Source organism: Actinomadura rugatobispora, assembly GCF_042656285.1.
Lineage (GTDB): Bacteria > Actinomycetota > Actinomycetes > Streptosporangiales > Streptosporangiaceae > Spirillospora > Spirillospora rugatobispora.
Window position 1 is genome coordinate 1 of record NZ_JBHSON010000060.1, and the last position, 57,128, is coordinate 57,128.

Genomic DNA, 57,128 nt, shown 5'->3' on the forward strand with positions numbered 1-57,128 from the left:
GAGTCGTGCGTGGGCGCGGTTGGCCTCCTTCTGGGACTCTGGCTTGCCGCGCCCTTTGTAGGGCGTCAGGACGTGTTCACCGGCTCCCTGGTAGGCCTTGTCGGCCAGGGTGAGCAGCCCGGCGGAGGCCAGCGCCCGGATGATGCCCCAGATCCGCGCGGCCCTCAGATCGTGGACGGCGCCGCGCAGTTCCCCCGACACCCACAGCCATGTTCCGTCCGGTCCTGCGATGACCTGGAGGTTCATCCCGTGTCGGCGGTGCTTGCCCGAGTAGAAGGGGCGGTCGGCGGCGACCCGGTCGATCGCGATCAGGACGCCGTCCAGCACCAGGTAGGGCAGCGCGTCGCGGCGCGCTTTGCGCAGCGCGGCGGGCAACGTGGGGGCCCGGGCCGCGAGCAGGTCGATGGCTTCGTTGACGTAGCGCCAGGCGGTGGCGACCGATACGCCGAACCCGGCGGCCAATTCGGCGTAGGTGTCGCCTTTGTGCAGGTGGACCAGGGTCATCAGGGCTTGGGCGTCGGGCGGCAGCGCCCGGCCCTTGCTGCCGATCGCCTTGCGGTGGCGGCGGACCACGCCGGTGGCGTAGGTCAGGGTTCGGCGCGACAACGGCAGCGAAGCACGGTAGAAAAGCATGGAAGCCTCTGGTGTGGACGGCCGGTTGTGAGAGATCAACCGTCCTACCAGGGGCTTCTTCTCTTCTTGGGGCCACAAGCCGCCCGCGATCATGCTGTGATCAGCCCACCTCAAACCGCTGCTGAAAAAGGCTCATTCCCCCGCGCGAGTACGAGGAAGCGTTCCACCGGTCACGCGGCTCTGCTGCCGCTGCCGGCTGAGAGCCAACCGATCCGGCCTCCAACATCGCCAGGGCGGTCCAGGACTTGTCGATCTGCTTGAACGCATCGTTGTCGAGGGTGAACAGGTACTTCGCCTGCCACGCCCAGCTCGCGCCGCCTGGCAGTTCGCCTCGCCCTTCCCGCCCCCCGTCGGGGTTGCCGAACGTTGTGAAGGTCGCGTGATGGGGCACCAGGCGGTCTGCGGTAGTGGCGACGGCGCCCTCCCCGCCCGTGGGAACGGTTGAGGATTCGTCACGGCGAGTGACTCTGGGGTCGCATCGCGAATCCCGCACTCGAACTGTGGGGACGATACGAAATTTCCCCGATGTCCGCCGACTGCCGCAGATGACATCGTTCTAGGGCTCCCAGGCTTGTGCAACCGCTGGTGTTCGCCAGCTTTCGTCTTGCCAGGAGGTCGGCCAATGACACCGTCGGACGCGCTCGAGGAGAACCGTCGTTGCCACCGCGGTCCGCACGGTGATGAAGCCGGTGGTGGTGCGCGCCTCAGGCCGGGTTCCGGTGGAGGCCGAGGAGTGCTGCAGGGCGCTTTCGCGGTGTTGCAGCAGGTGGCGACGCGCGGTGAGGCGGGCCTGAGCGAACTGGCGGCCGCCACCGGAGTGCCCAAGGCGACGGTGCACCGGCTGCTGGATCAACTGGTGGGACTGGGGATCGTGCACCGGGGCCCCGGCGGCCGGTATCGGGTGGGGGTGCGGGCGTTCTGCCTGGGGCAGGCGTGGGATCCGGCGCCCGTGCTGCGTTCGGCCGCCGCCGCTCCGGTGCGGCGGCTGGCGGCCGCGACCGGTGACAGCGTCTGCCTGGCGGTGATGGAGTCCGCCGACGCGGTGACCGTGGCCGGGATGTTCGGGCGGGCCGATGAGGTGATCTCGCTGCGTCCTGGAGAGGTGCTGCCGCCCGCGACCGCCACCGAGGCGGTCATCAGCGCCGCCCGGCCCGCATTGACCGTTCCGCGCGGCTCTTCTCGGGCCGAGTGGGGCCGGCGCGTCCGGTACGCCCGCGATCACGGGTACGCCTTCGACCTGGAGACGACCGCGGTGCCGGTGGCGTGCGTCGCCGCGCCGGTGCGCGCGCCGGGCGGGACGGTGGTGGCGGCGGTCGGAGTGGTGGTCCTGGAGCCGCGGAGGCTGCGGGAGCTGGCCGCTCCCGTCCGGGACACCGCCGACAAGATCAGCGCCAACCTGGGCCGCGTTCCCGGCGCCGGGCGCGTGCTGGCGCCGCTGGCAGGCATGGAGAACTGCTGACCGTCCTTGCGCTCACCCCTCGTCCCGCAGGCAGGCGACGCGCCGGCCGCGAGCCCGCCGCATGCGGGCCGCACCCTTGTCGGTTCCGGATGAGGGGCGGGTGACGAGGCGCACCTACCGGAGGTACAGGCGGGCACGCACAGCCCGGACGCGGTGAGGTCAATGGTGCGACGCGACGGCATGAGCCGGGGCGGGGCGGCCGGGGCCTCGCCGGTGCCCAAGGTGTGCTTCCCGCGGGGTGCGATCCTCCGGCCGTCGTCCACTGGCGTCGCCGCGCCGAACGCCCAGCATGCGGAGGACCTCAGAGCTGAACCCCGAAACGGGTCGTCGCGTTCTGGGCGTCATCCGGATGCAGCTGGACGCGGCACGAAGACACCGCGCCCTTTGCCGCGCCCGCTGGCCGGCAAGGGCGGGCTCGAGGGCTCGCTCCCGCCGGTGCGGCGCCGGCCTGGGCGCGGCGGAACGGAGCGCGAGCCAGGTGTCGCGCTCCAAGGCAGACGTGGTCGAGTTGTACGTCGTTGATCTCCAAGACGCCGGACGGGCCGCAGTTCCGGCGCACTCGATCTAGCGGCTCGGCTCGTCGGGGCGGCGGATCAGGTGGGCGCGTTCGAGGAGGGGCAGGAGCGACCGCGCCTCGGGTGTGGAGAGGCCGGGCAGGTCCGGCGGGGTGAACGCGGCGCCGATGGGCAGGCCGCCGATCCAGCGGCAGGCCGGGAGGAAGTCGGTGCCGACGTTGAGGGTGGTGGCCTCGGTGTCGCCGAATCCGTAGGCGGTGACCGTCACGCGTGCCGTCGATTCGTCGATGCCGTCCACGCCGAGAGTTGCCTGACCGCACCGGACGAAGGACGTTTCGTCCTCGAATGGGGTCGTAGGGGCGGGGCCGCGGACGACGTCGCGCGGGTCGAGCCGGGACACCAGGTCGCGCAGGGCGGCGTAGTCGTCGGCGAGCAGGTCGATCGAGTCCGGCGCGTCGAAGCGGCGGGCCGAGCGGCGCCACCGCTCGTCCTGCATCAGCTCATTGCGCAGGATGGCGAGCATCGCCTGGAGGCGCGCGGGCGTGTGGATGATGAAGTGCACCGACAGGGAGTCCTGGTCGGAGACCGTCTCGTGCCAGTAGCCGCGCGGAACGTGCAGGACGGCTCCGGGTTCGAGGTCGTAGGTGACCGCGTCGGCGGGCATCTCGGCGGGCGGTACGTCATGGGTGTACGCGCGCAGGCCCGGATGGACGGGTTTGCCGGGCGCCCACCCGTCGAGCGGGCTCAACGCGAACCGGTTGGGCGCCAGGCGCCAGGTCTTCCGGCCGGAGAGCTGGACCGTGATGACGCTCGACGGGTCGAAGTGCATGGTGGTGACGGCACCGGGCCGGTTGCAGTACAGCTGGCAGTGCACGCCGGTGCGCGGGATGTCGAACGCCGCCGCCATCGCACGTTCGTGTGCGGCGAACCTGGCGATGTTCCTGACGTAGATCGTCGTGCCGCCCGCATGGAACAGGGGCGCGGTCCGGCCGGCGATGGGCGCGCTCGCCGTTCCGCCGTCGAGCGTGGGGAACCAGGCGTACATCTCCGCGTCGCGGAGCGCGAGGACGTCCCCGGCCGAGTGGAGGCCGAACGCGTCGGCGAGCCGGGCCGCGAGCTCTGGGCGCGGGCCCGTGCACAACGGCCGGTGGCCGAGAACGGTGTCGGTGAACTCGGCGAGCCCGTGCGGCGCGAACCAGTCCTCAAGCCCGAGGTCCGACGAGGGTGCGTCCGCGGCCGGGCGTGGGGTGGTCCGAGACGGCGGCTCCTGGGGGGCCGGTGCCCGACCCGGCGATACGACGTCCTTGCCATTGAGGCGTCCGGCTTCGGACGTCTCGACGGAGAGGACTTCCACGATCCTCCTTGTCATGGGTGCTCCTTACGGGTTCATCCGGCGAAGGCCGGGCGGCGGTCGATGCGGGCCTGTACCTCGGCGGAGCCGAAGTGGTAGTCGATCCGCCGGGCCGCGGCGGCCCACTGCGCCATGGTCCGCACGGGTTCGAGGGTCTCGGTCACGAACGGGTCGGTCCATCGGGCGACCGAGCGTTCCCAGAGCACGTACGCCGGCTCGTCCAGCAGGTTGCCCACCGTGCCCTCGTAGGTCGGCATGCCCCGCACCTCCCCGTCGGGTTCGACCACCAGGGTCAGCGGGGCGATCCCGTCGCGGACGTGGTCGGGGTGCAGCATCTCGAGGTGGTTGTCGGTCGTGGACACCTCCACCGAGGAGGGGGCCTTGGACTGCAGCCACCCGGCGTACTCGGGGTCGGCGAGCCGCGCGACCTGCTCATCGGTGAGCAGCTCGTGCTCGGCGAATCCCTCGCGGGTGGCCAGTCCCGTCGGCACGCACGCGCCGAACGTGATCAGGCTCAGCCGGGGGAAGCGCGGCGCGATGGTCGCGCAGATCTCCGGGAGGTGGTCGAAGTTGCTGCGCACGACGACCGTCTCCAGCCCGAACTTGACCGGTTTGGCGCCGCGCGCCGCGCGTTCCGCCGCGGCACGGTCCAGGAGGCCGAGTGCGTTGAGGGCGCGGTCGAACGAGCCGGCACGGCCACGGATGCGGTCGTGGGTCCGCGCCGTGGCCCCGTCCAGGCTGACGGCGATGCCGCGCAGCGGGTCGATCCGCTCGTCCAGCATGTCCTGCCTGAGGGTCCAGCCGCCGGTGTAGACGACCACCGCGATGCCGGCCTGCGAGATCCGTTCGGCGATCTCGAAGATGCCGCGCACGATCAGCGGCTCGCCGCCGGCGAGCGAGACCATCTTCGGCCGCAGCGAGATGATCGCGTCGCTCACCCGCAGCATGTCCTGGTGTCCGAGCTGCCGGGACGGGCGGCGGCCGGACTCGGAGTAGCAGTGCGTGCAGCGCAGCGGACACGCGTAGGTGACGTCCCAGACGACGTCGTCGGGGCCGTTCGAGGTGTCCATCGGAAGATCCTTTCGGAAGTGGTTGTCAGGTCGCGGCGAGCCCGGTCGGCTCCCGCGTCTCCGGCTGGGCGGCGGGCTTGGGCGTGGCGGGGATCGCGAGGTCGGACAGCGCCACGACCCATAGGAAGGCGCCGAAGACCAGGAAGACGCCCGCGTGCGGCAGCACGCCGAGCAGCCAGCCCGCCAGCACCGTGCCGACCGGCGCGAAGGCGAAGTTCACCAGGTTGGCGGCGCTGTGCACCCGGCCCTGGAGTTCGGCGGGGGTCAGCAGGACCTGCTGTGCGGCCAGCAGCACGCTCGCGGCGGTCACCAGCACCGAGCACGCCGCCAGCAGTCCCGCCAGCACCAGGCCGTTGCCGGTGAGGGCCATCGCCGGAACCAGGCACGCGCAGGTCAGCGTCGCGACGATGACCATGGGCCGGATCGCGAAGCGCTTGTCCAGCCGGGGCGCCAGCAGGGAGCCCGCCAGGGCGCCGACCGCGGTCAGCCCCATGATCACGCCGACCGACAGGCCGGACGCCGACCGCATAGAGCTGACGATGATGATGGCCAGGAAGAGCCCGTCGAACGCCAGTTTCAGCAGCGCCCCGATCAGGATCTGGCGCCGCAGGTAGCGGGCGGACCGCAGGAATCTCGCGGCGGTGGCGAGGTCGCCGACGATTCCGCGTCGCTCGGCGGCCGGTGCCGTCACCCGGAGCGAGGCGCGCAGCGCCAGGATGCTGAGCGCCGAGACCGCGAAGGAGAAGACGTCGAAGAGGAGCGGCAGGCTCGGCGACAGCATGTACAGCAGGCCGCCGAGCATCGGCCCGAGGATGTAGGTCACCTGGCTGCGCGCCTGGAGCACGGACACGGCCGCGACCATGCCGTCCCCGGGCACGATCTCTCGCAGGGCCGCGGGCCCGGCGGCCGTGAACGGGGCGCCGAGCAGCCCCATGATCGTGCAGTAGCCGAGGAACAGCGGGAGCGAGGCGGAGCCGGTGAGCAGTGCCCCGGCGAGCGCCGCGCTGGCGGCCAGCCGGCCCAGGTCGCAGATCACCATGACGGCGCGCCGGTTGTACCGGTCGACGATGATCCCGGCGGGCACGAAGGCGGCCACCTGCACCGTCGTCCAGACGGCCTCCACGATCCCGACCGCCAGCGGCGATCCCGTCTCGTGCAGCACCAGCAGCGGGATCGCGAGGCTCGACGTTTGGGAGCCGAGCTGCGACAGTCCCTGTCCGGCGCACAGGAGCTGGAAGTCCCGGTTTCGCCACAGGCCGCTCATCCCGTCCTCCCGCCGATCAGCGGCAGCGGGCAGGGGACGCCCTTGAGCGCCGCGTGCGCCGCGTGCGCCGCGAGGAGGACACCGGCCGTTCCCGTGCCGAGGTCCATGGACAGGCGCTGGGGCACGGCCCCTGGGAAGGCGCGGTGCCCGTGGTAGGGGACCTCGTGCACGGCGAAGCGCCGCAGGTGCAGGTCCCGGGTCCGGGGGTCGCCGCCCAGCCGGGTCACGCAGGCCAGCAGCCCGGCCCGGCCGTTGAGCAGCCCCGCGGCGGGCGTCAGCTCCACCGCCAGGTCGCCGAGCAGCCGGTCGCGGACCCCAGCGAAGTACGGGTGGTCCCGATGGGCCAGATATTCGTGCAGAGCCAGCGCGCGACCCGCCGCGCCGCTTTCCAGGTCGAGTCCCGCCCCGGGGGAGTCGTCTCGGGTCAGCAGGGTCCGCGCGGCCGTCAGGTGATCCGCCGAACCCGTCACCTCGTAGAGGCGGACGAACAGCAGCGCGGCGCCGGACCACCCGTGCATGAGGCCGGTCCGTACGCCCTCGGACGGCAGCGCGAGCAGCCGGTTCGCGATCTCGGCCGCCCGGCCGGTCTCGCCGAAACGCAGCAGCGCGATACCGACGCCGGCGAGCCCGCCGAACAGCCCGGGACCGCCGGCAGGCAACGTCAGGGCGCGGTCGAGCAGGTTGCGCGCCTCCCGCCCGTGCCCCAGTTCGTCGAGAACGCAGGCCACTCCCGACAGCCCGTCGTACAGCCCGGGGCGGGGCCAGCGAAGCCGCGGGCTCTCGCGGATCAGCCAGGCCACGTGCTCGGGGAACTCGGGGTGGTCGCTGCGGCCGGTGGCGTGCAGCGCGTGGAGCACGCCGGCCGCGCCGAACGCCAGGGTGGTGCCCTGCCGGTCGAACTGCCGGGCATCCCCGGGGAACAGCCGATCGCGCCGTTCGGGTGTCGCGGAGCGGACGATCGCGTCCCGCAGCGCGTCGAGACCGGACGAGGCACCCGGCCGATCGCAGTCGGCCTTCCGGACTGGGCGCGCGGGCCGGGCGCCCTCGGTGTTCGCGGCCGGGCGCGCGAGCCGTTCGCGCAGGCGGTCCGCGAAGCCCGGCGGCAGCGGGAAGGACTCCCCGGCGAGGTCGATGAGCTCGCCCGCCTTGCCGGGGGACAGGCCCATCAGCGGCGTGAGCGGTACGAACACCGACAGCCGCAGGCAGTCCAGGGCGTACTCGTCGATCGTGAACCCGGTCCTCGCCCAGCTCGCCGCGAAGCCCGGGGTGGCCAGGCCCGGCCGATGGTCCTCGGCCACGTCGAAGGCCGTCTCGAAGTCCACCAGGGCGACGCCGCCGCCGGACCGGAGCAGGATGTTGCCGGGCTGGAGATCGCCGAAGACGATGCCCCTGCCGTGCAGCTTCGCGAGCGCGGCCGCCACACCGTCCAGCACGCCGAGCGCCCACGAGGTGTAGGCGACGCGGCGCTTCGGCCCGGAGCCGGCGCGCAGCAGCGGGTTGCGGGCCGCCACGGCGTCGGCGAGCCGCTCTCCGTCGATGAACTCCGTGGCCAGGAAGTGGTGCCCGGCCCAGACTCCACCGCCGAGGACCCTCGGGGCGACGGCGAGGTCGGCGGCACGTTCCAGCATCGCGCGTTCCCGGACGAGCCGGGCGACCGCGTCGGCGCCCTCCTCGTCCAGCCCCGCATGCGGGCGGGCCTCGCGCAGGACGACCGTCCGTCCGGTCACATGGTCGACCGCGCGGTAGATCCCACCGCCGTTGGAGAAGTGCAGGGCCTTCTCCACCCGGTACGGGAAGTCCGTGGTTTCGGCGGGTCCCGTTCCGGCCGTGACGAAGTCGGGGACGCGAACCCAGGGCGGCACCCTGAAGACCGGAGCCCGCCGATCCGGCACCAGGCGGCCGTCGGGATCCCGGATCGCGGGGACGTGCTGCCCCTCGGCGGACAGGCAGTAGCGCTCCCGGAAGCCGCCATAACGCAGGTAGAGCGGGCTCTGTCCCCAGCGCAGGTCGCTGAGCACGCGCGGCCCGCAGCGGCCCGCGAGTGCGGCGGAAAGGTCGTTCAGCACCCGCTGAAGCTGCGCGTCGTCCACCGGATAGAGCGTGATGAGCTTGCCGCTGGAGGTACGCGGCGCCTGCTTGCCGTTGACGATGTGCACCACGAGATCGCTGCGCAGGAACTTCGCCGCGATCCGCTGCCGCAGGCAGTAGTCCGCCACCGTCTCCACGGTGTCCCTGGCCTCGTCGCGGGCCACCGAGATGTGGACCTTCCAGCCCTGCTCCGGCAGCCGGGCGCCGGGCGGGCTCAGGTACACCCAGCCGCCGTCCAGCGAGCGCCGCCACCCGTCCGGCAGCGGCCGCGTCGCGACCGCGAAGCGGTCGGCCGCGTCGTCCACGTTGGCGAGCAGGTCGACGAAGACGGGGTCGGCCGCCAGGAAGGTCTGCGCGATCACACACGTCTCCAGTGGCATGTCGGATGGGGCCGGTCGGTCGCCCGGGGGCGACCGACCGGCTCTTTCAAGAGCGGCTCAGCCAGGCCGGCCTCAGGAGGCGCCCAGCCAGCTCGAGTTGTGGCTGTTGTTACACGGCCAGGCCTCTTCCTGGCTCTCGGTCTCCAGGTCCTGGAGCTCGTAGATCTCGTCCATGCGTGTCACCTCCTCTCACGGTGCGGTGATGACCGGGCGCGTCCACGTGCAGGAGCCCCGAGGGCCCCCGCTCGAACACGCACCGGAGCGCAAGGAGGATCCCGGCCGACCCGGTGGCCAGATCCATGGAAAGGCGCAGCAGGCCGGTGCCTGGGAACGCCAGCCGCCCGCCGTGGAGCCGAGCGTGCACGGCCAGACGCCGCACCTGGGAGCGGGCGGCCCGCTCGTCCTCCGCCGAGCCGGACCGCATCAGCGTGGTGACGAACCCGGCGCGGCCGTCGAACAGACCCGGGAGCCGGACGAAGACCGGTTTGCAGGCCCGCCGGATGCCGTCCAGCGCGACGCTCTCCGCAGCCGCTGGACGGTGCTGGAGATAACGGTGCAGGACCAGCGCGACGCCCCCGCTTCCGTCTCGTACGTACGGCAGGTTCTGCCTGCCGTTGAACAGCAGCAGCGCGCCGTCCCTGTCGGGCCGGCACCGGCCGAGGTCCCGCCCGAGCGCGGACTCCGCCTGGGTCAGCCAGAACGGGTCACCGGTCGTCTCGTACAGCCGGACGAACAGCAGGGCCGGCCCGCTGGATCCGGTGAGCAGGCCCCCCGCACCGGCCGGGGCCGCGGGCGGCCCGGCAAGCCGGTGCCCGGCGCGCAACGCCCGGTCGCGGTACGAGCCGTCACTGGTCAGCTCGGCGAAGTGCAGCCAGTTCAGCGCGATCCCGGCCAGGCCGCTCGACAGGCCCGCGGGGAGATCATCGCCGTCCCGGTCGGCGCGGGTGAGGACTTCCAGCGCGCGGTCCGTACGGCCGAGTTCCGCCAGCACGGCGGCCACCCCGTGCAGTCCGTCGTACAGCCCGGGACGGGGACGCGGATCGCGTCGCACGGCGGCGACCAGCCAGTCCACGTACGCGTCCGGGACCTCGGCGCCGACCAGGTGGAGCGCGTGCAGCACTCCGGCGGCGCCGTGGTCGTACGCGTGCCCGCCGATGCCCCAGGGCCCCGGGCTTCCCGGAACGAGCCGGTCGGGGCGCCCGGGCGTGGCGCTCGCGTGAATGCCTGCCACCAGTGAGTCCCGGAGCGTCGGCCAGTCCGCCCGCTCCAGCATCTCGGTGGCGGCGTCCCGTCCCTCTTCTCCGCCCAGGGCGCGCACCAACCCGGCGCCGAACCCGGGCGGCAGCGGGAACTCGCCGTCGATAACCGCCGCCAGCGCGGGCAGCTTGCCGGGGTCTCGCTGGGGCAGCGGGTTGATCGGCAGGAACGTCCACAACCGCAGGCAGGCGAGCAGGTACCGGTGCCCGCCTTCGCGGTGCCCTGACCTTGGGGTGCAGCTCGGTCAGCCGGACGGCCCGGTCGCCGATCGCGTCCAGCGCCCGTTCGACCTTCGCCAGGACCTCGGTTGCCCACTCGGCGTACGCCTGGAGCCGCGCCGCCGGGACCCCCTCGTGGCCCAGCGGATAACGCGCGAGGGCCTCATGAAAGAGACTCCTCCCGGCGATGTACTCCTCGATCAGGTAGTGGTGCTCCCAGACGATGCGGTAGCCGACCAGCTCGGGAACGCAGTCCAGCCCGGCGAGCCGCTGCAGCGTTCGGCGGTGGCGACCGAGCCGCTCGACCGCGTCGCCACCGCGCTCGTCGAGCCCGCAGTACGGCCGGGCCTCCCGCAGCACCAACTGACCGGACCGGTACGTGCCGCCGCCGTTGGAGACGTTGAGGACCTCGTCGATCCGGTACGGGAACCGGCCCTTGGACTGCGTCAGATGCGGCCGCACCGTATCGGGCACCCTCACCCAGTCCGGCACCGTGAACACCGCGCGCCGGGGCGCGGGCTTCAGGTGCCCAGCCGGATGACGGAACGCCCGCACCGGTTCTCCATTGGCGTCCGCGCAGGTCAGATCGGAGTCATAGCGAACGTAGAGCGGACCCGCGCCGACCCGCCTGGCGCCCAGCGGGGCCGGGCCCCGGATGCCCGCGAGCCGCTCGGAAAGCTGCCGGAGAGCCGCGCCGAGTCCGTCTTCACTCACCGGGTGGAGCCGTGCCAGCACACCACTGTGCAGACGGTCGGCGGCGTCGGCGTTCTGCGACCGGACGGCCGCCCCGCTGCGCAGGAACCGGAACGCGATCCCCGCGCCGACACAGTAGGCCCAGACCCGTTCGACGGTTTCGGCGGCGGTGGGCAGCGTGCTGGAAACGTCGATCCGCCACCCCTGCTCGCCGTACGCGCCGGGCGTGAGCACGACCCACCAGCCGATCTCGCTCCGGCTCCAGCCCTTCGGGGCGGGCTCGTCGGCTTGGGCGAAGCGGCTGGCCGCGTCGGCCACCCGCTCCGGCGTGTCGAAGAAGTCCGGATCGGCCAGGCAGAACGGCTCGTAGCGCTTCAGTGTGGTCGGCGTTCGCACGAACGACAGCTTGCGTTGTCCCCGAATCCCGGTCGAACATCGTTCCGCTCAGCGGACCATTGCGGTGCCCCTCCCACGCGCGCCGGGTCGCCGGGTAGCGGAGCGCCACGCATCTCCGCAGGTCACAACCGCCCGAAGCCGCTACAGCCGCATCGCCTGCGCGAGCAGATCGCCGAGGTCAGCGCACGTGTCAACGAGCTCCTCGGCAAGGCCGTCGCTGTCGTGCGCGAGCGGTTCCACGGCAAGGTCACCTACGCCGCCATACCGATCGACCGCGTGGACTGGGCACCCTTCGACATCGTGTCCGTGGATCTCTACCGGTCGGCGGAGATCGCCGGCCGGTTCGCCGAGGGCGTGCGTACGCTCGTCGCGCAGGGCAAGCCGGTGGCGATCACCGAGTTTTGGTGGGATTGCCTGGCAGCCGTCCGGAATGGTCAAGCGGCTGGGGTGCTGCCCGGGCGAGGCTTCATGTCAGATCCATGCCATCGTGGGTAGCAGCCCCAGCCGCCTGGCACGTGGCAGGAATGGCCGTCGACGACTGTCGAGTCAGAATTTTCGGCAGGCTGATCAGTAAAGAAACGCAGCGCCATTACCGCGGTTCGGTACCGACGGAATCCAGTCCTGCGGTTTTCTGGAATGCGCTGGCAGTGCGGTGCGCACTACATCGGTGAGAGTACCGCCGTGGCATAGGGGTCCAGGACGATGTGGCCTTCATTGACCGTTGTGGAGACCGCGCGACCCGCACCGGTGCGGGCGCTCACCTGCTCGATCCGGAGTTCGTCCGTGACTCCGGTGGGCTCGTTGGTCTGTTCCAGTGCGACCGTCACGGTCTTGCCGGTCTTATTGACGATGAGCGGCTTCGGCGTCCCCGCCTTCGTGATGAACGCTTGGGCGTGAAGTCGCGGGTCGGGGATTCCGGGGACACCGGTGCCGGTGGAGACCATGGTGTCACCGGCACCGAAATGCCGCATCAGGGGGTCCAGGGCGCGGTAGCGGGCGTTGGGCGCGCCGGTCTCCCAGTCGACGAGGGTGACCCCGGGGATCATCGTCGGGTAGTCCATGAATTCGGCGATGCCGACCAGGTCGATTCCGAGTTCGACCAGACGTTGTGCTTGCCGAAAACCTCGTCCGCGCAGGTCAAGCCGCATGCCGGTACTCGTTGAGGATGCCGCCCAGACGTTGACTTCTTCGGATGTTCAGCTGGGCGATCTCGTCGGGTTCGGTGATCGGTGAAGGCAGCGACTTCAACGGGCGGGCGTTGGCGATGCCGTGGTGAGGCCGATGCTCGTTGTAGAAGGTCTCGAACTCGCGGAGGGCGTAGAGCAGGTGCCGCTGGTTCCAGATCAGAGTCCGGTCGAGGAGTTCGCGGCGGCAGGTCTGCACCCACCGCTCCATCACCGCGTTCATCCTCGGCATCCGCACCCCGGTCAGCACCGTCTGGATGCCGGCATCGGCCAGAACGATGTCGAAGAGGTCAGGGAACTTGCCGTCCCGGTCACGGATCAGGAACCGTGCCCGGCAGCCGGCGTCCTCCAGGTCCATGGCCAGGTTCCTGGCCGCCTGCGTCACCCACGACGCGGTCGGATGGGCGGTGGCGCCCAGAACGCGGATCCGGCGGCTGTGGTGCTCGATGACCGCCGGCACGTACATCCGCGCACCCGTGAGCGTGACGGTCTCCAGGAAGTCGCACGCCAGGAGTGCCCCGGCCTGGGAGCGCAGGAAGTCGGCCCACGTGGTCGATGCACGCTCGGGTGCCGGATCGACTCCGGCGTTCTTGAGGATCTCCCAGACCGTGAAGGCGGCCACCGTGACGCCGAGCACCAGCAACTCGCCGTGCACCCGCCGGTACCCCCAGCTCGGGTTCTCCCGCACCAGGCGAAGGACGAGAGCCCGGATGGAGCGGACGGTCGGTGGGCGGCCCGGCCGCTTGGGTCTGGAGCGAGCGGCGTGCCGACCCGCGATCATGTCCCGGTGCCGGCGCAAGACCGTGTCCGGCCGCACGAGCAGCCGTATCCGGAGCAGTACACCACGAGGCAACCGGTGCAGCAGCGCCGCGAGCAGTGCTCGATCCGGACCGACGAACCGCACCCTCGCCCCGTCCAGTTGGCGCTCCAGCACCATGATCTGATGCCGCGGCACCAAGATCTCGGCGTCCTTCTCCCGATCGGTCATAGGAAGCAGACGCAGCACCGCGAACGTGTTCGCCACGGTCAAGTAGACCAGTCGCAACAGCACAACCGCCCATCATCCCGATGGCGAGGCCGGTGTCCTGGCCTGTCCCGCGACAGTTCCCGGCCCTACGCCGCAATCCCCGGCCATCACGCCTCTCACCTGCACGGACGTACTTTTCGGCAAGCACAGCGGTCGGGCCGGGTGAACCGCACCTTCCTGCCGTTCAGTTGGCGTTCCAGCACCGCGATTTGATGAAGCAGAACCAAGATCTCGGTGTCCTTGTCCCGGTCGCTTACCGGAAGAAGACGCAACAGCGCGGACGTGTTCGTCACGGTCAAGTAGGCCAGTCGCAAGAGCACAGCCGCTCATCCTGCCGTGGCGACCGCTTTGCCGTCACCGTTCCCGTGCTCGGCCAGGCGACCAAGCCCGGGACACAGGGCCACCAGCTTTCATGCCTTTTACCTGCACGGATGAGGTTTCCGGCAAGCGCAGCGCTGCGATCGCGTTGGCCTGCGGTGCCCGCGGCGGCGTGGTGATGACCTGCAAGCCGGCGGAGGTGAACACCCGGTCGATCACCGCGGTGAACTTGGCGTCGCGATCACGCACGAGAAATCTGGTCTGCCTGCTCGCCCATCTCCATCAGCAGGTTGCGGAGGGTTCGCGCCGCCCCGGACGCGGGGCGGCGCAGTCACCGGGTCAGACCTCCTGTACGGCGGGCCACGACCACACGGGGGCGCGCTTCTCCAGGATCGCCCCGGCGGCTTCGGCGGCGTCGGGATGCGTGCCCAGCCGGAGGGTGTAAACCTGCTCGGCCGGGTAGCCGGACCTGACGTGGTGCTTCTCGGCCTCGTTGAGGGCCTGCTTGGCGAGCCGCAGGCCGAGAGGGCTCTGTTCAGCGATCCGGGCGGCCAGATCGCGCGTCTCGGTGAGCAACCGGTCGGGTTCACAGACCTGCTGGACCAGGCCGAGGCGGTAGGCGTCCTCGGCGCTGATCGGGTCGCCGGTGAAGTACATCAGCCGGACCTGCCCCTGGGACAGGATCCGCATCAGGTGGCTGCCGCCGCCGCAGCGTCCTGCCTTGATCTCGGGGAGGCCGATCCTGGCGTCGGTGGCGGCGAGGCGGATGTCGCAGCAGGCGGCGAGGACCGCGCCGGCGCCCAGGGCGGCGCCGTTGACGGCGGCGATGGTCGGCAGGGTGCAGTCCAGGATGGCCTCGTAGCAGGTGCGGGCGAGGCGCTGGCGCCGTTCGGGGCCGCGCTCGGCGAGGCTGTCGGACTCCGCCGGCTGCTTGAGGTCCGCGCCGGCCGAGTACAGCCGCCCGGCCGAGCGCAGGATGACGGCGTGGGCGTCGGTGCGGTCCGACAGCTCCCGGAACGCGGCGGTGAGAGCCTCGTAGGTCTCGGCGGCGACCGCGTTGACCGGCGGGCGATCCATGACGACCTCGGCGACCTTGCCCGAGGCCCGCACGGTGATCCCGTGATCCATTGACGTGCCCTCTTCCTATTTGGGGAGGCCGAGCATGCGTTCGGCGACGATGTTGCGTTGCACCTGCGAGGTCCCGGCGTAGATCGACTCGCCGCGGGAGCGCAGCCATTCGGTCTGCCAGTGGTCGAGGTCGGTGCCGGTGGCGACGGCGACCTCCTGACCGAGGTCCATCAGCCGCTGGTGGGTCGAGCTCCACCAGAGCTTGGTCATCGAGGGCAGCACTCCGAGCGGCTCCCGGGCCGCCGCCAGGGAGGTGATCTTGTACGAGCTGTTGCGGATGCCGGTCACGTCGGCGGTGAGCTCGCCGAGTTCGCGCAGCCAGGTGGACCGCGGCCCGGCCTCGGCCCGCTGGATCATCGCCGCGACGGCCTTCAACTGGCCGAGGTAGTTGCGGTAACGGCTGAGCTGGCCGTAGGACCGTTCCGCGCCGACCACTGTCATGGCGACGCGCCAGCCGTCGTCGATGCCGCCGATCACGTGCCGGTGCTCGACGCGCACGCCGTCGAAGTGCAGCTCGTTGAACTCCGCCTCTCCGGTTAGCTGGGTGATCGGGCGGATGGACGCTCCGGGCTGCTTCATGTCGAACAACACGAACGACAGGTTCCGGTGGCGCGGCCTGTCCCGGCTGGTCCGCACCAGGGCGAAGCACCAGTCGGCCTCGTGGGCCTGGGTCGTCCAGACCTTGCTCCCGTTCAGGACCAGATGGTCGCCGGCGTCGGTGGCGAAGCTCTGCACGTTGGCCAGGTCGGATCCGGCCTCGGTCTCGGAGAAGCCCTGACACCAGATGGTCCGGCAGTCGCGGATGCCGGGCAGGAGCTCCGCCAGCTGGTCATCGGTGCCGTGCGCCATCAGGGCCGGGGCCAGGAGATCCGCCCCGAACCGGGACGGCGACAGCGACCTGGGGACGCCGGCCCGCGAGCACTCCTCGTCGAGGATCCCGGCCATGATCGGGTCGCCGCCGGCTCCGCCGAACCGCGTCGGCCAGGAATATCCCAGGTAGCCCGCGGCGGCGAGCCTGCGGTCGGCCTCCAGCCGTTCTGCGAAGCCGACCGGCCGGCCGCTCACCAGGGGGACGATTTCGGCCATCAGCCGGTCGCGGACCTCGGCGCGGAAGGCCGCCTCAGCGGGGGTCTCATCAAGGTTCACGCCGCCTCACCCTCCTTCATCAGGTACTCGGCCAGCCGCAGCGCGTGGTCGTCAGGGGCGCCGAACCGGTACAGGCTCGCCTGAGCGGTCTTCAGATACAGGTGCATGGAGTGCTCCCAGGTCATGGCGATGCCGCCGAAGGTCTGCGCGGCCACGCGGGTGGCGAGGTCGGCGGCGTTCTTGGCCTGGAGCCGGGCGATCGCGGCCGTGGTATCTGCGGGCCGCAGCGCCGCGTACAGCACGGCATTCCAGGCGACCTCCAGAGCGATGGTCGCGTCGGCGAGGGGATGCTTGACGGCCTGGAACCCGCCGATGGGCCGGTCGAACTGCATCCGCTGCTTGGCGTAATCCACCGCGTCGCCGATGACCGTCTCGCCGAGGCCGACCAGGGTCGCGGCGTGCACGATCTGGGCCGACGTCAGCAGTTCGTCGGTAACGGAGATCCGGGACACCGGTGACATCGGCGTGGGGGTGATGGTGCCGACACCCAGGGCGAGGCGTCCGGCGGGCTGGAAGTCCCATGCGTCGCCTTCGCACCGGTGAAGAGTCCCGGCGTCGTCGATGCGGTACGCGACGAGCCCGGTCTCCACGCCGAAGCACCAGGGCACCGGTGTCTCCCCGGTCGGGCCGGTGACCGGCTCGCTCCGGCCGTCGGCGATCAGGAAGCCGGGCGCGACCGGTTCCTCGGCGGCGGCGAGCAGGACCGCGTTGGTGACGAAGCCCTCTCCCGCCAGCACCCGGCCGGCCTCCCGGCCGATGCCGGCGACCAGGGCCAGGGACAAGGCGTCGTCGTCCCCGGTGGACCCGGCCGCGAGCCAGCCGTCGGCCGCGATGATGTCCCACGCGGCGGCGGTCGACGAGCCGGTGAGCAGCCGTTCGGGCGGCAGCCATCGGCGGAACGTCGCGCCCGCCTGATCGAGGAGCTGCTGTTCATCCTGGTCGAATCGGAAATCCATGGCGTTGCCCCTCGCGTTCTCAGTTCTTCTTGGTCAGCACGGCGAGACAGTCGACGGCGACCGCCCCGGCTCCCGCCTCGGCGACCATGAGCGGGTTCACGTCGAGTTCGGCGATCTCGTCGGCCAGATCGGCCGCCAGCCAGGACACCCGGGCGACCGCGTCGGCCGCGGCGTCGACGTCGCGGGGCGGTCGTCCGCGAACGGCGCCCAGCAACCCGCCGCCACGCAGGCCGGTCAGCAGATGCCGCGCGGTCTCCGGGCCGACCGGTGCGGCGGCGGACGCGCTGTCGGCCAGGACCTCGACCAGTACTCCGCCCAGACCCGCCACGACGACCGGGCCGAAGGCGGGGTCGCGCTTGATCCCGATGATCAGTTCGGTGCCGGGCTCGGCCATCCGCTGCACGAGCAGCCGAGCCTCGGGGACTCCCTCGCACCGGGCGAGGGCCAGCAGGTCACCCGCCGCGGCGCGGATCTCTTCGGTGTCGGACAGGCCCAGGCGCACTCCGCCGATGTCGCTCTTGTGGCCGATCCGGTCCGACAGCAGCTTCACCGCCACCGGGCCGCCGAGTTCAGCGAACGCCGCGACGGCGGCGTCGGCGTCGGCGACCGCGCGTGACTCCGCGCACCGGACGCCGTAGGCGGCGATCAGGCGACTCGACTCCTCCTCGTCGAGCTGGGATCGTCCGGCCGCCCGTGCCTGCCGGATGACCTCCCGGGCGGCGCCGGGGTCGATGCGCGGGGGCCGTTCCGGCTGCCTCATGGCGGGACGCAGGCTGTAGTCGGCGAGGAGCCCCAGCGCGGCGGCGGCGCGGCCCGGATCGGTGTAGCACGGGATCCCCAGATCGCGCAGTCGCCGGCGGGGTATGCCGCTGCCGCCGGTCCACACCACGACGATCGGACGATCGGTGGTCTCGTGGGCGTCGGCGACCGCGGCGACGAACTCGTCCGCACACCCGTCGGAGTTGCCGAGCAGGACCACGATCATGTCGGTGCCCGGGTGGTCGAGCGCGACCTCCAGGCTGCGGCGCAGCAGGTCAGGTTCGACCACCAGCATGCCGGTGAGGTCGACCGGGTTGCGCGCGGTCCCGTACGCGGGGATGACAGCGGCCATCTTCGCCTGCCACGGCTCGTCCCAGGACTCGACGATCAGGCCGGCGGCCGTCGCCGCGTCGGCCATCAGGATGCCCGCGCCGCCCGATCCGGTCAGCGCTGTCAGCCTGCGCCCCGCGCTGCGCCGCCCTGCCGCGAAGATCTGGGCGGCGTCCAGCATGGCCTCGGTGCCGTCGACGCGGACGATGCCGTGCTGCCGGGCGATCCCGTCGAACACCGCGTCCTCACCCGCCAGCGACGCGGTGTGCGACTGCGCGGCCCGCGCCCCGGCCACCGACCTGCCGACCTTGACCGCGATGATCGGCTTGTCGAGGAGGCTCGCCCGCCGCGCGGCCGTCAGTAGGCGCTCGCCGTCGTTGACGCCCTCCAGATAGGCGAGCAGGACGCGGGTCTGCTCGCTGTCGAGAAGCGCGTCGAGAAGCTCCGGCACCGTCAGGTCGACCTCGTTGCCCGTGTTGATGTAGTGGGAGATGCCGATGCCGGTCCGCTGGGCCTCGCTGAACATCCACGAACCGAACGCGCCGCTCTGGCTGACGAAAGCCACCGGGCCGCTGCGCAACTCGACGTGCTCGTCGAGGGAGGAGGAGAAGGTGGGCAGAGCGCGGTCCGCGACGCTCATCATGCCCAGGCAGTTCGGGCCGAGCACCCGCACTCCCGATTCGGCGGCGGCCGTGCGCAGCTCCTCCTGCATCGCGGCGCCGGCGGCGTCGGTCTCGGCGAAACCGGCCGCTCCCACGATGGCGGCCTTGACGCCGCGTTTGCCGCAGGTCCGTACCGCCTCGCTGACCCGCTCGGCCGGGAGCATGATCATCACCAGGTCGATGTCACCGTCGACCTCGTCCAGGCTCCGGTAGGCGGGCAGGCCCTGAACGGTGCGCCGGGTGGGGTTGATCGGCAGCAGCCGGCCGCGGTAGCCGAACCTTTTCATGTAGTCGACCGGCCGCCCGGACAGCTTCACGGGGTCGTTCGAGGCGCCGAGGACCGCGATCGAGCGGGGGTACAGGAGTTCTCTCATGCCGGCACCTCCGGGTGCGATGTCGGGAGGTCGAGGCCGTACACGGTGAGGGCGGTCGTGCGGAACAGCGCGTCGCGTTCGAAGGCCGACAGGTCGGCGCTGACGCGCTTGTAGGTGTTCCACAGGGTGACGTAGTCGCACAGGTAGGCGTCGACAGGGAAGTTGCTCTCGAACATGCAGCGAGCAGGCCCGAAGGCGTCGATGCAGAAGCCGATCTCGGGACCCCAGAAGTCCGCGAGGGCGGCCGAGGTCACCGGCGCCTGGGTCAGCCGGGGGTCGACGACGGACGGGATGCCGATACCACCGATCTTGAGGTGAACGTTGCCGAGCCCCGCCAGCCGCCGCAGCGACCGCCGCCAGCGTGCCAGGACGCCGTCGCGCTGCCCGCGGTAGGCGGCCCCGGTCGCGAGCGGGCTGCCGAGGTGGTCCACGACGATCGGCAGGTCGGGGTTGTCCTCGGCCACCCGCGCGACGTCGTCGAGTTGGTTGAAGTACACCCACACCTCGAAGAGCAGCCCGCGCCGCTGGAGCTGCCGCAGGGACGGCCCGGCGGCCGAGGACAGCAGCAGGCCGTCCTCGGCCGCGCTGGACACGTCGTGGGACGGGTTCCAGGTGGCGCGGGTCCGGATGCCCCGAAAGGCGTGTCCGGCGATCTCCTGATGGGCGTCGAGTACGGCACCGATCCGATCGCCAAGACGCAGGTCGGCGTACCCGACGATGCCCGCCAGCTCACCACGGCCGGGTCTGCGCTGGCCGATGACCCAGGCGGTCTCACCCACCGGCCGGAGTACCTGCGGCCCCGTGGTGCGGTAGCCGGAGGAGCATTCGACATGGACGGTCGCGCGGATGTCATGACCTGCGGTCGTGTCGGCGAGCAACGCATCGATCAGGTAGAGCTGTTGCGGTCCGTACGAGATGACGGGGCGGGGCCACAGGTGGTGGTGGGGGTCGATGATCGGGAGCGCCGGTTCGAGCGCCGTTTCCCGGTGCTCGAGACCGGAGTGCACGGTCACCGGGTCCCCTGGCCGATGGCCGCGAACGCCCGGACCGTGGCCATGCGCTGCTCCCGGGTCGTGCCGTAGGCGGGTACCACGGCGACCTGGTTCACCCCGGCCGCGGAGATCTCGGCCAGCCGGCCTTCGATCTCTTCGGTGGTCCCGGCCAGGGCGAACATGTCGACGACCTCGTCGGGGACCTCCTTGGCGTGCTCGGGCTTGGCCACCTTGTGGCCGTAGTAGTCGCCCTCGTACTCCGGCGCGTACGTGCGCAAGTGCTCGATCGCCGGGACGATGCGCTCCGGCAGCGTCATCGGCAGCCAGCGCATCACCAGGCGCGCGATCGGGCCGCGGACGCGGTCCCGTGCCTCGGTGGGGTCGTCGCCGATGGCGATCTCGCTCCAGAGCACGACGTCGATGTCCGCGAGTGTCCGTCCGGCCTGCTCGGCGCCCTCCCGGACGTGGCCCAGGGCCTCGGTGATGAACTCCGTGGCGGTGCCGAGCAGCAGAATGACGCCGTCCCCGACCCGCCCGGCCATCCGTAGCGCGGATGGGCCGGAGGCGGCGATGTAAACGGGGACGTTCCGGGGCCGGTCGGTGAGGTAGTCCAGGCGGTACTCCGCCTTGGTGGTCTCCTCGACGACCGACCGCCCCCCGATGAGCTCGCGGAACTCGCTGATCCTGGTCTCCAGCGCGCCGAGCGAGATCGGCTTGTGGCCGATGGTGCCCAGCGCCGTGAAGCCGGTCCCGATCCCTACCGCCGCCCGTCCCTCCGACAACTCCGCGACGGTCGCCCACATGGACGCGAACACCGACGGGTGCCGGGTGACCGCGTTGGTCACCCCGGTGCCGATGATCACGCTCTGGGTGCTGACCGCGGTCGCCCCCATGAGGGACGCGACCTCCCGCCAGTTGTTCTGCGAGTCACCGAACCACACGTTGGAGTAGCCGAGCGCGTCTGCCGACCGGGCGAGTTCGACGGCCTGGGGAGCGGGCTCGTTCGGGTAGATGACGAGACCCCGGCGGGGCAGCGCCCCGGACGTCGTGGTCGCTGGGGTGAGGTCTTCGGGCACGGTGGTCACTCCTTGCACGTGGGTGGGATGAGATCAGGCTGCCTGGAGCTGTTTGCCGGCGGTCTCACGCAGGCTGATGGCGGCGGCCAGGGTGAGCACCGTCAGGGCGATCACGAACCAGGCGGGTGAGGTGACGCTGCCGGTCCGGTCGACCAGCCACGTCGCCACGAACGGGGCGCTGCCGCCGGCCGCCGCGGCCGAGAGGTTGTACCCCAGCCCCAACCCGGAGTAGCGGACCACGGCCGGGAACTGCTCGGTGAGCGTCACCATCAGGACCGACTGCGCCGCCGCGTGCGGCAGGGCGATCAGCACATGGGCCAGGATCGCCCGCGGCACACTGTCGGAGTTCATCACCACCAGCGCGGGGATGATCAGGACGCACGTCGCGACGCTCGAGACGAGGAACATCGGTTTACGGCCGATCCGGTCGGACAGGGCCGCGAACATCGGCGTCGCCGCGCAGGCCACCACCAGAGTGACGGTGGAGGACCAGAATCCGACCATGGCGTCGAACCCGGCGACCTTGTTCATGTACGTGGGCATGTAGATGTAGATCAGGTAGTAGCCCGCCATCGGGAACATCGTCAGAAGCGCGGCCACCAGGATCGGCCGGCTGAAGCCCCGCACCGCCGCGACGACCGGGGCGCCCTCCAGCCGGCCTTCGTTCCGCATCTCGATGAACTGGGGGGACTCCTCCAGGCGGCGGCGGATCCAGAAGCCGACGACCCCGATGGGCAGACTGATCAGGAAGGGGATGCGCCAGCCCCACTCGGCCATCGCGTCCGCTGGCAGCGCGTACCGCAGGCCCACGATGAGGGCCGAGGCGACCAGTGCGCCGAACAGCGCGCCTCCGGAGATCCCGCTGACGAAGAAGGCCCGGCGGTTCGCCGGAGCGCTCTCGGCCACATAGACGCCCGCGCCGGTGGCCTCGCCGCCCGCCGACAGGCCCTGCACCACGCGCGCGGCCAGGAGCAGGACCGGCGCCAGGACGCCGATCGAGGAGTAGGTGGGCAGGACGCCGATGACGAACGTGCTGAAGGTCATCATCAGGATCGTCACCGTCAGGACGCGCTGACGCCCGAGCCTGTCACCGAGGTGACCGAACATCAGGCCGCCCAGCGGCCGCAGCACGAACGCCACCCCGAACACCGCGAACGTCGCCAGCAGGGCCGCGGTCGGGTCGGTGGACTTGAAGAAGTGGGCGGCCAGCGCCACCGAGAGCAGCCCGTAGATGGTGAAGTCGTAGTATTCGACCGCGGTGCCCGCGGCGGAGCCCAGCGCCACGCGCCGGATCTGGGCGGGGGCCGGGCCGGCCGTCGGAACGGCCTCTCCGGCACCCGATTCCGTCACTGCCATGTCGTGTCGTTCCTTTGCCTGTCGGGGTGGATTGAACGTGGCCCGCATTCGGGGGCGTCGCGGTTCCCCAAAAGAATGCGTGCCAGGGCACGACATCATTCGTTGCTGAGATTTGTGTGCTGCGATTCTCCCGAACAGAAAATCCAGCGGTGAAGATGACGTTCTGCGGGCGGGCCGCTCCGCGCGGAGCCGTGGGGAGGCGAATTCGCCCGGTCGGTGGTTTGGGCATGTCCACGCTATGACCCCGGTCACGTACAGTCCAACACCAAAGGCGAGTAGGATTGATACGTCCCGGCTACATAATCGCGGGAACGGAGGTGCGAGGATGGAGCTCCGGCACCTGCGCGCCTTCATCGTCGTCGCGGAGGAGCTGAACTTCCGCCGGGCCGCCGAGCGGCTGCACATGGCCCAGCCCCCGCTGTCCCAGCAGATCAAGCGGCTGGAGCACGAGGTCGGTGTGACACTGTTGCGCCGCACGACCCGGCAGGTGACCCTCACCCCCGCCGGCCAGGCCTTCCTCGACGAGGCCAGACGGTGTGTCGAGGCCGCTCAGGCAGCGGTGCGCACGGCGCGGCTGGCCGCTGGGGGAGACACCGGGGTGCTGCGGCTGGGAGTCAGCGGGCCGACGTTCTACGAGGTGCTCGTCCTGATGGCGGGCAAGTTCGGTCGGCACAGGCCCAACGTCAGGCTGGAGATCACGGGGCCGGCCTTCGCCGGAGAGTTGATCGAGCGGCTCGATCGGGACGAGATCGACGCGTGCCTGATCAGGCTGCCGGTCCCCGGGTCGGGAATCGTGGTCCGCAAGATCACCGAGCACCCGTTCGGTGCGGTCCTCCCGGTCGGCCACCCCCTGGCGCACCGTGACCGGGTCCGCCTGGCCGAACTGCGCGGGGAACCCGTGATCAGCTATCCGAGCAAGCGGGCTTCGGGCACGGTGACCCTGCTGCACAGCGCCTTCCTCGCTCAGGGGTTCAGCCCGAACATCGTGCAGGAGGCCCCCGACACCCACACGATCATGCTGCTGGCCGCGGTGGGCGCCGGCATCGGCTTCGTGCCGATGTCCGCGAGTCACCTGAAGGTCCCCGGCGTCGTGCTGGTCCCGGTCAGCGACATGCCCGCCCTGCCGCTCGCCCTCGCCTGGCGGGAGGGCGACGACAATCCCGTACTGCACGCACTGATAAGCCTTCTCGACGAGGTGTCGGCCGAATGCCACCGCTGGCCCGGCGCGGAATCGGCCGAAGCCGGCACTTGACATTCGTTGTTCCCCGGGGACAAACTCCGATCGAGTTCCCCGGGGCCGTGCGAAAATCGACCGGCGTCGCGGCAGTGTCCATTCGGTACGGACCCGGGAGCTGCGTCCGGCTCATTCGTCGGCCTCCTCGAAAACTGCTGATCCCCTGAATTCGCCACGGCGGCGGGGTGGAGAGAGGCGATGCCGGGCCCCGGTGTGCCCACGGCACTCCGGGCAGCACTCCGATCCCGCAGACCGCGCGTCGCGGCCGATCGTCTCCCGTATGCGAGGAGGCCCCTGTGAGCCCTCTGCCCGACGGCTGTGAACGGACCGTTCCGGCCCTGCTGCACTACAACGCCCGCCACTTCGGTGAGTCAACGGCGCTGACCACCGGCGTCGGACCGGGCACGCACACGGTGACCTGGGCGAGGCTGCGCGACGACGTGGCCGCGTTCGCCCTCGGTCTCCGGGCGCTCGGCCTGCGCCGGGGCGACCGGATGCTGATCATGATGAGCAAACGGCCGGAGCACTGGGTGGCCGATCTCGCGGCGGCCCACCTCGGCGCCATCTCCTGCTCCGCCTATGACACGCTCAGCACCGCCGACATCCGTCACGCCGCCCGGCACAGCGCCGCCCACGTGATCGTCCTCGAAGGCGCCGAACAAGTGACCCGGTGGATGCCCGTCCTCGACGAGCTGCCACGGTCGGTCAGCGTCGTCGTCGTGGACCCGACCGCCGTCCCCGACGACGACCGGTTCGTCGGTTACACCGAGGTCCACGGGCGCGGCGTCGCCGATCCGGAGAGTGCCGCAGTCCTGGAGGAGGCGGTTCGGCCGGACGATCCGCTGTGCATGATCTACACCTCGGGCACCACGGGCGCGGCCAAGGGCGTGGTCCTGAGCCACCGGAACGTCCTGGAGGCGTCGGCGGCCCTGCACGCGAGTAGCCCGGTTCCCGAGCAGCCACGGTCGATCTCCTACCTTCCGCTGGCCCACATCGCGGAGCGGCTCTTCGGCATCTACCTCCCGTTGCTGACCGCCGGCCAGGCGGTCATGTGCCCCGACCCTGCCGAACTGCCGACCGCGCTGCGCATCGTGCGTCCCGACACCTTCGGAGCCGTGCCCCGCACCTGGGAGAAGCTCGCCGCCGCCCTGCGGAGCACGCTCGACGGCCTTCCGGCAACCGAGCGTGTCGCGGTGGACGAGGCCCGGCGGTTCTGCCTCGACGTCCACCGGCGGCGGGCCGCCCGGCAACAGATCCCTCCCGAGGAGTCCGCTCGCCTCGCCGAACTCGACGTCTCCCGCCTGCGTGCGCTGAGGGCCGCGGTCGGCCTGGAGAACGCCCGCCGTCTGACCGTCGGCGCCGCACCCATCCCGACCAAGGTGCTGGAGTTCCTCGCGAGCGTCGGCCTGCCCGTCCTGGAACTGTACGGGCTCAGCGAGACCTCCGGAGTGGTCTCCTTGAGCACGCCGGACCGCTTCGCCACCGGCGCCGTCGGCGCACCCATTCCCGGAACGGAGGTACGCATCGCCGACGACGGTGAGATCCGCGTGCGCGGCCCCGTGGTATTCCTCGGCTACCTGCGCGCCGACGGGACCGTTGAGCCCGACACCGATACCGACGGCTGGCTCGCCACAGGAGACCTCGGCCGCGTCGACGATGACGGCCTGCTGTACATCACCGGCCGCAAGAAAGACATCCTGATCACCTCCGGAGGCAAGAACATCGCCCCGGCCAAGATCGAGGCGCCGCTGCGGACACATCCCCTGATCGGGCACGCCCTGGTGGTCGGAGACCGGCGCAAGTACGTGACCGCGCTGCTGACGCTCGATGAGCAGACCGCACCCGACTGGGCCAGGGCACACGACGTCGGCACCGCCGACCTGGCCGAGCTGGCGGCGCATCCCGTCGTGCTCGCCGAGATCGACCGGCTGGTCGCCGCCGCCAACACGGAGCTGAGCAGGGTCGAGCAGGTCAAGGCGTTCCGCGTCCTGGCCGCGCCGTGGACCACGCGGACCGGTGAGCTCACACCCACCCTGAAGGTCCGCCGCAGCGCCGTCACCGAGCGCTACGCGGCACAGATCGACGACATGTACCCCCGACAGGAAGGAAGGTCCGAATGAGCGGAGTGGTGGAAGGACGTGTTGTCATCGTCACCGGTGCCGCGCGCGGCATCGGCCGCGCCCACGCCATCGAATTCGCCCGCCAGGGCGCCAAGGTCGTGGTCAACGACCTCGGCGCGGACGTCGACGGCAGCGGTTCGTCCAGCGGCCCCGCGGGCGAGGTGGTCGAGCGGATCCGCGCGGCGGGCGGGCAGGCCATCGCCAACGGTGAGGACGTCGCCGACTTCGACGGCGCGCGCAGGCTGGTCGAGTCGGCGATCGACCGTTTCGGTGACCTGCACGTGCTAGTGAACAACGCCGGCATCCTGCGTGACCGGATGCTGGTCAACATGACGGTGCAGGAGTGGGACTCAGTGGTCAGGGTGCACCTGCGCGGCACGTTCGCCCCGCTGCGCCACGCCGCCGCCTACTGGCGGGATGGGGCGAAGGCGGGCCGAGAGGTCGACGCACGCGTCATCAACACCACATCCTCCTCCGGTATCTACGGCAACCCCGGCCAGTCCAACTATGGCGCCGCCAAGGCGGGCATCGCCGGGCTGACCCTGATCGCCGCCATGGAACTGGAGCGTTACGGCATCACGGTCAACGCCATCGCCCCGGGCGCGCTGACCCGGATGACCGAAGGGATCATGGCCGACCCCGGCGCGGGCCCCGACGGGTTCGACCCGCGGGCCCCTGAGAACGTCCCGCCGCTGGTCGTGTGGCTCGCGGGGCCGGCCGCACGGGGCATCACCGGGCGGATCTTCAACGTGATGGGCGGCCAGATCAGCGTCGCCGAGGGCTGGCATGCCGGTCCCGTCGCCGACAACAGGGCGCTGTGGGGCTACGAGGAACTGGACGTGGCCATCCCGGCCCTGGTGGACAAGGCCCGACCGAACGCGGACATGACCGGCCACGCGCCGGCCGGGCGCACCGACCGGAAGGGAGCCGTTCGTGGCTAGCAAGAGGCGCGCGGCGATCGTCGGTGTCGCCGAATCCGAGGTCGGCAGGACGCCGCACCTGAGCGTTATGTCGCACCAGGCCAGTGCGGCCAAGGCGGCGCTGGCCGAGGCAGGGCTGAGCTTCTCCGACGTCGACGCCCTGTTCACGGCGGGCCGCTGGTCGTGGAGCCCGTCGGCGACGCTGGCCGAGTATCTCGGCATCCGGCCCGGCTACCTCGACGGCTCCAACATCGGCGGGTCCTCATTCGAGGCGCACGTCGGCCACGCCGCCGCGGCGATCGAGGCCGGGGTCATCGACGTCGCGCTGATCACCTATGGCAGCACGCAGCGGACCGACCCCGTCGGCAACGGCACCGCCGACATCACCGACGTGATGGCGGCTCAGTTCGAGGCACCGTTCGGGGTTCCGCTCCCGATCGCCGCCTACGGGCTCGCCGCCGCCCGCTACCTCCACCGGTACGGCGTGACCAGTGAGCAGATGGCCGAGGTCGCGGTGAGCGCCCGCAGATGGGCCGCCCTCAATCCCAAGGCCCCCAACCGTGAGCCGATCACTGTGCAGGACGTCATGGCGTCGCCGATGATCTGCGAGCCGCTGCGCAAGCTGGACTGCTGCCTGTTCACCGACGGGGGAGGCGCGGTCGTGGTGGCGGCCCAGGACCGCTGGCCCCACGTCGCCACGCACCCGGTCGAGATTCTCGGCCACGGCGACGCCGTCACCCACTGTTCGATCGCCGGCATGCCCGACCTGACTGTCACCGCCGCGGCCCGGTCCGGCCTCGCCGCGATGCGGATGGCCGGCGTCAGTCACGACGCGATCGACCTGCTGGAGATCTACGACTCGTTCACCATCACCGTGCTCCTCACTCTCGAGTCCCTCGGCTTCTGCAAGCCGGGCGAGGCCGCCGATCTCCTGGCAGGCGGGTGCACCGCCCCGGGCGGCGCGCTGCCCATGAACACCGACGGCGGCGGCCTGTCCTACACCCACCCCGGCATGTACGGGATCTTCCTGCTGATCGAGGCGACCCGGCAGTTGCGCGGCGACTACGCGGAAGAGCCCGGCAGGCAGGTGCCCGGGGCGGAACTGGCCCTGGTCCACGGCACCGGCGGCATGCTCTCCACCACCTCCACCGTCGTCCTGGGAAGGTTCTGATGCCCGAGATCGCGTCGACCCCGGAGACCCGGCCGTTCTGGGACGGCATCGCCGCAGGGGAACTGCGGCTGCAGCGATGCGACGAGTGCCTGCGGTCAGTGTTCTATCCGCGGGCGATCTGCCCGCACTGCCACTGCGACCGGCTGAGCTGGCGGACGGCCTCGGGCAAGGGGACGGTCTACTCCTACACCGTGGCGCACCGCGTCGCCGGAGGGTTCTCCGCGCAGGTCCCGTACACGATCGCGCTGATCGATCTCGATGAGGGCCCCCGCATGCTGTCGCGGGTCATCGGTGACGCGCCGGTGCGCATCGGAGATCGCGTTCATCTGGAGATCGCCCGGCTGGAGGGGGAGTCGTCTCCTGAACTGCCCTGCTTCCGTGTGACCACCGCCTGAGAGGACGACCCCCGTGGGCCATTACAGGAGCAATCTCCGTGACCTGGAGTTCAATCTCTTCGAGGTGCTCGGGCTGAGGGAACTGCTGGGCAAGGCGCCGTTCGCGGACCTCGACGAGGACACCGCGCGCAGCCTGCTGGCCGAGGTGGACAGGCTGGCCACCGGCGTCCTCGCGGACTCCTTCTCCGAGGGAGACCGCGTCGCGCCGGTCTTCGACGCGAAGACCGGGGCGGTGACCATGGCAGGTGGGATCAAGAAGTCGTTCCACGCGTGGATGGACTCGGAGTTCTACCGCCTGTTCCTCGATCCCGGCTTCGGCGGCCAGTCCGCCCCGTCCAGCCTGGCCTGGGCGGTGGGGGAACTGGCCATGGCGGCCAATCCCAGCACCTACCTCATGGTGACCGGGCCGACGTTCGCCCAGATCCTGTGGCAGATCGGCACGCCGGAACAGAAGCGCTTCGCCGACCTGGCGCTGGAACGCCGATGGATGGCGACCATGGTCCTGACCGAGGCCGACGCCGGATCCGACGTGGGCGCGGGCCGGACCAGGGCCATCGAGCAGCGCGACGGCACCTGGCACATCCAAGGCGTCAAACGCTTCATCACCGGGGCCGATCACGACCTGTCGGAAAACATCTTCCATCTTGTGCTGGCCCGGCCTCTGGGAGCCGGACCGGGCAGCAGGGGGCTGTCGATGTTCCTCGTTCCCAAGTACCTGGTCGACCTCGAGACCGGCGAGCTGGGAGAACGCAACGGGGTCTACGTCACCAACCTCGAGAAGAAGATGGGTCTGACCTCCTCGACGACCTGCGAACTGACATTCGGCGCCAAGCACCCGGCCGTCGGCTACCTCGTCGGCGATGTGCACGAGGGCATCAAGCAGATGTTCATGGTCATCGAAGGTGCCCGAATGACGGTGGGCGTCAAGGCGGCGGGCACACTGTCGACCGGCTACCTCAGCGCACGCGACTTCGCCTCGGAACGCATCCAGGGCCCCGACCTCACTCGCATGGGCGACGCCACCGCGCCGCGGGTCGCGATCTTCCGGCACCCCGACGTGCGCCGCAGCCTGATGACTCAGAAGGCCTACGCCGAGGGTCTGCGCGCCCTGTACCTGCTGGCCGCGTCCTACCGCGACGCCGCTCGGGTCGCCGAGCAGTCCGGCGGGCGGGACGACACGGCGGAACGCCTCAACGAGCTGGTGCTCCCGCTGGTGAAGGGCTTCTCCTCCGAGCGCGCCTACGCCCTGCTGGGCGCCGAGTCGCTGCAGACCCTCGGTGGATCCGGCTTCCTCAAGGACTACCCGCTGGAACAGTACGTCCGCGACTCCAAGATCGACACGTTGTACGAGGGGACGACGGCGATCCAGGGCCTGGACCTGTTCTTCCGCAAAATCGTCCGAGACCAGGGCGGGACATGGCGGCAGCTGGCCGGCCTGATCAGAGACTTCACCGACAGCGGCGGCGCGGACGACCCCCTGCGCAACGAACGCCGACTGCTCGGCGGAGCGCTCAAGGACGTCTCGGCGATGGTCGACGTCATGACCGGCTGGACGTCCGCTGCCGCCGACGACCCGGAGGAGATCTACAAGGCCGGACTCAACACCACCCGCCTTCTGTACGCGCTCGGCGAACTCGTCATCGGCTGGCTTCTCTGCCGTCAGGCCGATATCGCCCTGACCAGGCTCGCCGGTGACGGCCTCACGTCGGCCGACCACGACTTCTACACAGGAAAGATCACAGCCGCCCGGTTCTTCGCCATCACCGTGCTACCGCACCTCACCGCCGAAAGGATCACCGTCGAGGCCACCACACTCGACCTGATGCGAACCCCCGACACGGCGTTCTGAGCGGGCTGCCCATCGCTCCAGGCGAAGGCGGGGATAATAAGTAAATATGTACTTAGTACACGTCCGGCAGTGCGCACGATCGTCGGAACGAGTCGCCATGGGGCGCTGGAGCAGCAGGGACATCCCAGACCAGAGCGGGCGCACGTTCGTCGTCACCGGTACGAACAGCGGCCTGGGGTGCGAGACTGCCCGCGCGCTCGCCCGTCACGGTGCCCGGGTCGGGTGACCAGCACGGCCAGGATCAGCCCGGCGGTGTCGACCACGGTGCTGCGTTTGCGGCCGGCGATCTTCTTGGCGGCGTCGATGCCCTGGTCGGCGGCCGGGACGTTGGTGGAGGTCTTGATGCTGGGCGTCGATCACGCAGGCGGAAGGCTCGGTGTCACGGCCCTCCTGGACGCGGACCAGGCGGTGCAGCAGACCTGAGAGTTGGCGGGCGAACGCCGGCGCCGCCGCCGGACTTGCCGTGCGCGTACCGCCCCGCGCCATTGCACCGACGAAGGAGCGATGATCGCCGCCGTTGGTGAATTGCTCGTCGAAGTCGGAACCCAGCCCGGCCCGCAGTTCCCCCTTGGTGGTCCGCGAGACCCTGGTCAGGGGGACGGGTGCGGTCACTGCGGTCCTGGTCCGGAACCTGCCATTCGCGCGAATCGAAGCAGCCGTGAACCGCCGTGTCTCAAGCCTCCCGCAGCGCCCAGGGAAGGGCGATCACCCGTTCGTCAACTTCGATGAGCAAACCCGAGCGCAGAGCGTGCTCAACGCGTGGGCCCAACGCCCGCCTGCGGACGAGAGAGAGCCTGAACTGTCCCGCACGTTGCAGGTGCCGAGCGGGCGCAAGAAAGTTCTACGAGCAGGTCGCCGAACGCTTCCTGTGGCTGACCGAGCGAGGCAGCCGCCCCGCGGCCAAGCTGGCCACGGCCAACAACGTGCCGGTCACCACCGTGCACCAATGGGTCAAAGAGGCGCGCCGCCGTGGCGTTCTGCCGCCGGTACGCCGCGACCCACCCCCCAGGCGGAAGAGGAGTAGATGGCAGGAGACCCGATCAAGACGATCATGCTGAAAACCGGCCGGAAGCGGTACCGCTTCGTGGTCGACATCGGCCCGGACCCGAAGACGGGCAAGCGCAGGCAGAAGACCTTCACGTTCGACCTGAAGAAGGACGCGGAGAAGGAACTCAACAAGATCCGCCACCAGACCGGCGAGGGTACGTACGTCGCGCCGTCCAAGGTCACGGTCAACCAGGTCATTGACTCGTACCTGAAGGGTGCCACGCGTGGGAAGCGCCGCAACACCAAGGCCAACTACGGGCACGCGTTCCGCTGCGTGCGCGAGCAGCTCGGCGCCCGCCCCGCCCAGAGCGTGAGCAAGGACGACATCGAGGACCTGGTGGACTACATGCTCACCGAGGGCCGCAAGCGCGGCGGGAAGCCCGGGACGGGCTTGTCGGGCCGGTTGGTGAACCTCACCCTCGGCCGCCTGCGCGCGGCGTTCGAGCTGCCCGTACGTGAGGGCAAGCTCGTGCGGAACGTCGTGGCGCTGGTCGAGAACGTCAGCTACCAGCAGGCCGAGCGGGAGACGTGGACCAAGGCCGAGGTGCACACCTTCCTCCGTGCGATCGCTGGGATCCGGCTGGAGGTCGCCTGGCGCCTGTCGCTGTACGGTCTGCGCCGGGGCGAGGTGCTCGGCCTGCGGTGGGAGGACGTCGACCTGAAGGCGCGGACGCTGAAGGTTGAGCAGACACGCGTGATGTGCGAGTCCAAGGTCATCATCGAGCCGCCGAAGTCGCGGAACGGCTTGCGGGAACTGCCGCTCGACGACGCGCTGGCCGAGGCGCTGGAGCGCCTGCGTAAGGCACAGCTGGCCGAGAGCGAGGAAGCTGGCCAGGCGTACCGGGACGGCGTGGCCGCCCTGGAGTGGTACGAGGGTGGCCAGTACCTCGTGACGGACGAGTTGGGGATGCCGGTTCACCCGGAGTGGTACTCCGATGAGTTTGGCCGGCTGCTGAAGCGGGCGGGCCTGAAGCGGATCGCGCTTCACGACTCGCGGCACACGACGCTGAGCCTCATGGAGAAGGCGGGCGTGCCCATCTCCGTGATCTCCAAATGGGCGGGGCACTTCGACTCGGCGTTCACGCAGAAGACCTACGTCCACGCGAACGATGAGGACCTGAAGACCGGCGCCGAGGCGCTGGGCCAGATTTACAAGATCAGCTAGGCGTGTGAGAGATTGTGAGACGAACGAACGGCCTTAGGACGCGAAAAGGGCCCCGTCTCACAAGTGAGAACTAGGGCCCTGACCTGCGTTAACTCTGTCGGGACGGCGGGATTTGAACCCACGACCCCTTGACCCCCAGTCAAGTGCGCTGCCAAACTGCGCTACGTCCCGGTGCCCGGTTGAGCGGGCGTGATTACTGTAGCGCAGTCTGGGCGTGGGTGCGTACTCGGTTGCGGTGGGGCCGATCTGGTAGGCATGGCCGGGTGATCTCGTTGGTGGGGCGTGCGGGGCTGGTCGTCGCCGGGGTGCTGGTGTTGGGTGGTTGTGGTGCGGATGGGAAGACTCCGGCGGCGCGGCCGGTGAGCACGGCGGCGGAGCGGCCCTCGGTGGCTCGGAAGAAGCCGCATGTCACGGTGCCGGCGGGGGTGCGGGCCGGGTACGTGGTCTACGACCGGGAGAGCGGGAAGGTTCTGCTGCACGAGGGGGCGCGGCGGACGTTCCGGTCGGCGTCGGTGGTGAAGATCCTTATTGCGCTGGACTATCTGCGGGGGAAGACCGAGGTGCCCGCGGGGGACCTGGCGATGTTGCGGCCGATGCTCAGGTCGAGTGACGACGGGGCGGCGACGCGGTTCTGGGCCCGGGGCGGCAAGGGCGCGATCATCGAGCGGTCCGCGAGGGTGATCGGGTTGCGCGACACGCGGCCGCCGCCGGCGGACAAGCCGGGGTTCTGGGGGTACACGGCGCTGAGCGCCATGGACGTGGCCAGGACGTACCGGTTCCTGTTGGAGAAGGCGCCCGCGGCGCATCGGGAGCTGATCATGGGGGAGTTGCGGAAGGCGACCCCGTGCGGGCTCGACAAGTACGACCAGTACTTCGGGATACCGCGGGCGCTGCCGCGGCCGTGGGCGGTCAAGCAGGGGTGGTCGGGGTTCGGGGACGTGCCCGCGGTGCCGTGCAAGGCGGGGCTGGTCAGGCCCGCGGCGGCGCCGGATCTGGGGCTGGGGCGGCCCGTTCTGCACACGACGGGGGTCGTGGGCCACCGGATCGTGGTGGTGCTGACGCTGCATCCGGCCGGTTCGTCGTTCCAGGTGGCGGCCCAGCGGGTCACGACGCTGACCAAGCAGGTCTATCGGGCGGCGGATTCGTAAAGCGGCGGCGCCAACACGGTCAGTGAGCGGCAAAATACGCGCTCAGGGACGAAGGTTATGAATAGGGCTCCTCATAGCCTTATGTACGGTTCTTCTCTCGTAACGCCGTATCGCGTCGAACGGGGGCTTCGGGGTGGGAGAAGCGGAGAGTACGCCGCTCATACCGGAGTTGGCGGATCTACGGGGCGCCGCGCGGGGCCGGGCGGTCATCGCCGAGGCTCGGGTGGTGCTCGCCGCCAGACTGGGGGTCCAGCCGGGTGAGGCGCTGCAGCAGCTGATCTGGCTGGCGCGCGACCTGGACCTGGAAATGGAGGAGGCCGCGGCCCTGGTCATCGGGGCCCGCAGGGAGGGGGGCGAGGGCGAGCCCCTGCCGCCGCCGACGGTGATGCCGCTGGTGGAGGCGGGACGGGCCGCGGAGGCGGATCTGGCCGCTGACGAGGGGCGGCTGGCAGAGGTGGAGGACGATCCGGCGGCGCGGGCGGTGCTGGACGCGTCCATCGACGCGGCCGTGCACCTGGTGCCGGTGCGCGGGGTCGAGGGCACGGTGCTGGACTTCCTGTACGCGGGGGCCAACGAGTTCACCAAGGACCTGTTCGGCCGCGGGGTCGCGGAGCTCATGGGCAAGCGGTTGCTTCGCATGGATCCGGGGTCGGCCCTGCTGGGGCTGTTCACCTCGTACGTGGAGACGCTGGAGACGGGGAAGGTGTTCAAGCGGGGCCCGTTCGAGTTCTCGACGGCCCAGGAGGGCGTGACGCGCACGTCGCGGATGTCGGTGCACTGCGTCCAGGTCCCGACGGGCATCTGCGTGAGCTGGCGCTACCACGACGACGAGGAGCGGATGCGGCGCAGGCTGGAGCGGGTGGGGCGGCTGGCGCTGATGGGGTTCGGGGAGTGGGATCTGGCGACCGACGAGCTGGAGTGGTCGGAGCAGATGGCCCACAACTTCGGGCTGGATCCGGTGCATACGGCGCCCATGCTGGACGAGCTGACCAAGCTGGTGGTGGACGAGGACCGCCCGCTGGTCGAGGAGCGGGTCCAGACGATGCTGAGCCGCCGCGCCCCGGTGGAGATGGAGCATCGGGTGATGACGCCGGACGGCGAGTACCGGCATCTGTGGATCTTCGCCGAGCCGGTGCTGGACAGGGCGGGCCGTCCGGTGTCGGTCAACATCGTGTCGCAGGACATCACCCGGCGGCGGGGGATCGAGCGGGCGCTGGCGGAGACGCGGCGGGAGATGCTGCGGCAGCAGGCGCGGACCGCGCAGGAGCGGCGGGTGGCGGTGACGCTGCGGCGGGCGATCCTGCCCGATTCGGACGAGGTGATGCCGCTGCCGGGGTTGCGGGTCGCGATCCGGAGCCTGGCGGCGGAGAGCGCGGCGCGGATCGGCGGGGACTGGTTCGCGACCCGTCCGCTGCCGGACGGCCGGTCGCTGTTCGCGATCGGTGACGCGGCGGGGCACGGGCTTCCGGCGGCGGCGGCGATGGCGCGGACCCGCAACGGGCTGATGGGCCTGGCCTACACGAATCAGCCGCCGGGGCGGCTGATGGGCTGGCTGAACGAGATGGTGGGCCAGATGGAGCCGGAGCCGGCGGCGACGGGGACGGCGCTGATCGCCCGGTACGATCCGCGCGCCCGGGAGATGCAGTGGAGCTGTGCGGGGCATCTCCCGCCGATCCTGGTGCGGGACGGGCGGGCCTGGCAGCTGGAGGTGGATCCGGGGCCGATGCTGGGGGCGGTGCCGTCCCTGGGGTATCCGACGGTCACGACGCGGGTGGAGCCCGGTGATCTGGTGTTCCTGTACACCGACGGGCTGGTGGAGCGGCGGGACGTGGATCTGGACGAGCAGATCGCCCGGCTGATGGAGATCCTCCGGGACCGGTCGAGCAGCCCGGAGCCGGTGCTGGACCGGGTGCTGGCGCGGATGGGGCATGACCGGGCGGCCGACGACACGACGCTGTTCGCGGTCCGGATCGAGTGATTCTTTCTAACAACCGTTTGATAGGCTGCGCGCGTGCAGCGCAACGAGACGCCCGCGGACCGGGCCTTCCGGGCCGAGGTCCGCGCGTGGCTGGAGACCCACCTGTCGGGCGACTACGCGCACGCCCGCGGGCTGGGCGGCCCCGGCCGCGAGCACGAGGCGTTCGAGACCCGGCTGGCCTGGGAGCGGCACATGGCCGCCGCCGGCTGGACCTGCGTGGGCTGGCCGAAGGAGCACGGGGGGCGCGGCGCGAGCCTCCGCCAGCAGGTGATCTTCAACGAGGAGTACGCGCTGGCCGGAGCCCCCGCCCGGGTGGGCCACATCGGTGAGAACCTGCTCGGCCCGACCGTGATCGCCTTCGGCACGGACGAGCAGCGCGAGCGCTTCCTGCCGCCGATCGTGGCCGTGCGGGAGCTGTGGTGCCAGGGCTACTCCGAGCCGGGCGCCGGGTCCGACCTGGCCGGCGTGCAGACCCGCGCGGAGCGGGACGGGGACGGCTGGCGGATCACCGGCCAGAAGGTCTGGACGTCGCTGGCCCTGGAGTCCGACTGGTGCTTCGTGCTGTGCCGCACCGAGCCCGGTTCCGAGCGCCACCGCGGCCTGTCGTACCTGCTGGTCCCGATGCGGCAGGACGGCGTGGAGATCCGCCCGATCGTGCAGCCGACCGGGACCTCGGAGTTCAACGAGGTGTTCTTCGACGGCGCCCGCACCGACGCGTCCTGCGTCGTCGGCGAGCCCGGGGACGGCTGGCGGATCGCGATGGCCACGCTGGGCTTCGAGCGCGGCGTCGCCACCCTGGGCCAGCAGGTCGGGTTCCGCCGCGAGCTGGAGGGCGTGATCGAGCTGGCTCGCCGCACGGGCGCCGCCGCCGACCCGCTGCTGCGCGACCGGCTGGTCAGGGCCTGGATGGGCCTGGAGATCATGCGGCTGAACGCGACCCGCACCATGGCGGGGGTGGCCGCGGGCGCGCCCGGCCCCGAGTCGTCGATCTCCAAGCTGGTCTGGGGCACCTGGCACCGCGAGCTGGGGGAGCTCGCCATGGACGTGCTGGGCGCCGCCGGGCTGGTCGCGCAGGGCGAGCCCTACGACCTGGACGACTGGCAGCGGCTGTTCCTGTTCTCCCGCGCCGACACGATCTACGCGGGTTCCAACGAGATCCAGCGCAACATCATCGCCGAGCGGGTGCTCGGCCTCCCCAGGGAGACACGCCCATGACGATGCCCCCCGCCCCGCACGACCTGCTTCGCGACCGGGTCGTGGTGATCACCGCCGCGGCCGGGGCCGGGATCGGCGGCGCGACCGCGCGGCGGTGCCTGGAGGAGGGCGCCCGCGTGGTGGTGTCCGACGCGCACGAGCGGCGGCTGGAGAGCACCCGCGCCGAGCTGGCCAAGGAGTTCGGCGAGGACAGGGTCGCGGCGCTGCCCTGCGACGTCACCTCGGAGGAACAGGTCCGGGCGCTGTACGCGCTGGCCGTGGAGCGCCACGGCCGGATCGACGTCGCCGTCAACAACGCGGGCCTGGGCGGCACCGCCGAGCTGGCCGACATGACCGACGGCGAGTGGGGCAAGGTCCTGGACGTCACCCTCAACGGCACGATGCGCTGCACCCGCGCCGTGCTCCAGATCATGCGCGGCCAGCACTCCGGCGGCGTCATCGTCAACAACGCCTCTGTGGTCGGCTGGCGGGCGCAGAAGGGCCAGTCGCACTACGCCGCCGCCAAGGCCGGGGTCATGGCCCTCACCCGCTGCGCCGCGCTGGAGGCCGCCGAGCACGGGGTGCGGATCAACGCGGTGTCGCCGTCGCTGGCCATGCACCCGCATCTGGTCAAGGTGACCTCGCAGGAGCTGCTGGAGGAGCTGACGGCACGGGAGGCGTTCGGGCGCTACGCCGAGCCCTGGGAGGTCGCGAACGTCATAGTCTTCCTGGCCAGCGACTACTCGTCGTACATGACGGGCGAGGTCGTGTCCGTCTCGAGCCAGCATCCCTAGAGCGTCCGAAGGAAACCAGCCACATGAGTCCACGCCGGCGTGACACCGAGGGCACCGCCGCCGCGCGCGCGGAGCGGCGGGCCGAACTGCTCGCCACGGCGGCGGAGGTGTTCGCCTCCCAGGGGTACGCCGCGACCACGATCCGGAAGGTGGCCGACGCCGCCGGGATCCTGGGCGGCAGCCTCTACTACCACTTCGACTCCAAGGAGTCGATGGCCGACGAGATCCTGTCCACGTTCCTGGACGAGATGTGGGCCGCCTACGACCGCGTCCTGCAGGCCGGTCTGGGCGCGCGGGAGACGATGGAGGCCATCGTCGTGGAGTCGTTCCGCTGCATCGACCGGCACCGCCCGGCCGTGGTGATCTACCAGAACGAGTCCAAGCACCTGGCGGCCGGCGAGCGCTTCGCCTACCTGCTCGACTCGCACCGCCGCTTCGAGTCGATGTGGACGGCCCTGCTCGAACGCGGGGTCGCCGAGGGCGCCTTCCGCGCCGACCTCGACCGGGGCCTGATCTACCGGTTCGTCCGGGACACGGTGTGGGTGGCCGCCGGCTGGTACAGGACGGGCGGGCGGCTGTCCGCCGACGACATCGCCAAGCAGTACCTCGCCATGGTCCTGGAGGGCATCCAGGTGACCGAGGCGACCTAGCAGTTCACCCCCCCCTGCGAAGGAGACCCCCATGCCCGAGGCGTTCATTGTCGAGGCGGTCCGCGCGCCGGTAGGGCGCCGCGGCGGCTCCCTGGCCGCGGTGCATCCCGCGGATCTGGGCGCGCACGTGCTGACGGCGCTCATGGACCGCTCGCAGGCCGACCCGGCCGCGGTCGAGGACGTGCTCTTCGGCTGCGTCGACACGGTCGGCCCGCAGGCGGGCGACATCGCCCGCACCTGCTGGCTGGCCGCGGGCCTGCCGGAGGAGGTCCCGGGCGTGACCGTGGACCGGCAGTGCGGCTCGTCCCAGCAGGCGGTGCACTTCGCCGCGCAGGCGGTGCTGTCGGGCACCTCCGACCTGGTGGTGGCGGGCGGCGTGCAGAACATGTCGCAGGTCCCGATCGGGTACGCGATGACCGCCGCCGAGCCGCTGGGCTTCACCGACGGGCCGTTCGCCGGGTCGGCGGGCTGGACGCGGCGGTACGGCGACCGGGAGGTGTCGCAGTATGCCGGCGCGGAGATGATCGCCCGCGACTGGGACATCTCGCGGGAGGAGATGGAGGAGTTCGCCTACGACTCGCACCGGAAGGCGATCCGCGCCATCGACGAGGGCCGGTTCGTCCGCGAGATCGCCCCGTACGGGGACGCGGCCGCCGACGAGGGGCCGCGCCGCGACACCACCCTGGAGAAGATGGCGGGCCTCAGGACCCTGGTCGAGGGCGGCCGGCTGACCGCCGCGCTGTCCTCGCAGATCTCCGACGGCTCCGCGGCGCTGCTGATCGCCTCCGAGCGGGCTGTCCGCGACCACGGGTTCACGCCGCGGGCCCGGATCCACCACTTGTCCGCGCGCGGCGAGGACCCGATCCGGATGCTGACGGCGCCGATCCCGGCGACCGCGCACGCGCTGAAGAAGACCGGGATGACGATCGGCGACATCGACGCCGTCGAGATCAACGAGGCGTTCGCGTCGGTCGTGCTGGCCTGGCTGAAGGAGACCGGCGCCGACCCCGGCCGGACCAACCCCAACGGCGGCGCGATCGCGCTGGGCCACCCGCTGGGCGCGACCGGCGCCCGGCTGATGACCACGCTGCTGCACGAGCTGGAGCGGACCGGCGGCCGGTACGGCCTCCAGACGATGTGCGAGGGCGGCGGCCAGGCCAACGTCACGATCATCGAACGGCTCTGACCGCGCCATGGCACCCGATGTGCTGGCGCCGGCCCGGCTGGGCCCGGTCCGGCTGCGCAACCGCGTGATCAAGGCCGCGACGTTCGAGGGCGCGACCCCCGACGCGCTGGTCACCGACGAGCTGATCGAGTACCACCGCAGGCCCGCCGCGGGCGGGGTGGGCATGACGACGGTGGCCTACTGCGCGGTGGCGCCCGAGGGGCGGACCGAGCGGCGGCAGATCTGGATGCGGCCCGAGGCGGTGCCGGGCCTGCGGCGGCTCACCGACGCGGTGCACGCCGAGGGCGCCGCCGTGTGCGCCCAGATCGGGCACGCCGGGCCGGTGGCCGACGCGAGCTCAAACCGGCTGCCCGCGCTGTCGGCGGGGCGCTTCTTCAACCCGCTCGGCATGCGCTTCACCCGTCCCGCGACCGCCGCCGACATCGAGCGGGTGACGCGGGCGCACGCCACCGCGGCCCGGCTGGCGGTCGAGTCCGGCTTCGACGCGGTCGAGATCCACTTCGGGCACAACTACCTGGCCAGCTCGTTCCTCAGCCCGCGGCTCAACGGGCGCGACGACGAGTACGGCGGGAGCCTGGCCGGCCGCGCCAGGGTCGCCCGGGGCATCGCCCGCGCCGTCCGCGACGAGGTCGGCGACGAGATCGCGATCACCGCCAAGCTCAACATGCGCGACGGCGTGCGGGGCGGGCTGGAGGTGGACGACAGCGTGCAGGTCGCGCGCTGGCTCCAGGAGGACGGGTCGGTCGACGCCCTGGAGCTGACCGCCGGAAGCTCGCTGCTCAACCCGATGTACCTGTTCCGCGGGGACGCGCCGATCCCGGAGTTCGCGGCCAACTTCCGGCAGCCGCTGCGGCTGGGCGTCCGGCTGTCGGGCAAGCGGTTCCTGCGCGCCTACCCGTACCGGGACGCCTTCCTGCTGGAGCACGCCAGGCGTTTCCGTGACGCGCTCGACCTGCCGCTGATCCTGCTGGGCGGCATCACCGGCCGGGAGACGATGGACCTGGCCATGGAGGAGGGGTTCGCGTTCGTGGCGATGGCGCGGGCGCTGCTGCGCGAGCCGGACCTGGTCGCGCGGATCGCGGCGGACGCGTCCACGCCGTCGCTGTGCATCCACTGCAACCGCTGCATGCCCACGATCTACACCGGGACCCACTGCCCGCTCGTCCCGTGACGCGCCCCTATAGTCATATGAAATATATGACAAGGGGTGAGGATGGGAGCACTGCTGGAAGGGCTGCGGGTCGTCGAGATCTCCAGCTTCGTCGCCGCCCCGCTGGGCGGCATGACGCTGGCCCAGCTCGGCGCCGACGTCGTCCGGGTCGACCCGCTCGGCGGCGCCGCCGACATCGGGCGCTGGCCGCTCGCCCCGTCGGGCACCAGCCTGATGTGGACCGGGATGAACAAGGGCAAGCGGTCGGTCACCGTCGACTTCCGCGGCCAGGAGGGCCGCGAGGTCGTCACCCGGCTGGCGTCCCGGGCGGGGATCGTGCTGACCAACGCGGTCGGGCGCCGCTGGCTGTCGTACGAGGCGCTCGCGCGGACCCGGCCCGACCTGATCCACGTGCAGATCGAGGGGCATCCCGACGGGAGCGCCGCCGTCGACTACACCGTCAACGCCGAGATCGGGTTCCCGCTGGTCACCGGCCCGTCCGAGCACGCGGCGCCGGTGAACCACGTGCTCCCCGCCTGGGACGTGGCCTGCGGGCTCTACGCCGCCACCGGGATCCTGGCCGCCGAGCGCCGCCGCTCCCGCACCGGCGAGGGCGCTCGGATCAGGCTGCCCCTGTACGACGTCGCCCTCGCCATGGCGGGCAACCTGGGCCTGCTCGCCGAGGCCCAGCTCGGCCAGGAGCGCCCCCGGATCGGCAACCACCTCTTCGGCGGCCTCGGCCGGGACTTCGCGCTCGCCGACGGCGCCCGGGTGATGGTGGTCGCCCTCACCGCGCGGCACTTCACCGACCTCTGCGAGACCACCGGCCTCACCGCGACCGTCACCGAGCTGGAGCGCCTGCTCAAGGCCGACTTCTCCACCGACGGCGACCGCTACACCCACCGCGAGACGCTCGCCGCGCTCCTGGCGCCCTGGTTCGAGGCGCGCACGCTCGCCCAGGTGACGCAGGCCCTGGAGGGCTCCTCGGTGCTGTGGGCGCCCTACCGCCGCTTCTCCGAGATCGATCTGGAGGGCAACCCGATGATGGGGCGGATCGAGCAGCCCGGCGTCGGTGAGATCTTCGCGCCGGCCTCCCCGCTCGACACCGCCGCCCCCGCGCCGCGCGAACCCGTGCCGGCTCCGCGCCTGGGCGAGCACACCGACGAGATCGTGGGCGAACTCGGCCTCGACCCGGCCGCGCTCCGCGAGAAGGGGGCGGTGGCGTGATCGACGTCGAGGGCTGGGCGCCGGAGCCGTACGAGACGACCGAGACGATCGAGCCGGGCCCCGCGCTCGCGCTGGCCGGGGTCCTGGACACCGCCCCTCCGGAACGCGACCTGCCCCCGCTGTGGCAGTGGCTCCACTTCCTGGACCGTCCCGCGCAGAGGGACCTCGGGCCCGACGGCCATCCGCTCGCCGGGCGCTTCCTGCCGCCCATCCCCGAACGCCGGCGCATGTTCGCCGGGGGCCGCTTCACCGTCCGCCGTCCGCTGCGCATCGGCTCCACCGTCACGCGCCGGTCGGAGCTGGCGTCCACGGCGCTCAAGCAGGGCCGCAGCGGCGAGATGCTCTTCGTGACCGTCCGCCACACCTTCGCCGAGCAGGGTGAGGAGCTCGCGGTCGAGGAGCAGGACCTGGTCTACCGCAGCGGGGACCCCGCGAACCGGCCCGCCCCGCCCTCGTTCGAGGAACCCGAGGCCGACGCCCCCTGGACGCTGCGGATGACGGCCGATCCGACGCTGCTCTTCCGGTTCAGCGCGCTCACCTACAACGCACACCGCATCCACTACGACGAGGCGTACGCGACGCAGGTCGAAGGGCACCCGGGCCTGGTCGTGCACGGGCCGCTGCTGGCGATCCTCTGCCTGGAGCTGCCCCGGCGCGCGGGACGGGAGGTGCGGGAGCTGTCGTTCCGGGCCCGCAGCCCCGTGTACGCGGGCCAGCCGTTCGCCGCCACCGGCTCGCCCGGCGACGGCGGAGGCGAGGGCGGAGGGGAACTGGCGATCACCGCCCCGGGCGGCGTCACCGCCATGTCCGCGACCTTCGCGTGAACACCCTGCGCCCGCTCTTCCTATATTTTGTTGGTCACATCACACAGGGAGCGCGCGGGAGACGATGACGGTGGCCCTTCCAGGTGACCAGGCGCCCGGCAGGCGCCGCCAGCTCAGCGACGAGGTGGCCGCCTACGTCCGCGATCTGATCATGGCCGGGCAGGTCAGGCACGGCGAGTTCCTGCGCCTGGAGCGGATCGCCGAGGACCTGGGCGTCAGCGTCACCCCGGTCCGCGAGGCGCTGCTGTCGCTGCGCGGCGAGGGCTTCGTCCAGCTGGAGCCGCGGCGCGGGTTCATGCCGGCCCCGCTCACCCGCCAGGACGTCCAGGACCTCTTCGAGGCCCAGGCGTACTTCGCGGGGGAGCTGGCGGCCCGCGCCGCGGGCACCATCGGCGAGGAGGAGCTGGCCGTCCTCGACCGCACCCAGGAGGAGCTGGAGCGGGCCTCCAAGACCCGCGACTCCGAGGGCATCGAGCGCGCGAACCACCACTTCCACCGGGTGGTCAACCTGTCGGCGCACTCGCCCAAGACCGCCTGGCTGCTCCAGCTGGTGGTGCGGTACGCGCCGCGCCGGTTCTACTCCAGCATCCAGGGGTGGAGCCAGGCGTCGGTCGACGACCACCAGCTGGTGCTCGCGGCGCTGCGGGCGGGCGACGCGGAGGCCGCCCGGCAGGCGATGCGCACCCACATCCGGCACGCGGGCACATTGCTGGTCGTGCACCTGGAGGGCCAGGGCTTCTGGGACGAGGGAACCGGCGGGGGCCGCCGCGAGGGCTGAGGGCCCTTGCCCCAGGGTCGCCTTCCGTTGCCCCGAGCCGGGGCCATATCGTATAAAAAATTCTGGCCCGCGACGGGGAGGAGCAGCGTGATCCGTACCGCCGACCACGACGCCGAGCAGGGGACGATCCGCGTGCTCACGCTCGACCGTCCCGAGGCGCGCAACGCGATCGACCTGCCCACCCGCGAGCGGCTGCTGACCGAGCTGACCGCCGCGGCCGCGGACGCCGCCGTGCGGGCCATCGTGCTCACCGGCGCGGGCGGTGTCTTCTCGGCCGGCGGCGATCTCCGCGACACCGAGGGCGTCGACGCCGAGGGCGCGCGGGCCCGGCTGCTGCCGCTGCACCGCGCCGTCCGGCTCATCGCGACCTGCCCCACCCCCGTGGTGGCGGCGGTGGAGGGCGCGGCCGCGGGGGCGGGGGTGTCCCTGGCGGCCGTCTGCGATCACGTGGTCGCGGCCGAGGACGCCCGGTTCGTCGCCGCGTTCGGCCGGGTCGGGCTGATCCCCGACGGCGGGCTGCTGTGGACGCTGCCACAGCGCGTCGGCCTCGGCCGGGCCAAGGAGATGCTGGTGTTCGGGCGGACCGTCCCGGCGTCGCGCGCGTACGAGATCGGGCTCGCCGACTCCCTCGCCTCGCCCGGCAAGGCCCTGGACGCCGCGCTGGAGCGGGCCGCCGAGGCCGCGGCGCTGGCGCCGCTGAGCATCGCCGCGACCAAGCGGGTGCTGTCGCGCGCCGACCACAGCCTCAAGCGCATGCTGGAGGCCGAGCGCGAGGAGCAGGCGGCGCTGTTCGGCTCGGCGGACTTCGCCGAGGGCCGGGCCGCGTTCGCCGAGCGCCGCCGCCCCCGATTCCAGGGCCGATGACCACGGCCCAGAGAACAACGACCACTGCGTGACATGACCATGGCGAGCCAGGGAGGGCGATCGATCGTGAGCGGCGGAAGGCTGCAGCAGACGTACGGGCTGAGCGACGAGCAGCGGGAGATCCTGGCGACGGTGCGGGCGTTCGTCGACAAGGAGATCCTGCCCGTCGCCACGGAACTGGAGCACGCCGACGCCTACCCGCAGCGGATCGTGGACGGCATGGCGGAGCTGGGCCTGTTCGGGTTGATGATCGGCGAGGAGCACGGCGGGCTCGGCGAGTCGCTGCTGACCTACGCGCTGGTGGTGGAGGAGCTGTCGCGCGGCTGGATGAGCGTGTCGGGGATCGTCAACACCCACTTCATCGTGGCCTGGATGATCACCCAGCACGGTACGCCCGAGCAGAAGGCGCACTACCTGCCGAAGATGGCGGCGGGCGAGATCCGCGGCGCGTTCTCGATGTCGGAGCCGCACTGCGGGTCGGACGTGTCGGCGATCCGCACCCGGGCGGTGCCGGAGGGCGACTCCTACGTGATCACCGGGCAGAAGATGTGGCTGACCAACGGCGGCACGTCCCACCTGGTCGCGACGCTGGTGCGGACCGACCCGGACGGCGGGCACAAGGGGATGACCACCTTCCTGGTCGACAAGACACCGGGCTTCGGTGAGGTCGCGCCGGGCCTGACGATCCCCGGCAAGATCGAGAAGATGGGGTACAAGGGCGTCGACACGACCGAGATGGTGTTCGACGGCCACCGGGTCCCGGCCGGGCAGATCCTGGGCGGCACGCCGGGCCGCGGTTTCTACCACATGATGGACGGCGTCGAGGTGGGCCGGGTGAACGTGGCCGCGCGCGGCTGCGGGGTGGCGCGGCGCGCCTACGAGCTGGCCCTGGACTACTCCCGGCAGCGCGAGACGTTCGGCAAGCCGATCTCCGAGCACCAGGCGGTCATGTTCCGGCTGGCGGAGATGGCGACCAAGGTGGAGGCCGCGCACCAGATGATGGTGATGGCCGCGCGCCGCAAGGACTCGGGCGAGCGCAACGACCTCGAGGCCGGGATGGCCAAGTACCTGGCCAGCGAGTACTGCAAGGAGGTCGTGGAGGACTCCTTCCGGATCCACGGCGGCTACGCCTACTCCAAGGAGTACGAGATCGAGCGGCTCTACCGGGAGGCGCCGATGCTGCTGATCGGCGAGGGCACCGCGGACATCCAGAAGATGATCATCGGCCGCCGGCTGCTGGAAGGCTGAGGGACCAGGTCGTGCTTCCCCTCGAAGGCATCACCGTCGTCGCGCTGGAGCAGGCGGTGGCGGCGCCGTTCGCCACCCGCCAGCTCGCCGACCTGGGCGCGCGCGTCATCAAGGTGGAGCGGGTGGACGGCGGCGACTTCGCCCGCGCCTACGACTCGAACGTGCGGGGCGGGCTGGGCACGCACTTCGCCTGGCTCAACCGGTCCAAGGAGTCGATCGCCCTCGACCTCAAGAGCGCGGAGGGCCGCGAGGTGCTGGCGCGGCTCATCGAGGGCGCCGACGTCTTCCTGCAGAACCTCGCCCCCGGCGCGGCGGCGCGGATGGGCCTGTCGGCGGGCGAGCTGCGCGCCGGGCGTCCCCGGCTGATCGTGGTCGACATGTCCGGGTACGGCTCGCGCGGCCCGTACCGCGACAAGCGCGCCTACGACATGCTCGTGCAGGCCGAGGCGGGCCTGATCTCGGTCACCGGCACCCCCGAGACGCCGGTCAAGGCGGGTTCGCCGCTGGCCGACATCGCCGCCGGCATGTACGCCTTCTCCGGCACGCTGGCCGCGCTGGTGCGGCGCGGCACGACGGGGGAGGGGGCGGCGATCGAGGTGTCGATGTTCGACGCGGTCGCCGAGTGGATGGGCCAGGCGCTCTACACCACGATGTACACCGGGGAGCCGCCGCGGCGGACCACGCTGGGGCATCCGGTGATCACGCCGTACGACGCGTACCCGACGGCCGACGGCGCGGACGTGGTCATCGGCGTGCAGAACGACCGCGGCTGGGCGGCGCTGGCGACCGGCGTGCTGGACCGTCCCGACCTGGTGACCGACCCGGACTACGCGACCAACCAGGCCCGGGTCCGCAACCGCGGGAAGGTGGACGCGCTGGTCGCCGAGACCACCTCGCGGATGCCGCGCGAGGAGCTGCTGCGCCGCCTGGACGAGGCGGGGGTGCCCAGCGCCACGCTGAACGACGGCCACGGACTGGTCGCGCATCCGCAGCTGGCCGAGCGCGACCGCTGGCGGGAGGTGGGGTCGCCGGTCGGGGACCTGCGGGCGATCCTGCCGCCGATCACGTTCGGGGACGCCGAGGCGCGGATGGGCCCGATCCCCGAGCTGGGGGAGCACACCGGGGCGCTGCTGGCCGAGCTGGGCTACGACGAGGCGGCGATCGCGCGGCTGCGGGAGCGGGGCGCGGCCGGCTGAGACGGCGGGGTGAGACGCGGGGCTGAGACGGGGGCTGGACGGTGGCCCAGATCACGTTGCAAGTGACCACTTACAGGTGTCACGGTGGGCGTGCCGGTTCGCCTTCCGTGACGCCTTCCCGAGAGTGAGGTCACATGACCGCCGGAGCAGCCGATCGTCTCGACCTCCCAGGCGGGCGACCGCTGCCCGCCGACGAGAGCGCGGGAGCCGCCGGCGACACCCCGTACGTCGTCCGCAACGCGCTGCACTGGTTCGCGCTCAGCGCCGCGTCGGCCAACGTCGTCATGCAGCTGTCGCGGCTCCCGGTCGGCCGGGGCGTCGCCGAGAGCAAGGTCGAGAGCGGCCGCATCGACAAGCACCCGATCAAGCGGGGGCGCACCACGCTCAGCTACGTCGCCGTCGCCTGGCACGGCACCGACGAGGAGCGGGAGTGGATGCGCAAGGAGGTCAACCGGTCGCACCGGTTCGTCCGCTCCGACGCCTCCAGCCCCGTCAAGTACAACGCCTTCGACCGCGAGCTGCAGCTGTGGGTCGCCGCCTGCCTGTACAAGGGCACCGAGGACGTCCTCCAGGCGCTGTACGGGCCGCTCGGTGACAAGGCGCTGGACGACCTCTACACGCACGCCGCCCGCTTCGGCACCACCCTGCAGGTGCCCGCGGACCTGTGGCCCGCCGACCGGGAGGCGTTCGCCGAGTACTGGAAGGAGGAGCTCGGCAAGCTGGAGATGGACCGGGTGACCCGCGCCTACCTGCAGGCGCTGACCGACCTGTCGTTCCTGCCCGCCCCGGCGCGGTGGACGCTCGGCCGGTTCAGCCGCTTCGTCACCCTGGGCTTCCTGCCGCCCGAGTTCCGGGAGGAACTGGGCCTGCCGTGGAGCGAGCGCGACCAGGCGCGGTTCGCGCACTTCACGCGCCGGGCGGCCCGGATCAACCGGGTCATGCCGCGGCGGATGCGGGCCTTCCCGTGGAACCTGTACCTGCGCGACGCGCGCCGCCGCCTCGACACGGGCCGCCCCTTCGTCTGACGGCCCGGGGTTATCGTGGCGGCATGACCAGCGAGATCCACTCCGCCTCCGCCGCCGGACGCCGCCGCGACGAGTTGCGCGACTTCCTGCGCAACCGCCGCGGCCGGCTGAGCCCCGCCGACGTCGGCATGCCCTCCGCGGGCCGCCGCCGCACGCCCGGCCTGCGGCGCGAGGAGGTCGCGGTGCTCGCCGGCGTGGGGGTGTCCTGGTACACGTGGCTGGAGCAGGGCCGCGACATCAAGGTCTCCGGGAGCGTCCTGGACGCCGTCGCCCGCGCCCTGCACCTGGACGGGGCCGAGCGCGAGCACCTCTACCTGCTGGCCGGGCTCAACCCGCCGCGCGCCGAGGCCGAGCCCGCCGTCCCCGTCACGCCCGAACTGCAGCGCGTGCTGGACGCCTGGGCGCCGCGTCCCGGCTACGTCCGCGACCGGCGCTGGAACTTCATCGCGATCAACGCCGCGGCCCGCGCGGTGTTCGGGTACGGCGACACCGACCACAACTGCCTGGTGACGTTCTTCACCAGCGCCCGCTACCGCGCCCTGCACACGCAGTGGGAGCAGGCGGCGCCCGGCGTGGTCGCCCGGTTCCGCGCCGACGTGGCCCGCTACCCCGACGACGAGGGGTTCACCGACCTGATCGAGGGCATGCTGGTCGCCAGCCCCGAGTTCGCCGCGCTGTGGGCGCGGCACGACGTGTCGTCCGGCGGCCAGGCGATCAAGGCGGTGCGGCACCCGGACGTGGGCGAGCTGGTCTTCGAGTCGACGGTGCTGCCGCTGCCCGACCGTCCCGGGCACCACCTCGTCCTGCACAACCCCAAGCCGGGCGGCGACACCGAGTCCAGGCTGGAGCGGCTCATGAGCGGACCCCGCCTGGCCGAGACCGGATGATCCCGAGGGTGGTGGTGGCAGACCCACGATAAGCCGACTCTGTCGGACGCCGCCGGGGCCGTCCAGGATCGTGGGCATGACGGACGAGACCACGAAGAACGGCCCCATCCCCACCCGCGCGTTCGCCGGTGCCCCGGTCGGCGCGGTGGGCCTGGGCCTGATGGGCATGAGCTGGGCCTACAGCTCCTCCGAACGCGACGACGACGCCTCGGTCGCGCTGATCCGCGAGGCCCTCGACCTGGGCGTCACGTTCCTGGACACCGCCCAGCAGTACGGCCAGGGCCACAACGAGAGCCTGCTCGGCCGGGCGCTGGCCGGAGGGTTCCGGGACCGGGCCTTCGTCGCCACCAAGACCGGCCTGGTCGCCGCCCCGGGCCGTCCGAACGGGATGGGCCGCGACGGCACGCCCGAGCACGTCAAGGGCTCCGCCGAGGAGAGCCTGCGGCGCCTGGGCACCGACACCGCCGACCTGTACTACCTGCACCGCGTCGACCCGGAGGTCCCGCTGGCCGAGACCTGGGGCGCCATGGCCGAGCTGGTGGCCGAGGGCAAGGTCCGCCACCTGGGGCTGTCGGAGGTCACGGCGGCGCAGGCGGAGGAGGCGCACGCGATCCACCCCGTGGCCGCGATCCAGTCCGAGCTGTCGCTGTGGACGCGGGACCCGATGGGCGTCCCCGGCGGCACGGCGGGCGCGTTCTCCGGCGACCCCGACTTCGGCGAGGCGGGCGAGGGGCCCGGCGACGTGGTCGGTTGGTGCGCGGCCAACGGCGCGGCGTTCGTGCCGTTCTCTCCGCTGGGCCGCGGCTTCCTCACCGGCACCGTGACCGGCGCCGACTTCGAGGACGACGACTTCCGCGGCGGCAACCCGCGCTTCCAGGACGAGGCGCTGAAGGCCAACCTCGCGATCGTGGACGTCGTCCGGGAGGTGGCCGGCCGGCACGGCGCCACCCCCGCCCAGGTCGCGATCGCGTGGACCCTGGCGCAGGGCGACCACGTCATCCCCATCCCCGGCACCAAGAAGCGCCGCTACCTGCGCGACAACGCCGGGGCCGCCTCCCTGGAGCTGACCGCGGCCGACCTGGCCGAGCTGGACGGCCTCCCCGCCCCCGTGGGGAGCCGCTACTGATGCGCGCGATCACGATCCCCGAGTTCGGCGGGGCCGAGGTGCTGCGCCTGGACGAGCGGCCCGTCCCCGAGCCGGGCCCCGGCCAGGTCTCCATCGACGTCGAGTACGCCGGGGCCAACTTCGCCGAGATCCTCTACCGGCAGGGCATCGCGGACGTGCCGCTGCCGTTCGTGCCCGGCATCGAGGTCTCCGGGCGGGTCCGCGCCCTCGGCGCCGACGTGGACGGGCTGAGCCCCGGGCAGCCGGTCGCGGCGCTGACGGTCGTCGACAGCGGCGGGTACGCCGAGGTCGTGGTCACCTCGGCGGACCTCGTGGCCCCGATCGACGGGTTCGGCCTGTCGCCGGAGGTGGCCGCGGCGGTCCCGTCCAACAGCACGACGGCGTTCTTCGCGCTGGACCGGGTGGCGCGGATCGAGCCGGGCGAGAGCGTGCTCGTGCACGCCGCCGCCGGGGGCCTGGGCAGCCAGCTGGGCCAGGCGGCCCGCCTGCTGGGGGCCGGGCAGGTCGTCGGGACGGTCGGCGGCGCGGCCAAGACGGCGGTCGCGCGGGGCTTCGGCTACGACGAGGTGGTGCTGCGCGACGAGCTGCCCTCCCGGGTCGCCGGGCTGACCGGCGGGAAGGGCTTCGACATCGTGGTCGACATGGTCGGCGGGCCCGCGCGCCGGGCGAGCCTGGACGCCCTGGCCCCGCTCGGGCGCATGATCGTCCTGGGCAACGCCTCGGCGGCCGCGGACGTGCCGCTCTCGCCCAACGAGCTGTGGCTGTCGACCAAGACCGTCGCCGGGTTCAACCTGGGCGCCTTCACGGCCGTCCGCCCGGACGAGATCGGACGGGCGCTGCGGCGGGCGGTTGCCGCGGCGGCGTTCGGCGACCTGCACGTCAACGTGGAGGAACTGCCCCTGGAGTCGGCCGCCGAGGCGCACCGCCGGATCGAGTCGGGCGGCACGACGGGCAAGCTCGTGCTCAAGGTGTGACAGCGCTTGACCCTCACATCGGTGTGAAGCCCTAACGTCGGCCCGGACACCCAGTAGGACCAGGCGAGGAGGCCGGAGATGGCGGGTGCGGTGGTGATCGGGGCGGGGCCGGGGATCGGCCGGTCGGTGGCGCTGCGGTTCGCGCGGGAGAGGCTGCCGGTCGCGGTCGTCGCCCGGAGCGCCGCGACCGTGGAGGCGGTCGCCGCCGACATCGAGCGGGCCGGGGGCCGGGCCCTGGCGCTGACGGCCGACGTGACCGACGAGGCCGGGCTCCGGGCCGCGCTCGACGCCGCCGCGAGCGCGTTCGGCCCGCCCGAGGCCGTGGTCTACAACGCCGCCGTGATCCGGCCCGACGCGCCCGGCGAGCTGTCGGTCCGCGAGCACCAGGCCGCCTGGGCGGTCAACGTCGTCGGCGCCGTCAACGCGGCCGCGCACGTCGCGCCCGGCATGGCCGGACGCGGGCACGGCACCTACATCGTCACCGGCGGGATGCCCGAGCCCGACCCGCGCTACGTCAGCCTCTCCCTCGGCAAGGCCGGGGTGCGGGCGCTGGTCGGGCTCCTGGACGCCGAGTACGGCCCGTCCGGAGTGCACGTCGCCACGGTGACCGTGGACGGGCCCGTCGCCACCGGGACCGCGTTCGACCCGGACGACATCGCCGAGCACTACTGGCGCCTGCACGTCCAGCCGCGCGACGCGTGGCAGCGGGAGATCGTGCACACCGGCCGCTAACCCGCCAGGTGGGAGCGCTGCCCCTCGATCGCCCGCACCGCTCCGCCGACAATCGAGCCGATCAGCTCCTCGCACGTCGGCAGATCGTCGATCACCGCCACCACCTGCCCGGACGCCATCACCCCGAGGTCGGGCCGGCCGTCCACCATCGCGGCCTTCAGCAGCATCGGGGTGTTGGCGGCCATGAGCACCTGCGACCACGACAGGTCCTTGCCGTGCTTCATCGCCCGCCCGTCGGCGATCATCGCCCGCCACGACATGCCCGACAGCCTCCGGAACCGGGCCGCGTTGCGGACGGCCCGCACCAGGCCGCCCGCCCGGCCCGACCGCTCCAGCGCGTCCACCAGGTCACTGCGCAGCACCCGGTGCGGCATCCCGTCGACCTGCCGCGTCACCACCGTCTCGCGGGTGCCGAGGTAGACCTGCTTGACCTCCTCCGGCACCGAGCTGTCGGCGGTCAGCAGGAACCGGGTGCCCATCGCGACGCCCGCCGCCCCGTACGCCAGCGCCGCGGCCAGCCCGCGCCCGTCGAAGAACCCGCCCGCCGCGATCACCGGGATGTCGACCGCGTCCACGACCTGGGGCAGCAGCAGGGTGGTGGCGACCGGGCCGGTGTGCCCGCCGCCCTCGCCGCCCTGCACCAGCACGGCATCGGCGCCCCAGGCCGCGACCTTCTCGGCGTGCCGCCGGGCGCCCACCGACGGGACCACCACCACGCCGGCGTCCTTCAGCCGGGCGATCAGCTCCGCCTTGGGCGCCAGCGCGAACGAGGCGACCTTCACGCCCTCCCTGACCAGCAGGTCGATCCGCTCGCCCGCGTCGGAGGCGTCGGCCCGCAGGTTGACCCCGAACGGCTCCCCGGTCCGCTCCTTGACCTCGCGGATCGCCGCGCCCAGCTGGTCGAGCGTCATCGTCGCCGACGCCAGGATCCCCAGGCCGCCCGCGTTCGCCACCGCCGACACCAGCCGCGGCCCGGCCACCCAGCCCATCCCGGTCTGGACGACCGGATGCCGCACGCCTGCCAGGCGCGTCAGCGGGGTGTCCAGGACCGCCTCGGTCATGACGCGACCTCGCGTTCGCGCAGGCCGCGCGGGTCGAGGACGTCCCGCATGATCCGCAGTTCCTCGTCCGTGGGGAGCCGTGTCTGGGGAACCTCGTCGGGGATCGCCGGCTCGAACCCGGTCGCGGCCACGACGTCCTCCACCTCCACCCCCGGATGGACGGACCGCAGCCGCATCCTCCGGTCGGGCGTGGCGAAGTCGAGCACCGCCAGGTTCGTCACCACCGCGCGGATCTCGTACGCGCCGCGGTCCCAGCCGATGCCGCTCACGAAGTCGACCTTCTCCACGAACACGCGCGGCGAGTGCTTGGGGATCCAGTAGCTGGTGGTGTTGACACGCGTGTTGCCGGGGGCGCCGCGCATGCCGAGCAGCTGCGACCTGGGCCGCTCCCAGTCGCCGATGCAGGAGATGTTGGAGTTGCCGTACGGGTCGATCTGGCTGGCGCCCAGGATGACGTGCCGCCGCCCGTTCAGCACCAGCCACAGGTGGTCGCGGAACGGCAGCCAGCCCTCGGTTCCGGCGGCCGAGCCGTCCGCCGTCGCGCCCAGCGGGACGGGCTCGGCGGTCAGCGCCGGGCCGCCGTCGGTGGTCAGCAGCCCCGGCTCGAACGTGCTGCGCGCCAGCCGGGAGCCGAGCATCGGCACCGTCCCGCTGACCGCCGCCGCCACGATCTCGCCGTCGCCGCGGAACAGCTCGGCGCACGCCACCGCGCACACCTCCGCCCTCGTCACGCTCATGAGCGCTCCTCTCGCCAGGTCCGGACGGCGTCCTGGTAGGCGGCCTCGTCGCCGGACAGGAAGCGGTCGCGGAACGCCGCCCACTTCTCCGGATCGGTGGCCGACTCCACATAGAGGCGCTGGAACGCCTCGTCGCGGCCGTGGTCGGGCTCGCCGAGGGTGAAATGGGCGCCGTTCGGGGTCTCTGCCACGCCCGCCACGTGCGAGCGGCTGATCAGCAGCGACTGCACCGGGCCCTCCTTCAGCAGCGCGCCGGGCTCCTCCACGAGCCGCTCGCACGAGACGTAGGTGCGCCCGGCCGCCTTGGCGAACAGGTCGTCCATGTAGGGGTCGGGCCCGAGGTACTGGGCGTTGCCGCGGGCGTCCGCCCGGTTCATGTGGACGAGCGCGACGTCCATCTTCAGCGGCGGGACGGCGATGAGCTCCTGGACGTTCCCGTCCTCGTCCGGATACGGCGACCACACCGTACGCAGGCCCGGGTTGACCCTCAGGACGTCCGAGCCGAGCCCGGCCGGGGTGGGCAGGAACGGCAGTCTGTGCGCCGCCGCGTACAGGCCGAACATGAACATGCCCTCGTCGTACTCGGTGAAGGCGACCGTGCCGCGTTGCCGGGCGATCCGGAAGTGCGGCTCCAGCGGCACCGAGTCCAGCGTGACGAACGGGGCGACGACGGCGCGGACCTTGCCGTACGCGCACAGCAGCCCCACGTCGGGCCCGCCGTAGGAGACCACGGTCAGATCGGTGACGTCCGAGCGGCAGATCGCGCGGACCAGCGCCATCGGCTTGCGCCGCGAGCCCCAGCCGCCGATCCCGATCGTCATCCCGCTCTCCAGCGTTCCGGCGATCTCCTCGACGCTCATGACCTTGTCCATCGCGGTGCCGGTCACCGGCCGTCCTCCCGTCCTCGCCGGACGAACGCCTCGCGGTGCGCGTCGCCCGCGCCCACCAGGTTGAGCTCGTAGGTGAAGCCCTGCTCGTAGCGGTAGCTGCGCTTGACGTCGACCGGATCGATGCCGTTCAGCGACTCCTTGGCCCGCCGGATCACGTAGCGGTCCTTGGCGGCGATCGTCCCGGCGACCTCCAGGGCCGTGGCCAGCAGCTTCTCGGCCGCGACGACCTCCAGCACCGAGCCGTGGTGGTGCAGCTCGGCGGCGGTGACGGTGCGGCAGGTGTAGACCATCGCGCGCATCAGGTGCTGCGGGACGAGCCGCGCCAGGTGGGTGGCGGCGCCCAGCGCGCCCCGGTCGACCTCGGGCAGCCCGAAGAAGGCGTCGTCGGAGGCCACCACGATGTCGGCGTTGCCGACCAGGCCGACGCCGCCGCCCAGGCAGAAGCCGTGCACGGCGGCGACCACGGGGACCTCGCAGTCGTAGACGGCGGCGAAGGCGGCGTGGCAGCCGCGGTTGGCGCCGACCAGCGCGGTGTGGCCCTCGGTGGACTGCATCTCCTTGATGTCGACGCCCGCGTTGAAGCCGCGCCCCTCCGCGCGGAGCACGACGGCGCCGGTGGCGGGGTCGCGCCCGGCGGCGGTGACCGCGTCGGCCAGGTCGTACCAGCCCTGGACGGTCAGCGCGTTGACCGGCGGCGCGTCGACGACGATCTCGGCGACCCCGCCGGGACGGCTCGTGGTGGAGATTCCCATGCGCTACCTTTCCACCAAACATTTGTTAGAACAGAAGGTAGCAGAGCGACCTGGAGAGGGGAGCGACGTGCCGGTACCGGAACTGACGGGCAAGGTGGCGGTGGTGACCGGGGGCGTGCGCGGTGTCGGCCTCGGCATCAGCCGGGCGTTCCTGGAGGCCGGGGCGGAGGTGGTGGCCGTCGCCCGCCGCGAGCCCGACCGGCTCCCCGAGGCCGCCGGGCGCACCGCCCGCTTCGCCTCCCTGGACGTGCGGGACGCGTCCGCCGCCCGCGCCTTCGCCGAGAGCCTCGACAGGGTGGACGTCCTGGTCAACAACGCGGGCGGCACCCCGTTCCTGCCGCTGGCCGAGGGCGACCCGCGCACCCACGCCAAGATCATCGAGCTGAACCTGACCGCCCCGCTGATCATGTCCAAGGTCATGTACGAGCGGATGCCCCCGGCCGGGGGCGCGGTCATCATGATCAGCAGCGTCAGCGCCACCCGCCCCTCGCCCGGCAGCGCCGCCTACGGGGCCGCCAAGGCCGGCCTGGAGAGCATGGCCGCCTCGCTGGCCGTCGAGTGGGCCCCGCGCGTCCGGGTCAACGCCCTCAAGCTCGGCATGGTCCGCACCGAGCAGTCCCACCTGCACTACGGCGACGAGGGCGGGGTCGAGGCGATCGAGCGCACCATCCCCGTCCAGCGGATGGCCTTCCCTGACGAGGTCGGCCGCGTCTGCGCCTTCCTCGCCTCCCCCCTGGCCGCCTACATCACCGGGGCCACCCTCACCATGCACGGCGGGGGAGAGCGCCCCGCCTTCCTGGACGCCGCCACCGCGAACAAGGAGGACCCCAAGTGATCTGCAAGGACCGCGTCGTCGCCGTCACCGGATCCGGGCGCGGCCTGGGCCGCGCCCACGCGCTGAAGTTCGCCCGCCAGGGCGCCCTCGTCGTCGTCAACGACCTCGGCATCGCCCGGGACGGCACCGGCGAGGCCACCGCCAGCCCGGCCGAGGAGGTCGTCAAGGAGATCGAGGCCCTGGGCGGCCGGGCCGTCGCCAGCCCCCACGACATCGCCACCGAGGACGGCGCCGAAGGGCTGATCGCCACCGCGCTGGAGGCGTTCGGACGGCTGGACGTCCTGGTCAACAACGCCGGGTTCCTGCGCGACCGGATGCTGATCAACCTCTCCGAGGACGAGTGGGACGCCGTCATGCGCGTCCACCTCAAGGGCCACTTCCTGCCGCTCAAGCACGCCGGACGCCACTGGCGCGCCGAGAGCAAGGCCGGCCGCCCGGTCGACGCCCGCGTGATCAACACCTCCTCGGGCGCCGGGCTGCTCGGCAGCGTCGGCCAGGGCAACTACTCCGCCGCCAAGGCCGGGATCGTCGGGCTGACCCTCGTGGCCTCCGCCGAACTCGGCCGGTACGGGGTCACCGTCAACGCGATCGCGCCCTCCGCCCGCACCCGCATGACCGAGGACGTGTTCGGCGAGACCATGGCCCGCCCGGCCCAGGGCGAGTTCGACGCGATGGCCCCCGAGAACGTCTCGCCGCTGGTCGTGTGGCTCGGCTCGGCGGACTCCCGCGCCGTCACCGGCCGGATCTTCGAGACCGACGGCGGCCGGATCTGCGTGATGGACGCCTTCCGCCACGGCCCCGTGATCGACAAGGGCGCCCGCTGGGACCCCGCCGACGTCGGCGCCGCCGTCCGCGACCTCCTGGCCCAGACCCCCGAGCCCGAACCCGTCTACGGCGCCACCTGACCGGGGACGATCACGCATGCCCGCGGGACGGACGCCCATGGAGGAACGCGTCCCGCGGCGGTGGGATCGATCCCATGAACGACTCACCGATCCTCGTCATCGGCGCCCGCGGCAAGACCGGCCGCCGCGTCGCCGCCCGCCTTGAGACCCTCGGCGCCCCCGTCCGGGCCGCCTCCCGCACCACGGGAACCCGCTTCGACTGGGACGACCGCGCCACCTGGGGCCCCGCGCTGGACGGCGCCGGGGCCGTCTACCTCGTGCCGATGGCCGAGTACGTCGACATGGCCGCCGTGGCCGCCTTCGTGGGCCAGGCCGTGGACAGGGGCGTCCGGCGGCTCGTCCTGCTGTCGGCGCGCACGAAGGACGGCGACGTCGTGCACGGCCAGGAACCCGCCGAGGAGGCCGTGCGCGCCTCCGGCGCCGAATGGACGATC

51 protein-coding genes, 1 tRNA gene and 2 pseudogenes (1 of these 54 running past the window's edge) are annotated in these 57,128 nt (G+C 71.9%); 30 read left to right on the forward strand and 24 right to left on the reverse strand.

What is annotated here, in order from left to right:
- Both ACFPZN_RS35070 and ACFPZN_RS35075 read right to left on the reverse strand, forming a co-directional pair.
- Positions 1-633: transposase family protein (locus ACFPZN_RS35070; RefSeq protein WP_378286681.1), on the reverse strand; the 633-nt coding region annotated here is incomplete at its 3' end.
- A gap of 100 nt (positions 634-733) precedes the next feature.
- A complete protein-coding gene (locus ACFPZN_RS35075) occupies positions 734-1,024 on the reverse strand; it encodes a hypothetical protein (protein ID WP_378286682.1) in 291 nt (96 codons plus the stop codon).
- A gap of 342 nt (positions 1,025-1,366) precedes the next feature.
- Between ACFPZN_RS35075 and ACFPZN_RS35080 the strand changes: the two genes are divergently transcribed.
- Positions 1,367-2,092: an IclR family transcriptional regulator gene (locus ACFPZN_RS35080; RefSeq protein ID WP_378286684.1), complete on the forward strand. Its 726-nt coding sequence runs from the start codon at positions 1,367-1,369 to the stop codon at positions 2,090-2,092.
- Positions 2,093-2,656: 564 nt separating this feature from the next.
- On the opposite strand, the gene ACFPZN_RS35085 is transcribed toward ACFPZN_RS35080, so the two are convergent.
- The 6 genes and pseudogenes from ACFPZN_RS35085 to ACFPZN_RS56815 form a co-directional block, all read right to left on the reverse strand.
- Positions 2,657-3,976 carry a JmjC domain-containing protein gene (locus ACFPZN_RS35085; RefSeq protein WP_378286686.1) on the reverse strand — a complete coding sequence of 440 codons (1,320 nt, stop codon included), beginning with the start codon at positions 3,974-3,976 and terminating at the stop codon, positions 2,657-2,659.
- A gap of 17 nt (positions 3,977-3,993) precedes the next feature.
- Entirely contained in the window at positions 3,994-5,028 is a 1,035-nt protein-coding gene (locus ACFPZN_RS35090) for a radical SAM protein (RefSeq protein ID WP_378286689.1), read from the reverse strand.
- A gap of 25 nt (positions 5,029-5,053) precedes the next feature.
- Complete coding sequence (locus ACFPZN_RS35095; protein ID WP_378286691.1) at positions 5,054-6,292, reverse strand: MFS transporter; 1,239 nt, start codon at positions 6,290-6,292, stop codon at positions 5,054-5,056.
- Positions 6,289-8,742: a class III lanthionine synthetase LanKC gene (gene lanKC / locus ACFPZN_RS35100; protein WP_378286693.1), complete on the reverse strand. Its 2,454-nt coding sequence runs from the start codon at positions 8,740-8,742 to the stop codon at positions 6,289-6,291. The genes ACFPZN_RS35095 and lanKC overlap by 4 nt, the downstream gene beginning before the upstream one ends.
- Positions 8,743-8,869: 127 nt before the next feature.
- Positions 8,870-10,195: a hypothetical protein gene (locus ACFPZN_RS35105; RefSeq protein WP_378286695.1), complete on the reverse strand. Its 1,326-nt coding sequence runs from the start codon at positions 10,193-10,195 to the stop codon at positions 8,870-8,872.
- A gap of 535 nt (positions 10,196-10,730) precedes the next feature.
- Positions 10,731-11,324, reverse strand: a pseudogene (locus ACFPZN_RS56815) (class III lanthionine synthetase LanKC N-terminal domain-containing protein); the annotation flags it as partial.
- A gap of 222 nt (positions 11,325-11,546) precedes the next feature.
- Here ACFPZN_RS56815 and ACFPZN_RS56820 point away from each other — a divergent pair.
- Positions 11,547-11,819 carry a hypothetical protein gene (locus tag ACFPZN_RS56820; RefSeq protein ID WP_464041887.1) on the forward strand — a complete coding sequence of 91 codons (273 nt, stop codon included), beginning with the start codon at positions 11,547-11,549 and terminating at the stop codon, positions 11,817-11,819.
- 164 nt (positions 11,820-11,983) lie between these two features.
- Here ACFPZN_RS56820 and ACFPZN_RS35115 read toward each other — a convergent pair whose 3' ends face one another.
- From ACFPZN_RS35115 to ACFPZN_RS35160, 10 genes are all read right to left on the reverse strand, one after another.
- Positions 11,984-12,472: a hypothetical protein gene (locus ACFPZN_RS35115; RefSeq protein ID WP_378286700.1), complete on the reverse strand. Its 489-nt coding sequence runs from the start codon at positions 12,470-12,472 to the stop codon at positions 11,984-11,986.
- On the reverse strand, positions 12,462-13,496 hold the full coding sequence (locus tag ACFPZN_RS35120; RefSeq protein WP_378286701.1) for an integrase core domain-containing protein: 1,035 nt from the start codon (positions 13,494-13,496) through the stop codon (positions 12,462-12,464). Before ACFPZN_RS35120 ends, ACFPZN_RS35115 begins: the two co-directional genes overlap by 11 nt.
- 393 nt (positions 13,497-13,889) lie before the next feature.
- Positions 13,890-14,102, reverse strand: coding sequence for a hypothetical protein (locus tag ACFPZN_RS35125; RefSeq protein WP_378286702.1), 213 nt, complete (start codon positions 14,100-14,102; stop codon positions 13,890-13,892).
- A gap of 90 nt (positions 14,103-14,192) precedes the next feature.
- Complete coding sequence (locus ACFPZN_RS35130) at positions 14,193-14,981, reverse strand: enoyl-CoA hydratase-related protein (RefSeq protein ID WP_378286704.1); 789 nt, start codon at positions 14,979-14,981, stop codon at positions 14,193-14,195.
- Between the two features lie 15 nt (positions 14,982-14,996).
- Positions 14,997-16,127, reverse strand: coding sequence for an acyl-CoA dehydrogenase family protein (locus ACFPZN_RS35135; RefSeq protein ID WP_378286706.1), 1,131 nt, complete (start codon positions 16,125-16,127; stop codon positions 14,997-14,999).
- Entirely contained in the window at positions 16,124-17,083 is a 960-nt protein-coding gene (locus ACFPZN_RS35140) for an acyl-CoA dehydrogenase family protein (RefSeq protein ID WP_378286709.1), read from the reverse strand. Before ACFPZN_RS35140 ends, ACFPZN_RS35135 begins: the two co-directional genes overlap by 4 nt.
- Before the next feature lie 19 nt (positions 17,084-17,102).
- Positions 17,103-19,208 (reverse strand): acetate--CoA ligase family protein, encoded by a 2,106-nt coding sequence (locus ACFPZN_RS35145; protein WP_378286710.1) that lies wholly within the window; start codon positions 19,206-19,208, stop codon positions 17,103-17,105.
- Positions 19,205-20,221, reverse strand: coding sequence for an amidohydrolase family protein (locus tag ACFPZN_RS35150; protein WP_378286712.1), 1,017 nt, complete (start codon positions 20,219-20,221; stop codon positions 19,205-19,207). The genes ACFPZN_RS35145 and ACFPZN_RS35150 overlap by 4 nt, the downstream gene beginning before the upstream one ends.
- Positions 20,218-21,276, reverse strand: a complete 1,059-nt coding sequence (locus ACFPZN_RS35155; RefSeq protein ID WP_378286714.1) for an LLM class flavin-dependent oxidoreductase — start codon at positions 21,274-21,276, stop codon at positions 20,218-20,220. Before ACFPZN_RS35155 ends, ACFPZN_RS35150 begins: the two co-directional genes overlap by 4 nt.
- Positions 21,277-21,309: 33 nt before the next feature.
- Positions 21,310-22,632, reverse strand: coding sequence for an MFS transporter (locus ACFPZN_RS35160; protein ID WP_378286716.1), 1,323 nt, complete (start codon positions 22,630-22,632; stop codon positions 21,310-21,312).
- A 325-nt stretch (positions 22,633-22,957) separates the two neighbouring features.
- Here ACFPZN_RS35160 and ACFPZN_RS35165 point away from each other — a divergent pair, with 325 nt between their 5' ends.
- The 6 genes from ACFPZN_RS35165 to ACFPZN_RS35190 all read left to right on the forward strand — a co-directional run bounded on the left by ACFPZN_RS35165 (position 22,958) and on the right by ACFPZN_RS35190 (position 30,321).
- Positions 22,958-23,884: a LysR substrate-binding domain-containing protein gene (locus ACFPZN_RS35165; protein ID WP_378286718.1), complete on the forward strand. Its 927-nt coding sequence runs from the start codon at positions 22,958-22,960 to the stop codon at positions 23,882-23,884.
- A gap of 278 nt (positions 23,885-24,162) precedes the next feature.
- Positions 24,163-25,986: an AMP-dependent synthetase/ligase gene (locus ACFPZN_RS35170; protein WP_378286720.1), complete on the forward strand. Its 1,824-nt coding sequence runs from the start codon at positions 24,163-24,165 to the stop codon at positions 25,984-25,986.
- Positions 25,983-26,927 carry an SDR family oxidoreductase gene (locus ACFPZN_RS35175; protein WP_378286722.1) on the forward strand — a complete coding sequence of 315 codons (945 nt, stop codon included), beginning with the start codon at positions 25,983-25,985 and terminating at the stop codon, positions 26,925-26,927. The genes ACFPZN_RS35170 and ACFPZN_RS35175 overlap by 4 nt, the downstream gene beginning before the upstream one ends.
- Complete coding sequence (locus ACFPZN_RS35180) at positions 26,920-28,077, forward strand: acetyl-CoA acetyltransferase (protein WP_378286724.1); 1,158 nt, start codon at positions 26,920-26,922, stop codon at positions 28,075-28,077. The genes ACFPZN_RS35175 and ACFPZN_RS35180 overlap by 8 nt, the downstream gene beginning before the upstream one ends.
- Positions 28,077-28,472, forward strand: coding sequence for a Zn-ribbon domain-containing OB-fold protein (locus ACFPZN_RS35185; RefSeq protein ID WP_378286726.1), 396 nt, complete (start codon positions 28,077-28,079; stop codon positions 28,470-28,472). The genes ACFPZN_RS35180 and ACFPZN_RS35185 overlap by 1 nt, the downstream gene beginning before the upstream one ends.
- A gap of 13 nt (positions 28,473-28,485) precedes the next feature.
- Positions 28,486-30,321: an acyl-CoA dehydrogenase gene (locus tag ACFPZN_RS35190; RefSeq protein ID WP_378286728.1), complete on the forward strand. Its 1,836-nt coding sequence runs from the start codon at positions 28,486-28,488 to the stop codon at positions 30,319-30,321.
- Between the two features lie 212 nt (positions 30,322-30,533).
- Here the strand turns inward: ACFPZN_RS35190 and ACFPZN_RS35195 are convergent.
- A pseudogene (locus tag ACFPZN_RS35195) lies at positions 30,534-30,750 on the reverse strand (transposase); the annotation flags it as partial.
- Positions 30,751-31,345: 595 nt separating this feature from the next.
- On the opposite strand from ACFPZN_RS35195, the gene ACFPZN_RS35200 reads away from it, so the two are divergent.
- Complete coding sequence (locus ACFPZN_RS35200; protein WP_378286730.1) at positions 31,346-32,533, forward strand: tyrosine-type recombinase/integrase; 1,188 nt, start codon at positions 31,346-31,348, stop codon at positions 32,531-32,533.
- A gap of 97 nt (positions 32,534-32,630) precedes the next feature.
- Here the strand turns inward: ACFPZN_RS35200 and ACFPZN_RS35205 are convergent.
- Positions 32,631-32,704, reverse strand: a tRNA-Pro gene (locus ACFPZN_RS35205).
- A gap of 215 nt (positions 32,705-32,919) precedes the next feature.
- Between ACFPZN_RS35205 and ACFPZN_RS35210 the strand changes: the two genes are divergently transcribed.
- The 18 genes from ACFPZN_RS35210 to ACFPZN_RS35295 all read left to right on the forward strand — a co-directional run bounded on the left by ACFPZN_RS35210 (position 32,920) and on the right by ACFPZN_RS35295 (position 51,514).
- On the forward strand, positions 32,920-33,681 hold the full coding sequence (locus tag ACFPZN_RS35210) for a serine hydrolase (RefSeq protein ID WP_378286732.1): 762 nt from the start codon (positions 32,920-32,922) through the stop codon (positions 33,679-33,681).
- Positions 33,682-33,850: 169 nt separating this feature from the next.
- Positions 33,851-35,659 (forward strand): PP2C family protein-serine/threonine phosphatase, encoded by a 1,809-nt coding sequence (locus ACFPZN_RS35215; protein ID WP_378286734.1) that lies wholly within the window; start codon positions 33,851-33,853, stop codon positions 35,657-35,659.
- A 33-nt stretch (positions 35,660-35,692) separates the two neighbouring features.
- Entirely contained in the window at positions 35,693-36,874 is a 1,182-nt protein-coding gene (locus ACFPZN_RS35220; RefSeq protein WP_378286736.1) for an acyl-CoA dehydrogenase family protein, read from the forward strand.
- Positions 36,871-37,647, forward strand: a complete 777-nt coding sequence (locus ACFPZN_RS35225; RefSeq protein WP_378286738.1) for an SDR family oxidoreductase — start codon at positions 36,871-36,873, stop codon at positions 37,645-37,647. Before ACFPZN_RS35220 ends, ACFPZN_RS35225 begins: the two co-directional genes overlap by 4 nt.
- Positions 37,648-37,670: 23 nt before the next feature.
- The gene (locus ACFPZN_RS35230) at positions 37,671-38,297 is read left to right on the forward strand and encodes a TetR/AcrR family transcriptional regulator (protein ID WP_378286740.1); all 627 of its coding nucleotides are present in this window, start codon (positions 37,671-37,673) and stop codon (positions 38,295-38,297) included.
- 31 nt (positions 38,298-38,328) lie between these two features.
- Entirely contained in the window at positions 38,329-39,483 is a 1,155-nt protein-coding gene (locus tag ACFPZN_RS35235) for an acetyl-CoA C-acetyltransferase (RefSeq protein WP_378286742.1), read from the forward strand.
- A gap of 7 nt (positions 39,484-39,490) precedes the next feature.
- The gene (locus ACFPZN_RS35240) at positions 39,491-40,654 is read left to right on the forward strand and encodes an NADH:flavin oxidoreductase (protein WP_378286744.1); all 1,164 of its coding nucleotides are present in this window, start codon (positions 39,491-39,493) and stop codon (positions 40,652-40,654) included.
- 42 nt (positions 40,655-40,696) lie between these two features.
- Positions 40,697-41,860 (forward strand): CoA transferase, encoded by a 1,164-nt coding sequence (locus tag ACFPZN_RS35245; RefSeq protein ID WP_378286746.1) that lies wholly within the window; start codon positions 40,697-40,699, stop codon positions 41,858-41,860.
- Positions 41,857-42,684, forward strand: a complete 828-nt coding sequence (locus ACFPZN_RS35250) for an HTD2 family dehydratase (protein ID WP_378286748.1) — start codon at positions 41,857-41,859, stop codon at positions 42,682-42,684. The genes ACFPZN_RS35245 and ACFPZN_RS35250 overlap by 4 nt, the downstream gene beginning before the upstream one ends.
- 64 nt (positions 42,685-42,748) lie before the next feature.
- On the forward strand, positions 42,749-43,462 hold the full coding sequence (locus ACFPZN_RS35255; RefSeq protein ID WP_378286750.1) for a GntR family transcriptional regulator: 714 nt from the start codon (positions 42,749-42,751) through the stop codon (positions 43,460-43,462).
- Between the two features lie 87 nt (positions 43,463-43,549).
- Entirely contained in the window at positions 43,550-44,326 is a 777-nt protein-coding gene (locus tag ACFPZN_RS35260) for an enoyl-CoA hydratase/isomerase family protein (RefSeq protein WP_378286752.1), read from the forward strand.
- 66 nt (positions 44,327-44,392) lie between these two features.
- Positions 44,393-45,574 (forward strand): acyl-CoA dehydrogenase family protein, encoded by a 1,182-nt coding sequence (locus tag ACFPZN_RS35265; RefSeq protein ID WP_378286754.1) that lies wholly within the window; start codon positions 44,393-44,395, stop codon positions 45,572-45,574.
- Between the two features lie 11 nt (positions 45,575-45,585).
- The gene (locus ACFPZN_RS35270) at positions 45,586-46,770 is read left to right on the forward strand and encodes a CaiB/BaiF CoA transferase family protein (RefSeq protein WP_378286755.1); all 1,185 of its coding nucleotides are present in this window, start codon (positions 45,586-45,588) and stop codon (positions 46,768-46,770) included.
- Positions 46,771-46,904: 134 nt separating this feature from the next.
- Positions 46,905-47,795, forward strand: a complete 891-nt coding sequence (locus tag ACFPZN_RS35275; RefSeq protein WP_378286757.1) for an oxygenase MpaB family protein — start codon at positions 46,905-46,907, stop codon at positions 47,793-47,795.
- A 23-nt stretch (positions 47,796-47,818) separates the two neighbouring features.
- Positions 47,819-48,682, forward strand: coding sequence for a helix-turn-helix transcriptional regulator (locus ACFPZN_RS35280; RefSeq protein WP_378286759.1), 864 nt, complete (start codon positions 47,819-47,821; stop codon positions 48,680-48,682).
- Between the two features lie 106 nt (positions 48,683-48,788).
- Positions 48,789-49,808 (forward strand): aldo/keto reductase, encoded by a 1,020-nt coding sequence (locus tag ACFPZN_RS35285; protein WP_378286791.1) that lies wholly within the window; start codon positions 48,789-48,791, stop codon positions 49,806-49,808.
- The gene (locus tag ACFPZN_RS35290) at positions 49,808-50,782 is read left to right on the forward strand and encodes a quinone oxidoreductase family protein (protein WP_378286760.1); all 975 of its coding nucleotides are present in this window, start codon (positions 49,808-49,810) and stop codon (positions 50,780-50,782) included. The genes ACFPZN_RS35285 and ACFPZN_RS35290 overlap by 1 nt, the downstream gene beginning before the upstream one ends.
- Positions 50,783-50,860: 78 nt before the next feature.
- Positions 50,861-51,514: an SDR family NAD(P)-dependent oxidoreductase gene (locus ACFPZN_RS35295; RefSeq protein ID WP_378286761.1), complete on the forward strand. Its 654-nt coding sequence runs from the start codon at positions 50,861-50,863 to the stop codon at positions 51,512-51,514.
- Here the strand turns inward: ACFPZN_RS35295 and ACFPZN_RS35300 are convergent.
- The 4 genes from ACFPZN_RS35300 to ACFPZN_RS35315 are packed head-to-tail and all read right to left on the reverse strand — an operon-like array spanning position 51,511 to position 54,954.
- Entirely contained in the window at positions 51,511-52,575 is a 1,065-nt protein-coding gene (locus tag ACFPZN_RS35300; protein WP_378286762.1) for an NAD(P)H-dependent flavin oxidoreductase, read from the reverse strand. The two genes, ACFPZN_RS35295 and ACFPZN_RS35300, sit on opposite strands and share 4 nt — an antisense overlap.
- The gene (locus tag ACFPZN_RS35305) at positions 52,572-53,312 is read right to left on the reverse strand and encodes a CoA-transferase subunit beta (RefSeq protein ID WP_378286763.1); all 741 of its coding nucleotides are present in this window, start codon (positions 53,310-53,312) and stop codon (positions 52,572-52,574) included. The genes ACFPZN_RS35300 and ACFPZN_RS35305 overlap by 4 nt, the downstream gene beginning before the upstream one ends.
- Positions 53,309-54,184 (reverse strand): CoA transferase subunit A, encoded by an 876-nt coding sequence (locus tag ACFPZN_RS35310; protein WP_378286792.1) that lies wholly within the window; start codon positions 54,182-54,184, stop codon positions 53,309-53,311. Before ACFPZN_RS35310 ends, ACFPZN_RS35305 begins: the two co-directional genes overlap by 4 nt.
- Positions 54,185-54,195: 11 nt before the next feature.
- The gene (locus ACFPZN_RS35315) at positions 54,196-54,954 is read right to left on the reverse strand and encodes an enoyl-CoA hydratase family protein (protein WP_378286764.1); all 759 of its coding nucleotides are present in this window, start codon (positions 54,952-54,954) and stop codon (positions 54,196-54,198) included.
- A gap of 67 nt (positions 54,955-55,021) precedes the next feature.
- On the opposite strand from ACFPZN_RS35315, the gene ACFPZN_RS35320 reads away from it, so the two are divergent.
- From ACFPZN_RS35320 to ACFPZN_RS35330, 3 genes are all read left to right on the forward strand, one after another.
- The gene (locus ACFPZN_RS35320) at positions 55,022-55,789 is read left to right on the forward strand and encodes an SDR family oxidoreductase (RefSeq protein WP_378286765.1); all 768 of its coding nucleotides are present in this window, start codon (positions 55,022-55,024) and stop codon (positions 55,787-55,789) included.
- Complete coding sequence (locus ACFPZN_RS35325; protein WP_378286766.1) at positions 55,786-56,694, forward strand: SDR family oxidoreductase; 909 nt, start codon at positions 55,786-55,788, stop codon at positions 56,692-56,694. Before ACFPZN_RS35320 ends, ACFPZN_RS35325 begins: the two co-directional genes overlap by 4 nt.
- A 74-nt stretch (positions 56,695-56,768) precedes the next feature.
- Positions 56,769-57,128, forward strand: partial view of an NAD(P)H-binding protein gene (locus ACFPZN_RS35330; RefSeq protein ID WP_378286767.1) — the start only. It continues 480 nt past the right edge of the window; the window shows 360 of its 840 coding nt (coding positions 1-360); the start codon lies at positions 56,769-56,771; its stop codon lies off the right edge, out of view.

Coding starts and splice junctions, on each gene's coding strand:
- ACFPZN_RS35230 (WP_378286740.1), top strand. CDS start 37,671: ATGAGTCCACGCCGGCGTGACACCGAGGGCACCGCCGCCGCGCGCGCG.
- ACFPZN_RS35185 (WP_378286726.1), top strand. CDS start 28,077: ATGCCCGAGATCGCGTCGACCCCGGAGACCCGGCCGTTCTGGGACGGC.
- ACFPZN_RS35300 (WP_378286762.1), bottom strand. CDS start 52,575: ATGACCGAGGCGGTCCTGGACACCCCGCTGACGCGCCTGGCAGGCGTG.
- ACFPZN_RS35095 (WP_378286691.1), bottom strand. CDS start 6,292: ATGAGCGGCCTGTGGCGAAACCGGGACTTCCAGCTCCTGTGCGCCGGA.
- ACFPZN_RS35085 (WP_378286686.1), bottom strand. CDS start 3,976: ATGACAAGGAGGATCGTGGAAGTCCTCTCCGTCGAGACGTCCGAAGCC.
- ACFPZN_RS35295 (WP_378286761.1), top strand. CDS start 50,861: ATGGCGGGTGCGGTGGTGATCGGGGCGGGGCCGGGGATCGGCCGGTCG.
- ACFPZN_RS35160 (WP_378286716.1), bottom strand. CDS start 22,632: ATGGCAGTGACGGAATCGGGTGCCGGAGAGGCCGTTCCGACGGCCGGC.
- ACFPZN_RS35275 (WP_378286757.1), top strand. CDS start 46,905: ATGACCGCCGGAGCAGCCGATCGTCTCGACCTCCCAGGCGGGCGACCG.
- ACFPZN_RS35090 (WP_378286689.1), bottom strand. CDS start 5,028: ATGGACACCTCGAACGGCCCCGACGACGTCGTCTGGGACGTCACCTAC.
- ACFPZN_RS35115 (WP_378286700.1), bottom strand. CDS start 12,472: ATGCGGCTTGACCTGCGCGGACGAGGTTTTCGGCAAGCACAACGTCTG.
- ACFPZN_RS35225 (WP_378286738.1), top strand. CDS start 36,871: ATGACGATGCCCCCCGCCCCGCACGACCTGCTTCGCGACCGGGTCGTG.
- ACFPZN_RS35130 (WP_378286704.1), bottom strand. CDS start 14,981: ATGGATCACGGGATCACCGTGCGGGCCTCGGGCAAGGTCGCCGAGGTC.
- ACFPZN_RS35290 (WP_378286760.1), top strand. CDS start 49,808: ATGCGCGCGATCACGATCCCCGAGTTCGGCGGGGCCGAGGTGCTGCGC.
- ACFPZN_RS35315 (WP_378286764.1), bottom strand. CDS start 54,954: ATGGGAATCTCCACCACGAGCCGTCCCGGCGGGGTCGCCGAGATCGTC.
- ACFPZN_RS35245 (WP_378286746.1), top strand. CDS start 40,697: ATGGGAGCACTGCTGGAAGGGCTGCGGGTCGTCGAGATCTCCAGCTTC.
- ACFPZN_RS35140 (WP_378286709.1), bottom strand. CDS start 17,083: ATGGATTTCCGATTCGACCAGGATGAACAGCAGCTCCTCGATCAGGCG.
- ACFPZN_RS35310 (WP_378286792.1), bottom strand. CDS start 54,184: ATGGACAAGGTCATGAGCGTCGAGGAGATCGCCGGAACGCTGGAGAGC.
- ACFPZN_RS35305 (WP_378286763.1), bottom strand. CDS start 53,312: ATGAGCGTGACGAGGGCGGAGGTGTGCGCGGTGGCGTGCGCCGAGCTG.
- ACFPZN_RS35240 (WP_378286744.1), top strand. CDS start 39,491: ATGGCACCCGATGTGCTGGCGCCGGCCCGGCTGGGCCCGGTCCGGCTG.
- ACFPZN_RS35165 (WP_378286718.1), top strand. CDS start 22,958: ATGGAGCTCCGGCACCTGCGCGCCTTCATCGTCGTCGCGGAGGAGCTG.
- ACFPZN_RS35200 (WP_378286730.1), top strand. CDS start 31,346: ATGGCAGGAGACCCGATCAAGACGATCATGCTGAAAACCGGCCGGAAG.
- ACFPZN_RS35280 (WP_378286759.1), top strand. CDS start 47,819: ATGACCAGCGAGATCCACTCCGCCTCCGCCGCCGGACGCCGCCGCGAC.
- ACFPZN_RS35235 (WP_378286742.1), top strand. CDS start 38,329: ATGCCCGAGGCGTTCATTGTCGAGGCGGTCCGCGCGCCGGTAGGGCGC.
- ACFPZN_RS35175 (WP_378286722.1), top strand. CDS start 25,983: ATGAGCGGAGTGGTGGAAGGACGTGTTGTCATCGTCACCGGTGCCGCG.
- ACFPZN_RS35145 (WP_378286710.1), bottom strand. CDS start 19,208: ATGAGAGAACTCCTGTACCCCCGCTCGATCGCGGTCCTCGGCGCCTCG.
- ACFPZN_RS35120 (WP_378286701.1), bottom strand. CDS start 13,496: ATGACCGATCGGGAGAAGGACGCCGAGATCTTGGTGCCGCGGCATCAG.
- ACFPZN_RS35255 (WP_378286750.1), top strand. CDS start 42,749: ATGACGGTGGCCCTTCCAGGTGACCAGGCGCCCGGCAGGCGCCGCCAG.